Origin of the sequence: Mesorhizobium sp. B2-4-2 (assembly GCF_006442845.1) — a bacterium.
GTDB lineage: Bacteria > Pseudomonadota > Alphaproteobacteria > Rhizobiales > Rhizobiaceae > Mesorhizobium.
In genome coordinates, this window is sequence record NZ_VFVM01000006.1 from 336,981 (window position 1) to 382,127 (window position 45,147).

General features: G+C 63.5%; 30 protein-coding genes and 1 pseudogene (1 of these 31 cut by a window edge). 11 read left to right on the forward strand and 20 right to left on the reverse strand.

Features of this window, described 5'->3' with window-relative positions:
- Positions 1–72: the 5' portion of an ABC transporter ATP-binding protein gene (locus FJ942_RS16655; protein WP_140495131.1), read on the reverse strand. Its footprint begins 720 nt before the window's first position; 72 of the gene's 792 nt are visible here — the first part of the coding sequence; it begins with the start codon at positions 70–72; its stop codon lies off the left edge, out of view.
- A gap of 130 nt (positions 73–202) precedes the next feature.
- Here FJ942_RS16655 and FJ942_RS16660 point away from each other — a divergent pair, with 130 nt between their 5' ends.
- Positions 203–607, forward strand: a complete 405-nt coding sequence (locus FJ942_RS16660; protein WP_140495129.1) for a cupin domain-containing protein — start codon at positions 203–205, stop codon at positions 605–607.
- A gap of 328 nt (positions 608–935) precedes the next feature.
- Here the strand turns inward: FJ942_RS16660 and hydA are convergent, their stop codons facing one another.
- From hydA to FJ942_RS16685, 4 genes are all read right to left on the reverse strand, one after another.
- Positions 936–2,387 carry a dihydropyrimidinase gene (gene hydA, locus FJ942_RS16670; RefSeq protein WP_140557476.1) on the reverse strand — a complete coding sequence of 484 codons (1,452 nt, stop codon included), beginning with the start codon at positions 2,385–2,387 and terminating at the stop codon, positions 936–938.
- 64 nt (positions 2,388–2,451) lie between these two features.
- Complete coding sequence (locus FJ942_RS16675) at positions 2,452–3,702, reverse strand: Zn-dependent hydrolase (RefSeq protein WP_140495126.1); 1,251 nt, start codon at positions 3,700–3,702, stop codon at positions 2,452–2,454.
- Positions 3,703–4,143, reverse strand: coding sequence for an endonuclease domain-containing protein (locus tag FJ942_RS16680; RefSeq protein WP_140495124.1), 441 nt, complete (start codon positions 4,141–4,143; stop codon positions 3,703–3,705).
- A 112-nt stretch (positions 4,144–4,255) separates the two neighbouring features.
- Positions 4,256–5,584, reverse strand: a complete 1,329-nt coding sequence (locus FJ942_RS16685; protein WP_140495122.1) for an aspartate aminotransferase family protein — start codon at positions 5,582–5,584, stop codon at positions 4,256–4,258.
- A gap of 227 nt (positions 5,585–5,811) precedes the next feature.
- Between FJ942_RS16685 and FJ942_RS16690 the strand changes: the two genes are divergently transcribed.
- Positions 5,812–6,447, forward strand: coding sequence for a TetR family transcriptional regulator C-terminal domain-containing protein (locus FJ942_RS16690; RefSeq protein WP_140495120.1), 636 nt, complete (start codon positions 5,812–5,814; stop codon positions 6,445–6,447).
- A gap of 15 nt (positions 6,448–6,462) precedes the next feature.
- On the opposite strand, the gene FJ942_RS16695 is transcribed toward FJ942_RS16690, so the two are convergent.
- Positions 6,463–7,335, reverse strand: a complete 873-nt coding sequence (locus tag FJ942_RS16695; protein ID WP_140898251.1) for a helix-turn-helix transcriptional regulator — start codon at positions 7,333–7,335, stop codon at positions 6,463–6,465.
- A 101-nt stretch (positions 7,336–7,436) separates the two neighbouring features.
- Between FJ942_RS16695 and FJ942_RS16700 the strand changes: the two genes are divergently transcribed.
- Together FJ942_RS16700 and FJ942_RS16705 are read left to right on the forward strand one after the other, a co-directional pair.
- The gene (locus FJ942_RS16700) at positions 7,437–8,279 is read left to right on the forward strand and encodes an SDR family NAD(P)-dependent oxidoreductase (RefSeq protein WP_140898252.1); all 843 of its coding nucleotides are present in this window, start codon (positions 7,437–7,439) and stop codon (positions 8,277–8,279) included.
- Entirely contained in the window at positions 8,276–8,998 is a 723-nt protein-coding gene (locus tag FJ942_RS16705) for an SDR family oxidoreductase (RefSeq protein WP_140898254.1), read from the forward strand. Before FJ942_RS16700 ends, FJ942_RS16705 begins: the two co-directional genes overlap by 4 nt.
- 9 nt (positions 8,999–9,007) lie before the next feature.
- On the opposite strand, the gene FJ942_RS16710 is transcribed toward FJ942_RS16705, so the two are convergent.
- The 5 genes from FJ942_RS16710 to FJ942_RS16730 form a co-directional block, all read right to left on the reverse strand.
- Positions 9,008–9,385 (reverse strand): DoxX family protein, encoded by a 378-nt coding sequence (locus FJ942_RS16710; RefSeq protein ID WP_140898256.1) that lies wholly within the window; start codon positions 9,383–9,385, stop codon positions 9,008–9,010.
- 69 nt (positions 9,386–9,454) lie between these two features.
- The gene (locus FJ942_RS16715; RefSeq protein WP_140495113.1) at positions 9,455–9,913 is read right to left on the reverse strand and encodes a carboxymuconolactone decarboxylase family protein; all 459 of its coding nucleotides are present in this window, start codon (positions 9,911–9,913) and stop codon (positions 9,455–9,457) included.
- A gap of 11 nt (positions 9,914–9,924) precedes the next feature.
- On the reverse strand, positions 9,925–10,443 hold the full coding sequence (locus FJ942_RS16720) for an Rrf2 family transcriptional regulator (RefSeq protein WP_140557468.1): 519 nt from the start codon (positions 10,441–10,443) through the stop codon (positions 9,925–9,927).
- 109 nt (positions 10,444–10,552) lie between these two features.
- On the reverse strand, positions 10,553–11,866 hold the full coding sequence (gene preA, locus FJ942_RS16725) for an NAD-dependent dihydropyrimidine dehydrogenase subunit PreA (protein WP_140675432.1): 1,314 nt from the start codon (positions 11,864–11,866) through the stop codon (positions 10,553–10,555).
- Positions 11,867–11,868: 2 nt separating this feature from the next.
- Positions 11,869–13,233 carry an NAD(P)-dependent oxidoreductase gene (locus FJ942_RS16730; RefSeq protein WP_140516668.1) on the reverse strand — a complete coding sequence of 455 codons (1,365 nt, stop codon included), beginning with the start codon at positions 13,231–13,233 and terminating at the stop codon, positions 11,869–11,871.
- A 300-nt stretch (positions 13,234–13,533) separates the two neighbouring features.
- Here FJ942_RS16730 and FJ942_RS16735 point away from each other — a divergent pair, with 300 nt between their 5' ends.
- Positions 13,534–14,310 (forward strand): VOC family protein, encoded by a 777-nt coding sequence (locus FJ942_RS16735; protein WP_140567426.1) that lies wholly within the window; start codon positions 13,534–13,536, stop codon positions 14,308–14,310.
- A gap of 73 nt (positions 14,311–14,383) precedes the next feature.
- On the opposite strand, the gene FJ942_RS16740 is transcribed toward FJ942_RS16735, so the two are convergent.
- A complete protein-coding gene (locus tag FJ942_RS16740; RefSeq protein ID WP_140898258.1) occupies positions 14,384–14,872 on the reverse strand; it encodes a hypothetical protein in 489 nt (162 codons plus the stop codon).
- 199 nt (positions 14,873–15,071) lie between these two features.
- Between FJ942_RS16740 and FJ942_RS16745 the strand changes: the two genes are divergently transcribed.
- Positions 15,072–15,464 carry a DoxX family protein gene (locus FJ942_RS16745; protein ID WP_140495101.1) on the forward strand — a complete coding sequence of 131 codons (393 nt, stop codon included), beginning with the start codon at positions 15,072–15,074 and terminating at the stop codon, positions 15,462–15,464.
- A 21-nt stretch (positions 15,465–15,485) separates the two neighbouring features.
- On the opposite strand, the gene FJ942_RS16750 is transcribed toward FJ942_RS16745, so the two are convergent.
- Both FJ942_RS16750 and FJ942_RS16755 read right to left on the reverse strand, forming a co-directional pair.
- Entirely contained in the window at positions 15,486–17,912 is a 2,427-nt protein-coding gene (locus FJ942_RS16750) for an FAD-dependent oxidoreductase (protein WP_140898260.1), read from the reverse strand.
- 66 nt (positions 17,913–17,978) lie between these two features.
- Positions 17,979–19,517: a trimethylamine methyltransferase family protein gene (locus FJ942_RS16755; protein WP_140672415.1), complete on the reverse strand. Its 1,539-nt coding sequence runs from the start codon at positions 19,515–19,517 to the stop codon at positions 17,979–17,981.
- Here FJ942_RS16755 and FJ942_RS16760 point away from each other — a divergent pair.
- Together FJ942_RS16760 and FJ942_RS16765 are read left to right on the forward strand one after the other, a co-directional pair.
- Positions 19,516–19,719, forward strand: coding sequence for a hypothetical protein (locus tag FJ942_RS16760; protein ID WP_140898261.1), 204 nt, complete (start codon positions 19,516–19,518; stop codon positions 19,717–19,719). The genes FJ942_RS16755 and FJ942_RS16760 overlap by 2 nt on opposite strands.
- Before the next feature lie 16 nt (positions 19,720–19,735).
- Positions 19,736–20,326: a transglycosylase SLT domain-containing protein gene (locus FJ942_RS16765; protein ID WP_140495095.1), complete on the forward strand. Its 591-nt coding sequence runs from the start codon at positions 19,736–19,738 to the stop codon at positions 20,324–20,326.
- Between the two features lie 544 nt (positions 20,327–20,870).
- Here FJ942_RS16765 and FJ942_RS16770 read toward each other — a convergent pair.
- The 6 genes and pseudogenes from FJ942_RS16770 to FJ942_RS16795 form a co-directional block, all read right to left on the reverse strand.
- Positions 20,871–23,072, reverse strand: a pseudogene (locus FJ942_RS16770) (ABC transporter ATP-binding protein); the annotation flags it as partial.
- A gap of 53 nt (positions 23,073–23,125) precedes the next feature.
- A complete protein-coding gene (locus FJ942_RS16775; RefSeq protein WP_140495091.1) occupies positions 23,126–24,283 on the reverse strand; it encodes an ABC transporter permease in 1,158 nt (385 codons plus the stop codon).
- A 12-nt stretch (positions 24,284–24,295) separates the two neighbouring features.
- Positions 24,296–25,330, reverse strand: a complete 1,035-nt coding sequence (locus tag FJ942_RS16780) for an ABC transporter permease (RefSeq protein WP_140521245.1) — start codon at positions 25,328–25,330, stop codon at positions 24,296–24,298.
- Between the two features lie 149 nt (positions 25,331–25,479).
- Positions 25,480–27,138, reverse strand: coding sequence for an ABC transporter substrate-binding protein (locus FJ942_RS16785; protein WP_140495085.1), 1,659 nt, complete (start codon positions 27,136–27,138; stop codon positions 25,480–25,482).
- A 262-nt stretch (positions 27,139–27,400) separates the two neighbouring features.
- The gene (locus FJ942_RS16790) at positions 27,401–33,454 is read right to left on the reverse strand and encodes a translocation/assembly module TamB domain-containing protein (protein WP_140898262.1); all 6,054 of its coding nucleotides are present in this window, start codon (positions 33,452–33,454) and stop codon (positions 27,401–27,403) included.
- 2 nt (positions 33,455–33,456) lie between these two features.
- On the reverse strand, positions 33,457–35,382 hold the full coding sequence (locus tag FJ942_RS16795; RefSeq protein WP_140521247.1) for an autotransporter assembly complex family protein: 1,926 nt from the start codon (positions 35,380–35,382) through the stop codon (positions 33,457–33,459).
- A 273-nt stretch (positions 35,383–35,655) separates the two neighbouring features.
- Between FJ942_RS16795 and FJ942_RS16800 the strand changes: the two genes are divergently transcribed.
- The 3 genes from FJ942_RS16800 (at position 35,656) to FJ942_RS16820 (ending at position 45,046) form a co-directional block, all read left to right on the forward strand.
- A complete protein-coding gene (locus FJ942_RS16800; RefSeq protein WP_140898263.1) occupies positions 35,656–41,154 on the forward strand; it encodes an alpha-2-macroglobulin family protein in 5,499 nt (1,832 codons plus the stop codon).
- A 212-nt stretch (positions 41,155–41,366) separates the two neighbouring features.
- Positions 41,367–43,460, forward strand: coding sequence for a penicillin-binding protein 1C (gene pbpC, locus FJ942_RS16810; RefSeq protein WP_140516692.1), 2,094 nt, complete (start codon positions 41,367–41,369; stop codon positions 43,458–43,460).
- A 560-nt stretch (positions 43,461–44,020) separates the two neighbouring features.
- Positions 44,021–45,046, forward strand: a complete 1,026-nt coding sequence (locus FJ942_RS16820; RefSeq protein WP_140521250.1) for a sulfate ABC transporter substrate-binding protein — start codon at positions 44,021–44,023, stop codon at positions 45,044–45,046.
- Positions 45,047–45,147: the final 101 nt, after the last annotated feature.

Here is a 45,147-nt window from a genome sequence, read left to right on the forward strand (position 1 = left end):
CGGCCCGTCATTGGTCTGGAAGGTCAGGCCAAGCTTGCTTGCCGCGACGACGGCTGGCGAAATCCCCGTCATCGGCCGCGGCCTGCCTGTTCCTGCCCCTTTAGTGCCGGCCCGATTCCGATTGCTTTTATCGCGATGTTGTTTTCCACTCGCCCAGTCCCATTGGTCTTGTTCCACTCATTCGACGCCCGGAGTTTCCCCGATGTCGCCTCAACCCACTTGCCATCTTATCCGCCCTGAAAGCTCTTATGAAGGCAAGCAGGGATTGACCTATTTCGCCGGTATCGCCACCGAGTCGGTCGGCTCATCTGGTATCTGCATGCATGTGCTCACCATGCCGCCCGGCGCCCGCGCTAAGGCGCATCTGCATGAGAACCATGAAACGGCGATCTACGTGCTCTCCGGCGAGGTCCATACCTGGTACGGCGACCGGCTTGAGAACCACATCGTCGCCAAAGCCGGCGACCTCTTCTACATTCCGGCCGGCGTGCCGCATCTGCCCGCCAATCTGAGTGGGGCCCCGTCTTCGGCCGTCATTGCCCGCACCGATCCCAAAGAGCAGGAAAGCGTCGTCCTGCTGCCGGAACTGGATGCATTGGTCGCCTGAAGCCGGCCTTGCGGGGCTAGGCGCCCATCGGCCAATTGCTTGAGGTTTGCGCTGCCCCTCATCGCCCTGCCGGGCACTTCTCCACGTATCGGGACGGGGAGAAGGACGATTTCGCGAAGGATTTCGCCAATTTCCAGCGTTGCCGGAAAGGGCGCCAAGATTGCGTTCAGTTCCCTTCTCCCCGTCCCTATACGGGGAGAAGGCGCCGGCAGGCGGATGAGGGGCAGCACCAACTTCGGCAATCATCGGCACCGGGAAACTTCCCCGCAGACGGTGCCGTCCTTGTCGGCGATCATCAGTTTCTTGGCGCTTTTCGAGCTGCGCAAACTCAAACCCCAGTCGCCGGAATGCCTGTCCGCTCCACCTTGCGCGGCGCGGTGATCTCCTTCCAGGTCGACAGTGCCCGGTTGACCGCCGCGTTCGGCTCGCGGCCGACGAACTGGCCATGGCCAGGCTTGGCCTTCACCTCGGTCTCCTCGATCGACAATTCGCCACGCGAGAAGACAAAGCGCGGCAAGCCGGTCACTTCGACGCCTTCGAAGACATTGTAGTCGATGACCGACTGCTGCTTCTTCGAAGAAATCGTCTTCTTGCGCTTGGGGTCCCACACGATGATGTCGGCATCCGCGCCTTCGACAATGGCGCCCTTTTTCGGGTACATGTTGAGGATCTTGGCGATGTTGGTCGAGGTTACGGCGACGAATTCGTTCATCGTCAGCCGCCCGGTGTTGACGCCCCTGGTCCACAGCACCGGCATGCGATCCTCGAGGCCGCCCGTGCCGTTCGGGATCTTGGTGAAATTGCCGACGCCGAAGCGCTTCTGGTCCGTGGTGAAGGCGCAGTGGTCGGTCGCCACCACCTGCAACGATCCCGCCTGCAGGCCGGCCCACAGCGAATCCTGGTGTAATTTGTTGCGGAAGGGCGGGCTCATCACGCGGCGCGCCGCATGGTCCCAGTCCTTGTCGAAATACTCACTCTCGTCCAGCGTCAGGTGCTGGATCAGTGGCTCGCCGAACACCCGCATGCCTTTCTGACGCGCCCGGCGGATGGCCTCGTGCGCCTGCTCGCAGGAAACATGCACGACGTAGAGCGGCACGCCGGCCATGTCGGCAATCATGATGGCGCGGTTGGTCGCCTCGCCTTCCACTTCCGGCGGGCGCGAATAGGCGTGCCCCTCCGGGCCATTGTTGCCGGCGGCAAGCAACTTCTGCGAGAGCGCCGCAACCACGTCGCCATTCTCGGCATGCACCAGCGGCAGCGCGCCGAGCTCGGCGCAGCGCTGGAACGACGCATACATCTCGTCGTCGTCCACCATCAGCGCGCCCTTGTAGGCCATGAAATGCTTGAACGAGGTGATGCCCTTGTCGACGACGGTGGCCATCTCGTCGAACACCTGCTTGCCCCACCAGGTGATCGCCATGTGGAAGGAATAATCGCAGGACGCCTTCGAGGTCTTGTTGTCCCACATCTGCAAGGCCTCGAGCAGCGACTGCTGCGGCGACGGCAGGCAGAAATCGACCACCATCGTCGTGCCGCCGGCTAGTGCCGCGCGCGTGCCGGACTCGAAATCGTCGGCCGAATAGGTGCCCATGAACGGCATTTCGAGATGGGTATGCGGATCGATACCGCCTGGCATGACATAACAGCCGGTGGCGTCGAACTCATGGTCGCCGTGTAGGTCGGAGCCAATGGCGACGATCTTGCCGTGCTGCATCAGCACGTCGGCCTTCCATGTGCGGTCGGCGGTAACGATGGTGCCGTTTCTGATGACTTTGGTCATTTTTCTCGTTCCCTTGTTCCTTCGCGCTTCTTGCGAGCAGCGTTTGGAAATCCAGCTTTCCAGCTTACTCCACGATGACCGCTGTCTCCACCACGGCATGGAACAGCACGTCGGCTCCTGCCGCCGCCCATTCCTTGGAGATCTCCTCGGCCTCGTTGTGGCTGAGACCGTCGACGCAGGGGCACATCACCATGGCGGTCGGCGCGACGCGGTTGATCCAGCAGGCGTCGTGGCCCGCGCCCGAGACGATGTTGCGGTGCGTGTAGCCGAGCCGGTCGGCGGCATCACGGATCGCCTTGACGCAGCCCTTGTCAAAGGTGACCGGATCGAAATGGCCGACCTGCTCGATCTTGTACTGGATGTCGAGCGCCTCGCATATCGTGTCGATGCCTTCGCGGATGCGCCCATCCATGGCGTCGAGCACTTCCTTCTCCGGCGAGCGGATGTCGATGGTGAAGACCGTGCGCCCGGCGATGATGTTGCGCGAGTTCGGATAGACTTCCATGTGGCCGACCGCGCCGACGGCGTCCGGCTGGTAGTCCATGGCAATCTCGTGCACCAGTTCGATCACGCGCGCCATGCCGAGCCCGGCATTGCGGCGCTTGGGCATCGGCGTCGAGCCGGTATGCGCCTCCTTGCCGGTCAGCGTCACCTGCAGCCATTTCAGCCCCTGTCCATGGGTGACGACGCCGATGTCGATGCCTTCGTCCTCGAGGATAGGCCCTTGCTCGATATGCAGTTCGAAAAAGGCGTGGATCTTGCGATCGCCGACCTTCTCCGTGCCCTTCCAGCCGATGCGCTCCAGTTCCTCGCCGAATTTCTTGCCGTTCTTGTCCGTATGCTCGTAGACGTCGGCCTGGTCGAGCACACCGGCGAATACGCCGGACGCCATCATCGCCGGGGCAAAGCGCGAGCCTTCCTCGTTGGTCCAGTTCGTGACCACGATCGGATGTTTGGTCTTGATGCCGAGATCATTGAGCGAGCGCACGACTTCCAAGCCGCCGAGCACGCCGAGCACGCCGTCATACTTGCCGCCGGTCGGCTGCGTGTCGAGATGGCTGCCGACATAGACCGGCGGCAGGCTGGGGTCGGCGCCTTCGCGCCTGGCAAACATGGTGCCCATCTCGTCGATGCCCATTTCGAGCCCGGCGGCATCGCACCAGCGCTTGAACAGATGCCGGCCCTCGCCGTCCTCGTCGGTCACGGTCTGGCGATTGTTGCCACCGGCAATGCCGGGGCCGATCTTCGCCATCTCCATGATGGAATCCCACAAACGGTCTGAATTGATTCGCAGATTCTCGCCGGGTGCGGCCATTCAAAACCTCTCCAATTGCGTGGCGTTCCCCTCCCCCTTGAGGGGAGGGTGGCCGCGAAGCGGTCGGGTGGGGTCGCCGGACATGCGCTCGACCTTCCCTTTGACCACCTGCGCAACATGCCAAGGGTTGTTTATGACATCGGGCTCATCGACGCGAAAGACATCAAAGCCGAGCGAGCGCAGATAGGCATCACGAACGGCATCATGCCGCTTGCCCTTCTCGTGTTCGTGCAGATCGCCATCAACTTCAACGATCAGCTTCACGGCGAGGCAGGCAAAGTCAACGATATAAGGCCCGATCGGACACTGACGACGAAACTTGATGCCGGCCGATTTCAGCTCGCGCAGTTCATACCAGAGCAAGGATTCACCCCTGGTTGCGTGAACTCGAAGCGCGCGCGCCTTTTGGCGCATTTCGTAGCTCACGCGAGTGCGGGGCATCAACGGCAGCCTCGCGGCAACAGATCAGGTCGGCACCCCGTCGCACCGACCCCACCCGACCGCTTCGCGGCCACCCTCCCCTCGAGGGGGAGGGATATCCGCGCCCAGTTCTTCAATCGATCGACCTCAGTACCTCACGCACATGATCGATCAGTTCGTTGATCTGGCCCTTGGTGATGATCAGCGGCGGCGACAGCGCGATGATGTCGCCGGTAGTGCGGATCAGCGCGCCGCGCTCGAACGCCTTGACGAAGGCCGAGAAGGCACGCTTGGTCGGCTGCCCGGCGATCGGCGCCAGCTCGATCGCACCGATCAGGCCGATGTTCCTGATATCGATGACATGCGGCTCGCCCTTCAGCGAATGCAGCGCGTCTTCCCAATAGGGCGCCAGTTCCTCGCCGCGTGTGAGCAGGCCCTCTTCCTTGTAGGTGTCGAGCGTGCCGAGCGCCGCGGCGCAGGCGATCGGATTGCCGGAATAGGTGTAGCCGTGGAAGAACTCGATCATGTGCTCGGGGCCGGTCATGAAGGCGTCGTGGATTTCCTTCTTCACGAACACCGCGCCCATCGGGATGACGCCGTTGGAGACGCCCTTGGCGGTGGTCATGATATCAGGCGTGACGCCGAAATAATCGGCCGCGAACGGCGCGCCAAGACGGCCGAAACCGGTGATGACCTCGTCGAAGATCAACAGAATGCCGTGCTTGGTGCAGATTTCGCGCAGCTTCTGCAAATAGCCCTTGGGTGGCAGGATGACGCCGGTGGAGCCAGCGACCGGCTCGACGATGACGGCCGCGATGGTCGAGGCGTCATGGAGCGCAACGATGCGCTCCAGCTCGTTGGCAAGCTCCGCGCCATGTTCCGGCACGCCCTTGGAGAAGGCGTTCTTCTCCGGCAGGTGGGTGTGCGGCATATGGTCGACGCCGCCGAGCAGCGTGCCGAACATCTTGCGGTTGGTGACGATGCCGCCGACCGAGATGCCCCCGAAATTGACGCCGTGATAGCCGCGCTCGCGTCCGATCAGACGGGTGCGCGAGCCCTCGCCCTTCACGCGGTGATAGGCGATCGCCATCTTCAATGCGGTCTCGACCGATTCCGAACCGGAATTGGTGAAGAACACGTGATCCATGCCCTTCGGCGCGACGTCGACCAGGCGGTTGGCCAGTTCGAACACGATCGGGTGGCCCATCTGGAAGGCCGGAGCGTAGTCGAGCTCGGCGGCCTGCTGCTGGATCGCCTCGGTGATCTTGGGCCGGCAATGGCCGGCATTGACGCACCAGAGGCCGGCGGTGCCGTCCAGCACCTTGCGGCCATCGCTGGTCGTGTAGTGCATGTCCTTGGCGGACACGAACATGCGCGGCGCCTGCTTGAACTGCCGGTTTGCCGTGAACGGCATCCAGAATGCACTGAGATCGTTCGGCGTGACTTTCAGCCGGTTGGACATGACCAAGACTTCCCCTTGTAACCTGTTTCGGTACGTCCAACGCTTGGTCTTTGCCGCGCTTTCGTGCTACGCAAATTTTTGACCGATTGGACAAACGTTAGCACCGCCCTGTCGGCGGTCAAGGGATTACTAGCGGAAATGCGGCTCCTGAAGTGCGTTCCACAGGCCGGGGAAAAACTGGTCCAGAGAATTGGGCCAGACCGCTTTCAACACGAGGGCGCGCAACGGTGAACACCAGCACGGAAGCCCCTCGCCGTACCCGCATCCAGCAGGAGAAGCGCGAACTCATTCTCGAAGCCGCGCTCGAGGTGTTCTCCACCAATGGCTTCCGCGGCTCGACCATCGACCAGATCGCCGAAGCCGCTGGGATGTCGAAGCCCAACCTGCTCTATTACTTTCGCCGCAAGGAAGACATTCACGAGACGCTGATGCAGCGCCTGCTCGACACATGGCTGGCGCCGCTCAGGGAACTCGACGACATCGGCGATCCCCTGACCGAGCTCAGGAGCTACATCAGGCGCAAGCTTGAAATGGCGCGCGATTTTCCGCGCGAGAGCCGGCTGTTCGCCAACGAGATTCTGCAGGGCGCACCACGCATCATGCCCTTGCTGACCGGCGAACTGAAGACGCTGGTCGACGAGAAGGCAACCGTCATCAAGGGCTGGATGCGCGCTGGCAAGATCGCCAGGACGGATCCTTGGCACCTGATCTTCTCGATCTGGGCGACGACCCAGCACTATGCCGATTTCGACGTCCAGGTCCGCGCCGTGCTCGGCCCGAACCGCGGCGGCGACGGCCGCTTCGAGGACGCAGCGAGATTCCTGGAGCAATTATTTCTCGACGGGTTGAAGCCGAAGGCCTGACCCTGCGCTGAAGGCTCAGGCGCTGCGCCGCTCGGCCGGCAGTGCATCAAGCAAGCTCTGCAGCTTGGCGATCGAGTTCTGCTCGGCCAGCGGCGTGTAGACGACCAGCCGCATGTCGGATCCATCGTCAATCGACAGGCTCATATGCTCGAAGGCCATGGCGCCGGCCGTCGGATGGCGGACGTGCTTCAGACCCGTCAGCTTTCGCGCTACGTCACGTCGGGGCCACCAATCGCGGAACTCGGGGCTCGAGCGCATCATCAGCGCGATCAGCCGGTCGAAATCGGGATCACCGACATATTTGGCGCTTTCGGCGCGAAACGAAGCGAGCACCACGCGAGCAAGCTCTTCCCAGTCGACGAGCAGGCGACGGTGCTGCGGGCTTGTAAACACCATGTGGACGATGTTGCGGGCGTCGCCTTCCAGCAAGCCATAATCGCCGAACACCGCGACGGCTGCCGGGTTCCAGGCGAGCACGTCCCAGCGCCGGCCAACCACATAAGCGGGTTGCAGCACAAGACTTTGCAGCATGTGCAGCAACGGCCCGTCGACCTTTTCGGGCGTTGCCCCACGACGCTCCGGCTGTTGGCGGCCGGCGAGGATGAACAAATACCGCTTCTCGACAGCGTCGAGGCGCAGCGCCTCGCAGAGCGCCGCCAGCACCTCCACCGAGGGCCTGACATCCCTGCCTTGTTCCAGCCAGGTGTACCAGGTGGTGCCGACACCGGCGATCATCGCCACCTCCTCGCGCCGCAGGCCCGGCGTGCGCCGCCGCGCGCCGCAGGCAATGCCGGCGGCCTGTGGCGAAAGCCTCTCGCGGCGCGAGCGCAGGAAGGCGCCGAGCTCGCGCCGGCGGCTGTCTTCAGCGGAATGAGAAGGAGCATCCATGACCCTATTATAGCAGTACCGATACCAGGATAAAGTTTGAACTGTTTGGCGCGCACCCGCTGCCCCATCTTCTGTCGAGAGCAACGAATGGAGGCTCAAACATGGACCTGAAAGACAAGACAATCCTGATCACCGGCTCGACCGACGGTGTCGGCCGGGTCGTCGCGCAACGGCTGGGCGCAGGTGGCGCCCGGGTGCTGGTGCACGGACGCGACGCGGCGCGCGGCAAGGCCACGGTCGCGGACATCGAGGCGGCCGGCGGCAAGGCCGAGTTCTTCGCAGCCGACCTCGCCTCGCTGGCCGAGGTGCGCCGGCTCGCCGAGGCCGTGCATGAAAAAACCGCTCGGCTCGACATCCTCATCAACAATGCCGGTGTCGGCACGGCTGGCCAAAACGCCAAAAGGCAGGTCAGCGCCGACGGCTATGAACTGCGCTTCGCCGTCAACTATCTCGCCGGCTTCCTGCTTACGGAGGGATTGCTGCCCCTGCTGAAGGCCAGCGCGCCGGCGCGTATCGTCAACGTCGCCTCGGCGGGCCAGCAGGCCATCGACTTTAGCGACGTCATGCTTACCCATGGCTACAGCGGCGTGCGCGCCTACTGCCAGAGCAAGCTGGCGCAGATCCTGTTCACCATCGATCTCGCCGAGCAGCTCAAGGGCAGCGGGGTTACCGTCAACGCCCTGCACCCGGCGAGCTACATGAACACCACGATGGTCCGGCAGGCAGGCGTCACGCCATGGAGCTCGGTGGAGACCGGCGCCGAGGCCATTGTCAATCTCGCCACCTCCCCCGCGCTCGAAGCGCGCAGCGGCCTCTATTTCGACGGCCTGCGCGAATCCCGCGCCGACGCCCAGGCTTACGACGCCAGAGCAAGACAACAATTGCGCGACTTGAGCCTCGACCTTGTCGGGCAGGCTACAGTGAAGAGGGAAGAGCGTTCATGACCAGCAAGATCGAACACACAGTCGTCATCGGCGGCTCGTCCGGCATCGGCCTGGCGACGGCGCGCAAACTGCTCGGCCCCGGCATGAAGGTGACCATCACCGGGCGCAATCAGGACAAGCTCGTCAGCGCATGGAAAAGTCTCGGTGGCGCCGCCGACAAGGCGGCGTTCGATGCTGCCAAGCCCGACGAGGTGCGCCAATTCTTCGAGCGCATCGGCCCGTTCGACCATCTCGTTCTGGCGGCGAGCGGCGGCAAGGGCCTTGGCCCGTTCGAAACACTCGACCTTGCCGATATCGCTGGCGGCGTCGACGAAAAGGTGCGGCCGCAATTGTCCTGCCTGCAGGCGGCCTTGCCAACGCTGGACAAATCAGGATCGGTCACCTTCATCTCGGCGGTATCCGCCCAGCTCGCCACGCCGGGCGTCGCCGGCATCGGCGCCGTCAATGGCATGCTCCTGACGGTGGCACCGATCCTGGCCGTCGAGCTGAAGCCGCTGCGCGTCAACGTCGTGGCGCCCGGCGTCATCGACACGCCCTGGTGGGACTTTCTGCCGGACGAGCAGCGGCAGGCGATCTTTGCCGACTATGCCGGCAAGACACCGGTCGGCCGCATCGGCCACGCCGAGGACGTCGCCTCGGCCATAGCCTTCCTCGTCTCCAACGGCTTCATGACCGGCCAGGTATTAACCTGCGATGGTGGTTTGCGGTTCGCGGCCTAGCTGCAACCGTCAAAGCGACTGGGCGATCAGTGTCAGGAAGCCGCCGCTCAGCGCGACATTGCCAACAAAACCATTGATACGCGACGCACGCTCCTGTCCCTGATGATCCCAGAAATTGTGGAACATCGGCGTGGCGACGATCAGGAACAGCACCAGCACCGCACAGGCAGTGGCGGTCCAGAAGCCCGTCACCACCAGCACGCCGGCGACGATCTGCAACACGATGCCGGCCCAAAGTGCCAGCCGCGCCTGCGGCACACCGCGCGCGACCATCAGCCCCATCAAGAAGCCCGCGTTCTGGATGTTGCGCAGGCCGGCGAAGACAAACCCGCCGCCAAGCAACAGCCGGCCGAGAACCAACAAGGCGGCGGGTAAATCGGCAAGCATCAAACGCTCTCCCTTCGAAATAATGGGAGCGCCGCCTCCCTTGGCGGCGCTCCGATCGTGATCGAACAATCAGGCGGCCTTGGCGGCAGGCATCGGATGAATGGCGTGGAACGGAATGCAAAGCCGGTTCCAGGTATTGATCATGCCCAGCGCCACGGAGAGCTTGACCAACTCCTCTTCCGAGAAATGTTCCAGCGTGCGGGCATAGAGTTCGTCCGAAACACCATTGTTGGCGATCAGCGTCACGGCCTCGGTCCAGGCCAAAGCGGCGCGCTCGCGCTCCGAAAACAGCGGCGATTCCTTCCAGGCTGAAACCAGATAAAGCCGCTGTTCGGTCTCGCCGTCGCGCCTCGCCTCGCGGCTGTGCATCTCGACACAGAAGGAGCAGCCATTGATCTGTGAGGCCCTGAGCTTGATCAGGTGCAGCAGGCTTTCCTCGAGCCCGCATTCGTCGACCGCCTTGTTGAGCGCCGATACCGCTTTCATGATCTCGGGCGCCTTGGCGAAGAACTGGAGCCTCTGTCTCATCATCTTTCCTTTCATACTTGCTTGGTTGAACTGGATTTCTGCTGCCGCTGGTGGCGCTCGGTGAAAGCGCAGCTTGCCGCGACCGACCTCGGATCGGCGCCTTTCATGAAGTCCGCCACGATGTCGGACAGCCTGACCTCGGCCAGCGCCGCGCGATAGGCGCGCTCCGCCTTCAGCATCGCAGCATTGATGCCGCATGGCCTGACATAGGCCGACGCATCGAGTTTCGTCGGGCCGCGCTGGCGGATTTCGCCGCATCGGAAAGCCGGCTCGCGCCCTTCGACCGCCAGCACGATGTCCAGCAGCGTGATGCGTTCGGCCGGTTTCGCCAACCGGTAGCCGCCCGCCGGCCCAGGAACGGATTCCAGGATGCGCGCAGCGGTGAGCATGTTGAGATGTTTCAGGAGATAGCTCGGCGACAGGCCAAACGCCTCCGCCAGGGCCGCACCTGGCATGGTGCTGTCGCCATCGACGCCAGCCAGCGTCGCCGCGCAGTGGATGGCCGCTTCGACGCCATCGCCGAGTTTCATGATACCAATCTCCAATACATGGATAATTTATATCCTGGATATTTTGTATCTGCAATAGCAAAATGAAAACGGCGCCCGAGGACGCCGCTTTTTCCTTGATTGTTCCGCCCTACTCCGCCGCTACCTTGGCCATCGGGTTGTTCGGGTGCGTGGTCCAGTTGGCATAGACCGGCGACACAGGCATGCCGGTGCGCTGGTCCATCACCCCGGCGGCCAGCGCCTCCATGGTGATGCAGTTGTCAACCGGGCAGACATTGACGCAAAGATTGCAGCCGACGCATTCGGCCTCGATCACCTCGAAATGCCTGACGCCGTCGACCATGCTGGTGATCGCCTGATGCGAGGTGTCCTCGCAGGCGATGTGGCAGCGGCCGCATTTGATGCAGGCATCCTGGTCGATATGCGCCTTGGCGACATAGTTGAGGTTGAGATACTGCCAGTCCGTGACATTGGGCGTGGCACGGCCGATGATGTCGTCGAGCGAGCGATGGCCCTTCTCGTCCATCCAGTTTTCGAGACCGGCGATCATCTCCTGGACGATCTTGAAACCGTAGGTCATCGCGGCCGTGCACACTTGCACGTTCCCGGCGCCGAGCGCCATGAACTCGGCAGCGTCGCGCCAGGTGGTGATGCCGCCAATGCCGGAGATCGGCAGCCCCTGCGTTTCGGGGTCGCGCGCGATCTCGGCCACCATGTTCATGGCGATCGGCTTCACCGCCGGGCCGCAATAACCGCCATGCGAGCCCTTGCCGTCGATGGTCGGCATCGGCGCGAAGCTGTCGAGATCGACGCCGGTGATCGAGTTGATGGTGTTGATCAGCGACACCGCGTCGGTGCCGCCGGCATGTGCTGCTCGCGCCGGCTTGCGGATATCGGTGACGTTGGGCGTCAGCTTGGTGATGACGGGCATGCGCGTGTACTGCTTGCACCAGCGCACAACCATTTCGATATATTCCGGCACCTGGCCGACGGCGGCGCCCATGCCGCGCTCCGACATGCCGTGCGGGCAGCCGAAATTGAGCTCGATGCCGTCGGCGCCGGTTTCCTCGACAAGCGGCAGGATCGCCTTCCAGCTTTCCTCGACGCAAGGCACCATGATCGAGGCGATCAGCGCCCGGTCGGGCCACTCCATCTTGACCTGCTTCATCTCACGCAGATTGGTCTGCAAGTCGCGGTCGGTGATCAGCTCGATGTTGTTGAGGCCGAGCAGACGGCGGTCGGCGCCCCAGATCGCGCCGTAGCGTGGGCCATTGACGTTGACCACCGGCGGGCCCTCTTCGCCCAGCGTCTTCCAGACGACACCGCCCCAACCGGCCTTGAAGGCGCGCACGACATTGTAGGCCTTGTCGGTCGGCGGCGCCGAGGCCAGCCAGAACGGATTGGGCGATTTGATGCCGACGAAATTATTCCTGATATCTGCCATGCTCATGCCCTCCCGTTCGAGGTCAGTGCCCGGTGAATGGATTCCGCCGCATCACGCCCTTGCGCCACGGCCGAGACGGTCAGGTCGTCGCCACCGAATATGCAGTCGCCGCCGGCCCAGACCTTGGCCAGCGAAGTGCGCCCTTCCGCATCGACCTTGATGCGCCCGGCCTCGAGCTCGATCGCAGCACCGCTGCCGTTGAGCGCAGCGGGGACGAAACTCTGTCCGATCGCCTTGAACACCTGGTCGGCAACGAGGGTCAGCGTCTCGCCGGTGCCGGCAAGACTGTCGCCGTTCATGGCGGTGTATTCAAGCTCGATGGCATTGACCTTGCCGCCTTCGGCAATCACCCGCTTCGGCTGTAGCCAGTGTCGGATGACGACGCCGTTGGCGGCCGCCAGGTCCTGCTCGAATTCGGAAGCATTCATATGTTCCTGGCCGCGCCGGTAGCAGATCGTCACCTCCTCGGCGCCAAGCAGCTTCGACTGCACCGCGGCATCGATCGCCGTCATGCCGCCGCCGATGACGACGACGCGGCGGCCGACCGGCAGGCCGGAGAGATCGCTGGCTTGGCGCAGCTCGGAGATGAACTCGACGGCGTTGGTGACGCCCACGGCGGCCTCGCCATCGGCGCGCAGCGCATTGACGCCGCCGAGCCCCATGCCCAGGAACACCGCGTCATAATTGCGGATCAGGTCGGAGAGCTGATAGTCGCGGCCGAGCGCCTTACCGTTCTGGATATCAATCCCGCCAATCGAGGTAACGTACTCGACCTCGGCTTGGGCGAAATTGTCGACGCTCTTATAAGCGGCGATGCCGTATTCGTTGAGCCCGCCCGCCTTCGCGCGCGCTTCCAGGATTGTGACGTCGTGGCCATGGCGGGCGAGCCGATGTGCGGCGGCAAGGCCGGCCGGCCCGGCGCCCACCACGGCGACCGTCTTGCCTGTCGGTGCGGCACGTGGATAAAATTGCCTGTTCTCGCTCATCGCGATATCGGTGGCATAGCGCTGCAGCCGACCGATCTGCACCGGCTTGCCTTCCGCCACTTCGCGCACGCAGACCTCCTCGCACAGCGTCTCGGTCGGGCAGACGCGGGCGCACATGCCGCCCAGAATGTTCTGGTCGAAAATGGTCTTGGCCGAGCCGATCGGATTGCCCGTGGAGATCTGGCGGATGAACAGCGGAATGTCGATCGAGGTCGGGCATGCGTTCATGCACGGCGCGTCGTAGCAGAAATAGCAGCGGTCCGCTTCGACCAGCGCCTCGTGGTGATCGAGCGGCGGATGCAGGTCGGAAAAATTGTCCGCATACTGATCGGCAGGCAGCCGGCCGCCTGCAATGCCTTCCCTGAACTGGCCTTCTGCCATCGTCAGTTCCCCTTGTTTTCGTTTTAGGGAAGGCTAGCACGTTTTATTTTTTTATCAATTGGTCAATTTTCTACATAAGCCTCTGAAAAGGCTCGAATAAAACATGATAATTTGGTTCACGTTTAATATCATAATGCGCGAATGTCGAACTTTCGAGGAAGGACGGTCCGCTAAGCGGCAGGCCGCAATCATGGCATGCCTGTCGAGCCGCAATTTTTCCTCCGCTGTCGGATTTCCGTCTCGAAGATCGTCCTATGATGGATCGAAGGACGATCGACGCAAAAGGTGAGGAGACCGACGATGCCGAAATCCCCAATGCCCTTCTTCTGGTACGAATTGATGACATCAGACCTCGACGCCGCCGAGGCGTTCTATACCAAGGTGGTCGGCTGGACCGCGCAAGCCTTCGACAAGGCTCCCGGCATGCCGCGCTACATCGTCATGAATGTCGGCGAGCGTGGCGTCGGCGGGCTGATGACGATGCCTGAGGATGCCGCCAAGATGGGCATGCCTCCCGCCTGGCTTGGCTATATCCACACCAGGGATGTCGATGCTGCCACGGCGTCGCTGCAGAAAGCCGGCGGCGCCGTTCATCGCCAGCCCGACGACATTCCGGGCGTCGGCCGCTTTGCCGTCGTCGCCGATCCGCAAGGCGCGACCTTCATGTTCCTGCAGCCGAACGGGCCCGACCAGCCGGTCGTGCCGGCCAGCACGCCGGGCCATATCGGCTGGCACGAGCTTTACACAACCGACTGGAAGGCTGCGTTCGACTTCTATTCCAGCCAGTTCGGATGGACCAATGCCGGCGATTTCGACATGGGGCCGATGGGAACCTATCAAACCTTCGCGGCCGGCCCCGAATCCGGTGGCGGCATCATGAACAAACCCGAACAGATCCCGGTGCCGGTCTGGCAGTTTTATTTCAACGTAACCGCCATCGACGCGGCGGCAAAACGGGTGACCGACAATGGCGGCAAGATCCTGATGGGCCCGATGGAGGTCCCCGGCGGCAGCTGGATCGTGCAATGCCAGGACCCGCAAGGCGCCCATTTCGCCTTGATGGCGCCCGGACGGTAAGGGGCTCAACGTCGCACAGGAGGACGGCCTTTTGACCAAGGGATTGAAGGCCGTCCCCCAGCCTGGCGCCGAGCTATTCCGGCGTCAGCACCGCGACTTTCAGGCCTGCCTTTTTTGCACCGCTGAACTGGACGGTGGCCGGGCCGGGCGCAAGCTTGAACCGAACGCTCTTGCGAATGTCCGGACAGGTCTTGGCCCCGCTGTAGCCGGCCAATTTCACGGTATGGCCGTCTTGAATGACATCGATCCAGGCTTCGCCCGACAAGCTTATCTGGATGCCCCCTTCCGGCGGCACAACCATGCTGGCGACAGCGCCGAACGTGCCAGGCGCCGGGGCACGTTCCGGCGGGAGGGCGAATTCCGCTGCCTCGGCCGGCACCAGAACCAGATCGGCGGCAGCGCCGATCGCCAGCGTCGTCCCCGACGCAGCAGAAGGAGGCGCGGCGAACAGCGCCTGCTCGCGCGTTACCGGCCATTTGAAAGCCTCGCAGCCGGCATCCTCGGCCATCGCGAAGCTGGTACCGGCAAGGATTGCGAAAAAGCTGATGACGACTTTTTTCATGGCGAGAGACCCCCGAACGATTTCAACTATCTACAAATCGATACAACCATAGGGATAATAATGCAACCTTAGGGAGAAAATATCGACGCGTTGCGGAACATCTCGCATCACCGATTGTTGATGTCCGGTAGCGGGAAGTGAATGGTCCATCTCGGGGCGATAATCTAGGCCGGACCTGGGGGTGAAAACGGAGTTTCAGATGGCGCTTTTTGAAGGCTTGGCCCGATACCAGCCACAGGCGCTCGGCGTTCTGCGCATCATAACCGCGCTGCAGTTCATCGAGCATGGCAGCCAGAAGCTGTTCAATTTCCCGGCAAGCGCCGAACCCCACGCCCTCAGCGGGTTGACTTTGACAGCCGGCATTCTCGAGTTCGCCGGCGGCATCCTGCTCGCGCTGGGGCTGTTCACCCGCCCAGTCGCCTTCCTTCTGGCCGGCGAGATGGCGATCGCCTATTTCATGGCGCACATGCCGCGCGGCTTCTTCCCGGTCAACAATGGCGGCGATTTGGCGATCTCGTTCTGCTTCATCTTCCTCTATCTGTTCTTCGCCGGCCCTGGCGCCTTTGCGCTCGACAATCGCCGCGCTGCCTGATGCGAGCCGGATGCGGATTGTTCACGCCCGCATTCGCTCCAAATTGGCGTCGAACAACGGTACCGGCTGCATGCGTGCGGCATGGCGCTTGCCGAGGATTTCGATCTCGAAGCCTTCGCTCTCCTCGGCGATCTCCTTCGGCACGTAGCCCATGGCCACCGATTTCCTTGAATGATGCGCATAGCCGCCTGACGTCACCCAGCCACGCACCGTGCCGCCGAACCAGATCGGCTCGTCGCCGATGACATCGGCGTCGGCAGCCTCGACGATGAAGGCGCGCAGCCTGAGCTTGCCGCCCTGCCTGCGCTCTGCCAACGCCCCGGTCTTGCCTATGAAATCGGCTTCCTTGCCATAGGCGACAAAGCGATCGAGCCCTGCCTCCAGCGGTCCGTAGATCGGCCGGTATTCGCGCGCCCACGAGCCATAGTTCTTTTCCAGCCGCAGTGCGTTCAGCGCACGGGAGCCGAGCAGGCCAATGCCGAACTCCTCGCCCGCCGCCATCAGCGCCTGAAACGCCGCGCGCTGATATTCCGGCGCCACCCAGATTTCATAGCCGAGATCACCGGTGTAGCTGACGCGGCCTACCAGGCACGGCGCCATGCCGATATCCATCTTGCCGATGGCCATGAAGGGAAAGGCGGCGTTCGAGACGTCCGTCCGCGTGACCTTGGCCAGCACGTCCCGCGCCTTCGGCCCGGCGACGGCAAGGCCGGTGAGTTTCGCGCCCGAAGCCTCGATGCGGACAGAACCATCCGCGGGCAGATGCTTTTCGAACCAGCGCATATGGTACTGCTCGGCAATGCCGGAACCGGCGATGAACCACTCCTCGCCGCCGAGATTGGCCAGCGTGAAATCGCCGATGAGCTTGCCGTCCTCCTTCAGCATAGGCGCCAGCGTCATGCGGCCTGGCCCCGGCAGCTTGCAGGCGAGCAGCCGGTCGAGCCATGCAGCAGCCCCCTCGCCTGTCACGCCGTATTTGGCGAAATTCGAAATCTCGGCGATGCCGACGCCCCCGCGAACGTTTGCAACCTCCCTGCCGACATGCGCGAAATCGCTCGAGCGACGCCACGAGAACTCGTCCTTGACGCCTTCGGGCGCGTACCAGAGCGGCACTTCCAGCCCATAGGACACGCCCCATTGCGCGCCCTTGGCCGACAGCAGGTCATAGACCGGCGTGGTCTTCAGCGGCCGTCCGGCGGGCAATTCCTCATTGGGGAAGCGTATCGAAAAGCGCCTGGAATAGTTCTCGCGCACCTTAGCGTTGGTGTAGGCCATCGTCGCCCAGTCGCCATAGCGCGACACGTCCATGGCCCAGATGTCGGCGCCGGGATCGCCCTCGATCATCCAGTTGGACAGCGCGAGCCCAACGCCGCCGCCCTGGCTGAAACCGGCCATGACGCCGCAGGCCACCCAGAAGCCCGGCAAACCGCGCACCGGCCCGACCAGCGGGTTGCCGTCAGGCGCGAAGGTGAAGGGTCCGTTGATGATCTGCTTGATGCCGGTGTTCTGAAAGGCCGGGAAATGCCGGAAGCCGACTTCCAGCGACGGCGCGATGCGGTCGATGTCCGGCTCCAGCAATTCATGGCCGAAATTCCACGGCGTCTGGTGCTCGGACCATGCCTTGTTGGCCTTCTCATAGGTGCCCATCAGCATGCCGCCGCGCTCCTGGCGCAAATAGAGCTCGCCGTCGAAATCGACGGCGTGGATGATCTCGGTGCCGGTCTTGGCGTTCCAGGCGGCGACCTCCGGCATGTCCTCGGTGATCAGATACATGTGCTCCATGGCCAGCACCGGCAGTTCGAGCCCGACCATGCGGCCGACCTCGCGCGCCCAAAGGCCACCGGCGTTGACGACATGCTCGGCCACGACCTCGCCCTTGTTGGTGATGACGCGCCACAGCCCGTCGGGACGCCGCACGATGTCCTCGACCTTGGTGAAGCGCTCGACCTCGGCGCCCAGCTTACGCGCAGCCTTGGCATAGGCATGGGTGACGCCGGAGGGATCGAGATGGCCGTCCTCCTTGTTGCGGACAGCGCCGACGAACTGCTTGGGGTCGAGCAGCGGCATCAGTTCGGCCGCTTCTTTCGGCGAGATTTCTTCGAGATCGATGCCGAGATAGCGACCCTTGGCGACGACGCCACGCAGCCAGTCGAGCCGTGCCTCGGTCGCCGCCAGCAGCACGCCGCCGGTCAGATGCACGCCGGTCGCCTGGCCGGAAAGCTCCTCGATCTCCTTGTAGAGGTTGATCGTGTATTTCTGCAGCTTGGCGACGTTGGGATCGCCATTGATCGTGTGCATGCCGCCGGCCGCGTGCCACGTCGAGCCTGAAGTCAGCTCGTCTCGCTCCAGAAGCACGACGTCGGTCCAGCCATGGCGGGCGAGATGGAACAGCACGGAACACCCGACAACCCCGCCGCCAATGACCACGACCTTTGCATGCGATTTCATGGGTTCTTCTCTGATATCAGTGAGTTGGATGGGCTAGATGATTCAAAACGGGACGTTCGTGGCGCATCACGGCTCGCCCGCCCCAATCTCTTCCTTGCGCTTGGTCACGTAGGCCTCCAGCGCTTCGCGCACGGTGACGTCCATCGGCGGCTCGACATAGTCTTCGAGCGCCTTCTTCCACAACCGCGTGGCGCGCGCGGTTGCGTCGAGGCCGCCGGCTTCCTGCCAGGCTTCAAAATTCTGCCAGTTCGAAAGCATCGGCTGATAGAAGGCCGTCGCATAACGTTCCAGCGTGTGCGGCTCGCCGAAGAAATGGCCGCCGGTCGGCACCGCGCCCAGCGCCTCGACGGCAAGCTCGGCCTCGTCGACCACGATCGGGCGCAAAAACTCCATCATGTGCTGGATCATTTCGACGTCGATGATGAATTTCTCGAACGACGCCGTCAGCCCGCCCTCCTGCCAGCCGGCGGCGTGATAGACGAGGTTGCCGTGGCCGAGCACAGCGCCCCACAGCGCCATCAACGTCTCGTAAGCGCCTTGCGCATCGGCGGCGTTGGAGGCCGAGCCCGGTGTTGTCCGGTAGGGCAGCCCGTAACGCCGTGCCAATTGCCCCGACGCGATGTTGGCCTTGGTGTTTTCAGGCGTGCCGAAGGCCGGCGCGCCCGACTTCATGTCGACATTGGAGGTAAAGGCGCCATACATGACCGGCGCGCCCGGACGCACAAGTTGCGTCAGGACTACGCCGAACAGTGCTTCCGCATTCTGCTGCGCGAGCGCACCCGCCAGCGTCACCGGGCTCATCGCGCCCATCAGCGTGAACGGCGTCACTGCCACAGACTGGCCGAATTCGGCCATCGTCATCAGCCCCTCGGCCATCATCTCGTCGAAACGGCGCGGCGAGTTGACCGAGATGATGGTGGCGATGCCGGGATCGTCGCGCAACTGGTCCAGCGTCAGCCCGCGCGCGATCGCCATCATCTCGATCCCGTCCAGCGCCCTGCCCCGGCCGATCGCCGAGACATGGAAGCTTTTGTCGGTCAGCGTCAGATTGGTGAAATAGGTGTCGAGATGGCGCGAATTGGCCGGCAATTCGACCGGCGCGCAGACCTGGTTGCCGAGCATGTGCACGCAGTTGAAATGCTGTGCCAGCCGGGTCAGGTCCGCATAGTCGCGCAAATTGCCGGGGCGGCGGCCCCGCGCCATGTCGTGCACGTTGGGCGGCCCCGCAACGAGCGTGAAATTGATTGTGTTGCCGCCGAGATGAACGGCGTTGGCCGGATTGCGCGGTGTAAGGGAATAATTGGACCGCGTCGTCTTCAGCGCCTCGTCGACCATGCCGCGGTCAATGCGCACGTTCGCGGACGCGTGGTCCACGCTGGCACCGGCCTGCTCGAACAGCGAGAGCGCCCGCGGGCTCATCACCTCGATGCCGAAACTCTCCAATATGTGGATCGACGCCTGGTGGATCGCCTCGATCTGGTCGGGCGACAGCAAGGCCATCGGCGGATAAGGATTGGTCACCCGCCTCGCCGGCAGCTGCGGGATAGGCCGTGGTCCCCGGTTGCTGGTGCGCTCGGCGCCGCGCTTGCGTCTTGGTTCGTTCATGCCAGGCATCAAAGCCTCGGCAAACCGCGCCAGCTGTCAGAAATACGCCGTTTGCGGGCGCGATTTTAACCGAGGCGGCATTTTCGAAACATCGATTTATGAAAAGCGACAAGATATGTCGGGTGATCAATATGGCATTTTGCTGAAGCGCCCGCATCGGCGGCCCGTTAACGAGGGCAGCAAGATTCCCTTTATGATTTGAGCCTATTGCTCTGCCGATGCGTAGGTCGAGTTTTAGTAAAATTGTAGCGGTTGGTATGCTGCTGGCACTTTCGGCCTGTGCGACGGCCCCCAGCCACATCAACAATGTCTGCGCCGTCTTCGACCAGAATGACGGCTGGTTCGACAATTGGCAGTCGGCCGCCGAACGCGCCGAGCAGAAATACGGCGTGCCCGTCCCCGTGCTGATGGCGACCGTGCGCAAGGAATCGGGATTCAAGAGCAACGCCCGGCCGCCGCGCACCAAACTGCTCGGTTTCATCCCCTGGAAGCACGTCTCGTCGGCCACCGGCTTCTCGCAGGCGCTGGACGGGACCTGGTCGCAATATCAGAGCGAAACGGGCAACTGGGCGGCCCGCCGGACCAAATTCTCCGACGCCGTCGATTTCGTCGGCTGGTACCATTCCAAGACAGCGGATACCTACGGCGTCGCCCGCAACGACACCTACAATCTCTACCTTGCCTATTATCTCGGCTGGACCGCCTATGGCCGCGGCAATCGTGGCGATTCCGGCGTCCAGAGCTATGCCCGGGCCACCGACAAGATGGCCCGCGACTATGCCGAACAGCTAAGGCAGTGCGGCAGCTAAAGGGCTCCCGCTACAACGACAGCATCTGTCAGCGCGGCTTCCTGCCGAACACCTTGATGTATTCCGCCTCGCCGCCCTTGGCGAGCGCCTTCGCCTGCTTGACCCAGTCCTCGCGCTCGATGCGGCCCTGGAATCTCAAATGGTCGTCGACCCACTCCCGTTCGGCCTTCTTCCACGAGGCAATTTGAGCGTAGGTGAAGATACCGAGGCCATTGAGGATGGCTTCCGTCTTCGGACCCACGCCGGATATCAATTTCAAGTCGTCCGGCTTGGCAGGCTTGGAGATGCCGGCGGGTCGGTTCCTGTCGGCCGCGCCATCACGCGCCGCGCCTGGTCTGGCCGCACGGCCGCTAATTGGTGCGACACGCGCATTCTCTGCCTGGCGGCCCTCGCCAAGCGTTCTCGGCGTGAAAGGCGCGGAGGTCGCGTTGGCATCGGTCGCCGGTGCACCTGTTTCGGAGACCTCGTCGCGCACCTCGTGGCGGCGGGCTCGCCACACGGCTTCTGTCTCCTCGGCGTCCTCTCCCACCGCGCTGGCTTCCGCACTGGCGGTCTTGCCATGTGGTCGGTTGGGTGGCTGACCGGCAAAGCCCGGGCCGGCCCCATGCGGCGCGTCGTCCGGCACGCCCTCATGGTCGGCATGCTGCTTGTCGAACTTGATCACTGGCTCCATCGTCGCCAGAACGTCGTCCGAGAGCCAGCACAGGCTCATGTGCCCGTCGCCCAGGTTCTTTACCGGCGGCACCTTGGTTTCGCAGAGATTGTCCGGCACCAGTCTCTTGTAGCCGCAGCGCGTCTGGAATGGACAGCCGGACGGCGGGTTCATCGCCGAGGGTATGTCGCCCTCCAGCACGATGTGCTTCTTGACCACGCTGGTGTCGGCGATCGGGATCGCCGAAAGCAGTGCCTCGGTGTAGGGATGATAGGGCGGCGCGAAGATCTGGTCGGTCGTGCCTTGCTCGACGATATAGCCGAGATACATGACGACGACCCGGTCGGCGATATAGCGCACGACCGACAAATCGTGGCTGATGAACAGCATCGTCGTCTTGTTCTTGCGCTGGATGTCCATCAGCAGCTCGGTCACCGCCGCCTGCACCGACACGTCGAGCGCCGAGACCGGCTCGTCGGCCACCACCACCTTGGCATCGCCGGCAAAGGCGCGCGCCACGCCGATGCGCTGCTTCTGGCCACCCGAAAGCTGGCGCGGCTTGCGGCTCTCGAAGGCGCGCGGCAGCTTCACCAGGTCAAGCAATTCCAGCATGCGCTTGCGCCGGTCGGCGACGGTCTTGCCGACGTTGAATTTTTCCAGTGTGCGGATGATCTGCGAGCCGACCGAATGGCTGGGGTTGAGCGTATCGAACGGGTTCTGGAACACCATCTGGATCGACGACACCGTGTCGACGCTGCGGCTCTCGATGCCGGTCGACTGGATTTCCTTGTTGGCGAGCGTGACCTTGCCGGAGCTCGCCGTCTCGAGCCCGAGCAGTACTTTGGCCAGCGTCGATTTTCCGCACCCGGATTCGCCGACAATGGCGACGGTTTCGGATTCGCGCGCCGTAAACGAAATCGTCTCGTTGGCCTTGACGACGCGGCCCTCGCTTGAGCCGAACACCTCGCTGCCGCCAACCTTGTAGTATTTTCTCAAGTCCTCGATCTTGAGTACCGGTGCGCCAGGCACGACCTTCTCATTGACCTTTTTGGCGCCGGGCGGCAGGGCGTCCCAATCAATTTCGTTGAAGCGCACGCAGCGCGAGAAATGACCTTCATGTCCCGCGACTTCGATCATCGGGATTTCGGCGGCGTTGCAGACGCCCTCGACGAAATGATGGCAGCGCGGACCGAAATTACAGCCCTTCGGCCTTTCATGCGGCAGGGGCAGCTGGCCGGGGATCGAGATCAGCGGCCGCGAGTTCTTGTCGGCGCCCGGCAGTGGAATCGAGCGGAAAAGGCCCTGCGTATAGGGATGGCGCATCCGGTCGAACACGTCCTTGATCTTGCCGGTCTCGACGGCCTCGCCCGAATACATCACCGTGATGCGGTCGCAGGTCTCCAGGATCAGGCCAAGATTGTGCGACACGAAGATCATCGAGGTGCCGAACTTCTCGCCCAGCCCCTTGACCAGTTCGACGATGCCCGCCTCCACCGTTACGTCGAGCGCCGTCGTCGGCTCGTCGAGGAGAAGCAGCGCCGGCTTCGACAGCAGCGCCATGGCGATGACGATGCGCTGCTGCTGGCCGCCCGAAAGCTGGTGCGGATAGGAGCGCATCATGCGTTCCGGATCGGGAAGCTTCACCGAGCGCACCATTTCGAGCGCACGTTTATAGGCCTCTTCCTTCGACACCTTGTCATGGATCAGCGGCACTTCCATTAACTGCTGGCCGATCTTCATCGCCGGGTTCAGGCTCGCCATCGGCTCCTGGTAGATCATGGCGATCTTGTTGCCGCGGATGCTGCGCAGCTCCTCCTCGGAGAGCTCGCCCATGTCCTTGCCCTGGAACTTGATCTTGCCGCCGACAATCTTCCCGATGTTGGAGAGGTCGCGCATGATGCCGAGCGACACGGTCGACTTGCCGCAGCCGGATTCGCCGACAATGCCCATCGCCTCGCCGGGCATGACCGTGCAGGAAAAATCCATCACGGCCGGTATCTCGCCCTTGCGGGTGAAGAAGGAGATCGACAGGTTCTCGATCTCGATGATCGGCCCATTGTTCGGCCTGGCCGGATTTCGAACTGCCTCGTTCATGGGTCGCTCCAATCCTTGGTTCTTCCGGGCAAGTAGGGTCGAGGACCCCGCCATCAATCCTTCATCGATTGCTCGCGCAGGGAATCGGCGAGCAGGTTTAGCCCCAGTACGAACGACATCAGCGCGATCGTCGGCGGCAGTGCCGGGTGGATGAAGGAACGCAGCAGCCGGCTGGCATCCTTGATCGCAGTGCCCCAGTCGGGACTTTCCGGCGCCAGCCCGAGGCCGAAATAGCCCAGCGTGCCGAGCAGGATGGTTGTGTAGCCGATGCGCAGGCAGGCATCGACGATCAGCGGTCCGCGCGCATTGGGCAGGATCTCCCACAGCATGATGTACCATGGCGACTCACCGCGCGTCTGGGCCGCCGCCACATAGTCCCGCGTCTTGATATCCATGGTCAGGCCACGCACGATGCGGAACACGCCCGGGCTGGAGGCGAACACCACCGCCACGAAGATGTTGAGCTGGTTGGGATCGATATGCACGATCTTCAGCGGGTCGGCATCGAACACCAGGCCGGCATAGATCCAGCCGCCGACCACCAGCGTCAGTCCGAGCAGGATGTAGATCCGGTCGGAACGGTTCTTGTAGCGCGTCCAGAACAGCACGCAGAAGAAAATAATCGGGAACAGGAAGAAAACGCCGGCCAGCGCGTAGGGGATCGGCGTGTCCATGATGCCCGGCGTCACCAGGAGGTAGAACAGCAGGATAACCGGGAAGGCCAGCACGAGATTGGCCAGGAACGACAAAACGGTATCGATCTTGCCGCCATAATAGCCGGCCGGCAGGCCGAGCGTGATGCCGACCATGAGCGCGAAGCCGGTCGCCGCCGGCGCGATGATCAGGACGATCTGGCTGCCATAGACCATGCGTGAAAAGACATCGCGGGCGAGCTTGTCGCCACCGAATAGATAAGCGAGGCCCGATTGCGGTTCGATGGCTCCGGGCAGTGTATCCTTCATGATGGGAATCTGGCCGAGCGGATCGAAAGGCGAGATGGTCGAGGCGAAGATCGCCGTGAACAGCCAGAACAGGCAGATGGCCACCCCCGCTATGCCGACGCCGCTGTCGAACAGTTGGCCGTAGAGAGCCAGCTTCTTCTTGTAGAGGAAGCTCGCGCCCATGACGATGAGAAGCGCGAGCCAGACCGGCCAGAAGCGCCAGAGCACTTCGAGGACGACGGTGGAGGCGCCGATATATTGGGCTTGCATGCGCCGTCTCCCCTACTGGACCCGAATGCGCGGATTGAGGAACGCGTAGCCGACATCGGAAATGAGCTGCGTGATCAGGACGATGAACACCGAGACCAGCGAGCAGCCGAGCAAAAGGTCGATGTCGTTGTTGCCTGCGGCCTCGACCAGCGTGTAGCCGAAGCCCTGATAGCGGAACATCACCTCGACGATGACGACGCCGGTGAGCAGCCACGGAAACTGCAGCATGATCACGGTGAAGGGCGCGATCAGAGCGTTGCGCAGCGCGTGCTTGACCACCACGCTTTTGAAGGAAAGACCCTTCAGCCGGGCGGTGCGGATATATTGCTGCGTCATCACCTCGACCATCGAGGCACGCGTCATGCGCGCGATGTAGCCGATGCCGTAGATGGCCAGCGTGATCACCGGCAGCGTGAAGTTATAGAAGGTGATGCCCTGGCTTGCCGATGCGGCGGATCCGTTCAGCCAGCCAAGCCAGGAGGCGAAGATGACGGTAAAGATGACGCCCGATACATATTCGGGCGTCGCCGTCGAGGCGATCGAGGCGACCGACAGCACCCGGTCGGTGCGCGACCCCTCGCGCATGCCGGCCAGGATGCCGATCAGCAGCGAGACCGGCACCATCACCGCCAGCACACAGAACATCAGGATGCCCGTGGCGCCAAGCGCAGGGAATAGCTTGGCCCCCACCGTGGTCTTGAATTTGGTCGAGCAGCCGAAATCACCCTGGAGCACGCCGGAGAACTTCGGCTCGGCCGGATCATTGCAGAAAGAGAAGCGCTGCGCCGGCTTACCGGTCGCCGGATCGGTTACCGGCTGCTTGGGCACGACGCCGAGCCACTGGCCGTAGCGCACGAAAAAGTTCTGCCGGTAGCCGTGATTGACCAGCCAGCTTTCCAGCTGTTCGGCCGAGGTGTGCATCTCGGTCTGGCTGATCGCCAGCTTCTTCAGGTTGGGTTCCAGATTGACGAGGAAGAAGACGACCAGCGTCAGGCACAGCATCGTGAGCAGTATCGTGCCGATGCGTCTGGCGATGAATGAGAACATTGTACCCCCCTGCCGGCCGGGTTGGGGTCAGATAGGTTCAACCCTGTATCAAAAACCTTGTGACGTCACGCCGCCGCTGCATCCAATGCAACGGCGGCGATGCCGCGGGAGCGAAAGGCGCTGGCGCCCCGCTCCCGACAGGCTGTGGGTCACGCCTGATCGAGCCAGACCTTGCCGAAGTCGTGCTCGTAGGTGGGGTGCATCGAGTGGTTCTTCACCTCGGGCTTGATGTTGATGTAGAGCTTGCGCCAGTAAGGCTGGATGATGATGCCGGAATCCTGCAGCATCTGCTCGATGTCCTTCATCACCACCTTGCGCTTCTCCGCGTCGGCGATCCCGAGCGCCTCGTTGACCTTCTTGTCGAAGTCCGGATTGGCGTAGGCCGTCTCGTTCCAGGCTTCACCCGAGCGGTAGGCGATGGCGATGACCTGGATGCCAAGTGGACGCATGTTCCAGTTGGTTTCCGAGAACGGATATTTCGTCCAGTCGTTCCAGAAGGTCGAGCTCGGCAGCACGGTGCGCTTCACCTTGATGCCAGCCTCGCGCAGTTGGGCCGCGATCGCGTCCGTGGTGTTCTTGTGGTAGTCCTCGTCGTTGCTGATCAGCTCGTGTTCGAAATCGATCACGCCGGCTTCCGTCAGCATCTGCTTGGCCTTGGCGATGTCGCGCTTGATTTTGGGCAGCTCGACATATTCGGGATGGATCGGCGCGACATGGTGGTTCTCGGCCGGCGTGCCGGCATTGCCGTAGCCGAGCTGCAGCACCACCGAGTTGTCGACGGCCAGACACATCGCCTGACGCACTTTCTGGTCGCCATAAGGCTTGGCGTTGACGTTGAAGCGCGACACCACGGTGGCGGCGGTCACGACCTCGGAAGGCGGCGCGCCGACGTCTGCGATGATCTTGACGTAGTCGGCGGTCGTCTCATGGTTGGTCTGAACTTCGCCCGATTCGAAGGCCGAAACCGTTGCGGCCGGATCGGTGCCGTAATCGATGAACTCGACGCCATCGAGGAAGGCTTCGCCCTGCCACCACTTGCCGGTCTCGCGGCGCTTGTAGACGACCTTCTGGCCGACGTCGTAGGAGACGAGCTCGAACGGACCCGTACCGATCGGGCAGTTCTTGAAGTTGGCGCCCTTCTCGTCGAAGCTCTTGTGCACCACCAGTGCCGGATAATCGGTCAGGTTGGGGATGATGGCGATATCGGGTTTGGTGAGCTTCAGCTTGACGGTCATGTCGTCGACCTTGATGACCGACCCTTCGCGCAATTTCTTGGTCTTGTCATCGACGAGGCTGCCGAGACGGCCCGGCATGGAGTTGCCTTCCGCGGCCTTGTCGGCCCAACGGGTGAAATTGTAGATCACGTCGTCGGCGGTGAACTTGTCACCATTGTTCCATTCGACGCCCGGCCGCACATGCAGCGTGTACTCGGTGGCGTCGTCATTGATGTCCCAGCTTTCCAGGAGATAGGGCGCGAATGTGTACTGGTGGGTGTATTTCACCAGCGGCTCGAGCGCCTGCCTCTCGGCATTGGAGATTTCCGACCAGTCGGCCGTGCGCGGATCCTTGGGATCCTTGACCGACATTGCCACCTTGAGCACGCCGCCTTTCTTACCCTGCACGTCCTCGGCCTTGGCCGGCGTCGGGGCGGCGAGCCCCAGAAGGCCATAGGCCATGGCCGTCGAAGCGCCGAAGACGCTGGCGAGCGCGAGGAATTCGCGGCGATCGACCTTACCCGACTTGGCCTCTTCGGCCATGGCCAGGATGTGATCCGGAACGCTATCGCCATTACTCTTGTAGATTGTCATGACTAACTCCCATTGTTGGCTTTCCGCCGATTAACATTCCGCATCCAGGCCATGATGTCAAAGACGGCATGGTTGGGAACATATTGACGAATGTGCAACTTTGGAGGGGGAGCGGTTCGCGTGATAGCGACAGTCTTGGCGCAAAATTGCTAGTGCGCGACGGATTTCCACTAAATCTCTTCAGGCGATTAAACTGAGACATTGGCGCGGTTTGCGACAGGACCAGCCCTCGCCAGGATGAGGGCCAGCCCAAGTCTCCGCTTCAATATTCCTTCTCGTAGAAGATGCCGCCCTTGGCTTCGCCGGCGTCCGTCGCCTCGCCGCGCAGTTTGACGCCACGTCCCACATTGAGGTCGATCGTGGCCTTGCCCGAGCCCGGCTTGTCGCCTTTCTGGATCGTCACATAGGTGCGGTCGTTGAGGTACTTGCCGGCAGAAACCGCCGTGCCGCCCTTTTCGTCGGTGGTGACATCGAGATCGTCGACGCCGATCGCGCTGCGCAGGTTTTCCAGCAGCGACGTCGAGCCGCCGACACCGGCGAGTTGCCCGGCGGCTTCGGCCAGTTGCGCGATCTGCAGCGGCGACAGGTTCGACATGGACCGCCCGAAGATCAGTTGCGCCAGCACCTCGTCCTCGGGCAGCGCCGGCACCGAGGTGAAGGTGAATTTCGGATTGGTCGCCTCGCCCGACACCACGATGGTGACGGTTGCGCTGCTCGTGGTCGTTGTCGCGGTCAGGTTGAGATAGGGCACCAGCGAGCCAGAAAAGCCGACCGTGCCCTCGGTGAAGGTCAGCCGCTTGCCGAGAATCGACAGCCGCCCGCGTTGCAGCGTGAAAGTGCCGACCGCTTGCGGCGATGAGGCCGGACCGGTCAGCCTGAGCGAGCCGCCGAGTTCGGCGTCCACGCCCCTGCCCTGGATGAAGATCTGGTTCGGCGCGTTGACGGTGACATCCAGCACAAGGCCGCTGCCACCCGTCTTGCCGCTGGTCGTGGCCGGGCGCAATGCCTTGTCCTGCGCCCTCACCGCGCCGGGCGCGTTCTTGTGTTTGACATCGAGCGCCGAAAGCGAACCTGGCAATTTGTCCGGAACGGTGATCACGGTCTTGGCAAGGTTGACGGTGCCGGCAATCACCGGCGCCGACGTCAGCGGTCCTTTGATCGTCAGGTCGCCGCCAAGATTGGCGGTGACCACCCGCCCATCGGTGTAGCGGCCGTCGGTGAGCTTGATCGACAGATCGGCCGGGAACCCCTGCGCCGGATTGATACCGACCGTGCCGCTGGCCGACAGGCTGCCGCGCGTCGACAGCGTCCCGGTCAGCCGGTTGATCCTGGCGACGCCATTGCCGATGGAAATTTCGGCTGCGATGTCGTTGACCGCAAGCCCGGAACGCGCGTCGAGCAGGCGGGCGCCCGACGTGCTGATGCTGCCGCCGATGACCGGCGATGTCGCGGGACCGCGTACCTGCACATTGACACTCGCGGTCCCCGTCAGCGACAGGCCTTGCGCGGCGAGCTTCTGACTGAGGATGCCGAACGGCACGGCGCCATTGAAGTCGAGCGCGAGCGCCGGCGTGCCTGATGTCGTCACCGTGCCGCCCCCCTTGAGACCAAGGCCGGCCCCATCGCTGACATTGGCGTTGAAGGTCAGCTTGTTGCCGGCAAAGGTGCCGGAGGAAGAGACACTCACCGCACCGACCCCCGCGCCGCGGGTCCGCGAAGTCTGCACGCCGGCAGCGTCGAGGTTGAACGCCACACTGGGGCTGGCTGGTGCCCCGGTGACCTTCACCGTGCCCGAAATCGAACCGGCGGCATCGAGACCCCGCGAAAAACTGTTGGCAAGCGAGATCGGCACCCGCGCCAGCGCCGCGTTGATGTCGAGCGCCTGCCCGATCTTGCCGGTCACCGTCGCCGTGCCGCCGCCCAGGTTGAGCACCAGCCTGTCCAGCGTCGTCGTGCCATTGGCGATGGTGACGGTCGAAGCCTGCGCGATGGCAGCCTTTATGCCTTGGACGGTCGCCTCGCCGGAAGCAAGCTCTATGGTCGTCGTGCCGTTTGCCGCCTTCACACGGCCCGCGGCCCTCGCCGGAATTCCTTTCACCGTCGCGCCGCCGGAAAAGCCGGTCCAGTCGCCGTCACGCTTCAGGTCGACATCGATGCCGCTGATCACCGTGCCGCCCGACGTGACGGTGTCGGCATGGATTTTTCCGGAGATGACCGGAGCGGCGAGGTAATTGGCGATCAATGCGTCGATCGACACGGCCTTCGCCTGAAGATCGCCGCGCGTGACCGAGGCGGTCGTAGCCTTGATGGCGACCTGCGGTGCGGCACCGTTCTTCGAGAACGCAATCGTGCCGCGCACATCACCTTCCGCTTTTTCCAGCGCCAGTGCGGCAAGCGGTCCTATATCGGGCAGGTCGAGAGAGATCGTGCCTTCGGGTATGAACTTGTCGTCCAGCGCCAGGTCGCCGGAAATCCTGTTTTGGCCCAGCGACAAAAGCAGGCCATTGATGGCGCTCTTGCCGTCCGCGGTCGCCAGCACCGCACTGCCTTGCAAGGGTTGGCCCGCGACATTGCCTGTCAGCTGCACATTGGCCGCCGGCTTGGCCGCGTCGGCTTTGCCGGTGGCGGTTAGTCTGAGCCCGGTGATCTCGCGCGACGCCACCGAAAGCTTGTCGCTGTCGACGGTCAGCGACAGATCCGGCGCGGTCGCCGGGCCCTGCGCATTCAGCGCAAAGGCGATAGCGCCTTTGGCATCCTTCGACAGCAGCGAAACATCGCCCAGCACGCCCTTGATGTCGGCGGCCAGCGTATTGTCGGCAAGGCTCGCCTGCCCCTGTGCGGTCAGCGCGCCGGAGGCCAGCGTCAATCCGCCTATGGCGATATTACCGTTGGGTTCGCGCTTCAGCATGGCGCTCAACTGCGCCCGTTCGCCAAGCATGCCGCGTGCTGCGGCCGGCAGGGCCGACGATGGAGCATCCGCCTTCAGCTTGAGGTCGATGGCGCCGTCACGCAGCGACACCAGGCCGGCGACCTCGCTGTTGAGCGCGTCGCTTTTGAGCGAGCCGCTGTCGATGGCGACAGCGTCGGCTGACAGGCGCCCGCTGAGCGCGGCCGTGACCTTGCCGGCGATCAGCGGCGCGATCGTGGGATTGTCGAGCCCAACCCTATCCACCGAAACTGTGCCCGAAACCGGCCCGGCGCGGTTCTTCAGATCGAACGCATCCGAGTGCAATACCAGGCTCAGCCCGTCCACCTTCGCCGGTCTCGTGGCGATCGAGGGCAGGATCGCGGACATATCCAATCGGGCCCGCGTGCTCTCGCCCGCCACCTTTGCCGACAGCGACCGGACCTCGATCTTGATGGGACTCTCGGCGCTTCCGATCGTGAGCGGCAGACTTGGACCGGATGAGACGAGGTCAAGGGCGAAATCGCTGGCGCCGTTCGGATTGATCGTGCCGGCGGCTTGACCGGAAACCTTGTCACCGGAGAGCGTCGCGTGGTCGAGGACGACGCCGCCGGCCATGGTGTAGCTGCCGGCCGCGTCGACTGCGAGCTGCCCAAGCCCGGTCTGGCGGGTTTGGCTTGTTTCGACACCGGCCAGTTGCACATTGAACCGGACGTCCGGAGCCGACGGCGAGCCCGTTACCTCAGCGCTGCCATCAAGCGTTCCAGCGGCATCGAGGCCGGGCGAAAAGCCGTTGGCAAGGGCAGCCGGCAAGGCGGAGACCTTTGCCGCGAGATCGAGCGTCTGGCCGGCGGTACCGGACAGCGCCACCGAGCCGCCGCCGACATCGAGCGCTAATTTTTCGATGCTGGTGGTGCCATCGGCGATACTGAGCATAGATGGCTCGGCAATTGCCGCCTTGATGCCGCGAATCGTAGCCTCGCCCGAGGCGATCTCGACGCTGGTGACGCCATCGGCGATCTTCAGGCGCCCCGCCGCCTTCGCTGGAATGCCGGATACCGTGGCGCCGCCGGCAAAATTCGTCCAGTCTCCGTCGCGCTTCAGATCGACGATGATGCCGCCGACTTGGGTGGTCCCTGACGTCACAGCATCGGCCTTGATCGAGCCTGAAATCGCCGGCGCCTTGAGATAGTTGGCAATCAGGGCATTGACGGCGATTGTGCTGGCCGTCACCTCGCCTCGCGCAATCGACGTGCTCTTCGCGTCAATGGCAACGGAGGGCGCGTCGCCACTCTTGGCAAAGCGGATGGTGCCGTTGATGTCGCCGGTCACCGCCTGGCCGGCCAGCGCCGCAAGCTGATCGATTGCAGGCGCAGAAAGAATGAGCGTGCCCAGCGGCATGAACTTGTCATCCAGTGCCAGATCGCCCGACACCTTGTTGTCACCCAGCGACACCGCAAAGCCATTGATCGAGCGCTTGCCTTCGCTCGTCACCAGCGCCGCCTTGATGTCGAGCGGCTGGTCGTTGACGGCGCCTGTCAGCGAGACATTGGCGGAAGGGTTAGCAATGTCGGCCTTGCCGCTCGCGGTCAGCTTGATCGACTTCACCGTGCGGCCCGAGGCCGTCAGGCTATCGCTGTTGGCGGAAACCGTGAAATCCGGCGCGGTCATGGCGCCGCTTGCCGACAGGGCGAAATCGACACCGCCCTCGACCGGGACGCCGACCGTCGGCGACAGCACCGAAACATCCCCCAGCCTGCCTTTGATATCGGCCAGGATGTCGGTACCTTGCATGCTGGCGGTACCGCTGGCGCTGAGCGAACCGGACGTGAGTTCGATCGAGTTGGCGGCGAACGAGCCCTGCGGATCGCGCGACGCTGTGGCCGAGAACTTCACCCGCCCGCCGAGCACCGAGGCGATCTGCTGCGGGAAGGCGGTCGCCACGGCATCGGCATTCATCTTGAGCTGCATCGACAGGTCGGCGAGCGCCACGGTCGCCGTCAGCGAGGCATTGAGCGCATCGGACCGGAGCGTGCCCTGATCGATGACAATGGCGTCCTTGCTGAGGGAACCAGCCAGGCCGACATCGACCTTGCCAGTGACCAGCGGCGCCAGCGTCGCGACGTCGGTTTTCAGGCCACCGGCCCCAAGCTTGACGGTAACCGGCCCGGTGCGGTTCTGGATGTCGAAACCGTCGGAGTGTATCTGCGCCGCCAGGTCGTCTAGCCGCGTGCCGCCGACGACGATCGAAACGAAGGAGGCGCCGATATCGACGACCGGCGCCTTGCCGTCGCCGAACGCCCGGGCGGTGGCATTCTTGATCGCCAGCGTGATCGGCTGCGCCTTGCTGCCGACGCTAACCACCACGGGTGGCCCCTTGGCGGCGAGTTCGACCGAAAGATCGCTGGCTCCGGCGGGATCGACGATACCGGTCGCGGTGCCGTGCACGGCATCACTGTCGATGTTGGCCCGGTCGACACTGATCCCGCCCGCCGTCGTGGCGGTGCCCGCCATATCGAAGCTGGTCTTACCGGCAAACAATGGTTTCAGGTTCTCCGGCAGGAAGCGGGCGAAATCGCCGTCGCCCTTGGCTTCGAGATAGTTACCCTTGTCGGTGAGCTGATGGCGGCCGGTGAGCTGGGTTACGATCCGATGATCGACAAGGAAGGTACCGACGCCACTCCAGTTGGCCAGCGGGCCGGTGCCCGAGACGACGATGTCGACCGGCGGCGTATCCGGCAGATTGAGCAGATTGGCGATGATGCCGCCGGCCGGTTCCGACGCCTTGAGGTTGAGGTCGAGCTTGTTGTCCGCTGGCGCGAAATGGATCTGCGCGTCGACATTGCCCTGTTTGCCGTCATGGCGGGTAATGTTGAGCACCGTCTCGACCGACAGCGGTGCGGCGTCGGCCTTCACCGAGGCCTTGGCGGCGAGTTCGGCGATGCCGCTGCCGGCCAGTTGTTGGCCGAGCGCGACTTCCGGCAAGTCGATCTGCTTGATATCAATGGAAACCGGGAGCGTCGTCGCGCCGCCTTGCGCCGGCTGCTGCGTGCCGGCCACCGGCAGACGCGCAAGCTCGATGCGCTCCGCCGCGATGCGGTCGGCGCTGAAGTTTTTGGACAACAGTGCCAGCGGCGACCAGTCGATGGCCACCTTGCGCGCCACCAGCCAGGCGCCCTCGCGGTCCTCCAGCACGACATGGTCGACACTGAGCGCGCCCGACCAGATACCGTCGATGCCGCTGACGGTGACCTTACGCTCGTCGCTCGAGGCCAGGCGCGAAATGATGCCGGCGAGATTGTCGCGTCCACGCTCGGTCTTGGTCAGCACGAAAAGCGCGCCGATGGCGCCTGCTACCACGATCAGCAGCGTGTAGAGAAAAATGCGAAGGATGCGCCAGACCGTCTTCATGTTCAAAACGCTTGGCCAATGCCGGCATAGATGCCGAAATGAGGGTCGCCTGGGTCGCGGTTGAGCGGCACGGCGGCGTCGATACGCAGCGGCCCGAATGGCGTCACATAGCGCAAGCCGACGCCGGCGCCCACCTTGACGTCGGAAAAATCGGGGAACGACTTCGTCGATACCGTGCCGGCATCGACGAACGGCACGATGCCGATCGTGTCGGTGATGGCGATACGCATTTCAACCGAGGTCTCGAAGAAGGACAGGCCGCCGATCGGCTGGCCGGTGAAATCCTTGGGGCCGATGCCCTGATAGGCATAGCCGCGCACCGAGCCGCCGCCGCCGGAATAGAAACGCCGGTCGGCAGGCACGTTCTGCAGGCTGGTGCCGACGATCGAGCCAAGTGCGACACGTTCCGCCAGCACGAATTTCGAAGCGGTATCCAGCGACTGATAGGCCGATCCCTCGCCCTTCAGCTTGAGGAAGGCGGCACCGCTCAATATGTCGTAGCTCGGCTCGGCATAGGCCAGCAACCTGAAGCCCTTGGTCGGGTTCAGCCTGACGTCCCTGTTGTCATAGACATATTGCAGCGGGATGCTGGCGATCAGGTATTTATGTTTGCCAAAGGAATCGTGGATGCGTGAATAGTCGAGCGCGACCTCGGCCGACACGGTTTGGTTCTTGGTCAGTTCATAGGACAGGCCGGTGTTGCCCTTGACCGAGAAATGGTCGTAGGCGTCGGGATGTTCGAGCACGGTCTTGATGCCGGCGAAGAATTTAGATGCCGGCCCGATCACGCCGGGTTTCTCGAACATGATGCCGGCATTGTAGTTCAATTCGGACAGGTCATTGCTGCCGATGCCGCTGATGGCTCCGTCGATGCGCAGCTTCTCGGCCCGGCCGAACAGGTTGCGATGGCCCCAATACCCCTCCAGCCCCAGCCCTTCCGTATTCGAGAAGGTGCCGCCCAGCCCGAAATAACGCGGCTTGCGCTCGCTGACCTGGACGCCGATCGGAATGTTGCCCTCGGCATCGAGCTTGTCGGCCTCCTTGAAAGTCACGCTGTTGAAGACCTCGAGCGCCAGCAGCCTGTCGCGCGCATCGTCGATCTCCTGAGGCGAGTACTGCCGGCCACGTTTCAGCCCGGTCATGTATTCGGTGAAGTCGCGGTCGACCTTCTCGGTGCCTTCCACCGTGGTCGCGCCATAGCCGGCGACTGGCCCGGCAGCAACCGTCAGCGTCACGTCGAGGGTCGACGTGTCATGGTCGGCGACGATGTGCCTGCTGGTCACCTCGGCCAGCGGCCTGCCCTGCTCCTTCAGCGTGCGCACGATCAGCGCCTCGGCCTTGAGCACCGCGCCAGACCCAGCGTCGCCGCCCGATATCAGGCCGTAATCGGCGCTCATCAGTCCAGCGGCGTCACCCTCCAGCCGGATATCGCCGAGGGTGAATTTGGGACCCGCGGCGATGTTGACGGCCACGGGAATGGGCTGCGGACCCTTGAATTCGGCGTCCGGCGGCAATTCGTCCAGCGGCTTGCCCTCGATGGTGATGGTGACGACGCCTTCGTAGCGGGCATCGGCGTAGAGCGCCGCCACAAGCTGTTCTCGATCGCTGCGCGCCTTGGCCATCAGACCGAGCGAGCCGGAGACGGGATGGTCTTCGTCGCTCTTCAGCGCCGAGGCGTTTTCGAGCTTTTTTACCAGGTCCTTGTCGGCGTCGGGCGCGGAGATGGTCACGGCGTAGCGCATCGGATCGACGATGTCGGCATCCTCATCGCTCGATGAGCCCCACAGCTTGATGCCGAAGATTTCGAAGGCGGCCGCCGGTCCCAGCCCGGCGATCAGCGAGCAGCAGATCACGGCCAGAAGCAGCGCGCGCGAAAGCACGCGCTTTGGCTCGGTACCCCCTGACATCTGCCTTTCATACGCCGGCATTAAGACAACCTACTTTACAAACCTAAAATTGGAATGAAGTTCTGAAGCGCTCGTAAAGGGGCCACAATCCAATTGTCTGAAATAGGACGGGCTTGGAATTCACACCTTTTGCATTGCCGCAAGAATGCGTGATCCCCTGTCCTATGGAGGTACTACCGGCTGTTGGCCGGAAAGGAAACCGTTGGCAGGCGGAACCCTGCCGCGTCCTCATGTTGACAAGCCTGAGTGAAGCTTGAACATGCCCGGACGTCTGCAAATTGTCTGGAGGGTGTTATGGCAATGCGCGCGGCTCGTCGTCTGTCTTTCCTGATCCTTCTCTTCTTCGCCTGGGCCAATGTCTTGGCCTGGGGTAACGTCGCGCAAGCGGCCGAAGCACGGCGAGTCGCAACGACCGACAATTCCGACTATTTCGGTTTCGACCTCCGGTCCGACCAGAACGTCACGCTCGATCAATGCAAGACCACCTGCCTGGGCGATCCCGCCTGCCGCGCCTTCACCTATAACACCAAGGCCAAATGGTGCTTCCTCAAATCCGATTATAACCAGTTGAAGCCCTTCAACGGCGCGGTCGCGGGCAAGGTCGTCAATATCGACGGCGACCCCGACATCGGCGCGCCGCCGGAACTCGCCTTCTTCCCCAACTGGATGGCTGACCAGGCCCAGCAATACCGTAACCGGCTGCTCGGCCCGGCCTATGACAGGCCGACCGAGGGCATGGCCGCGCTGACCACGGCGGCCGAGCAGGCGGTGCTCACCGGCGATCATCGCACTGCCATGCAGAAATACGAGGCCGCGGTCTCTGTCATGCCCGACGATGGCCAACTCTGGCTCAACCTGGCGCGCGAAACGCTTGCCGTGCAGCCGGCGGCCAACACATCCGAGGCCTCCACCTTGCCGGCAAACGGTACGTCGGCCGCCTTCAATGCCTACAAGCTCCTGCGTACAGCCAGGACGCGGGCGGAGACGCTGGCGCTCATCGGCTCCGGCCTCGACAAGCGCGACCTCTATCGCCCCGCCCTGCAGGCCTATGAAGCCAGCCTTGCCCTGGTACCTTCGCCTGCGGTCCAGGCCGACTATTCCGATCTCAAGGCTCGCAAGGGTTTCCGCGTCATCGACCACACCGTCGATGCCGACACCAGCGCCCCGCGCATCTGCGCCCAATTCTCCGAGGAATTGGTCAAGACCGGCGTCGATTACGCACAATTCGTCACCGTCGACAACCAGCCGCCCAAAGGCGTTGAAGCCAAGGACAAGCAGATTTGCGTCGAAGGACTGGAACACGGCCAGCATTATGACGTGACCTTCCGCGCCGGCCTGCCGGCCGCCATCGGCGAAGTGACCGCCGCGCCCGTCGTGCTGTCGATCTACGTGCAGGACCGTGCGCCTTCGGCCCGCTTCACCGGCGACAGCTTCGTGCTGCCGGCCGGTGCGCGCCGCGGCATCCCCGTCGTCACCGTCAACATGAACGCCGCGGAGATGAAGCTCTATCGCATCGGCGACCGCTCGCTGGCCCAGCTTCTGTCCGGCTACCAGTTCCTGCATCAGCTCGACAGCTACGACATCTCAAACATTTCCGAGCAGATGGGCGAGCCGGTCTGGGAAGGCCAGCTCGACATCGCCAACGACCTGAACAAGGAGGTCACCACCTCCTTCCCGGTCGACGAGGCGCTGCCGCGGCGCAAGCCCGGCGTCTATGTGCTGACTGCCCAGGCTGTCAGCGAGAAGAGCGACGACTACAACTCGATGGCCACGCAATGGTTCGTCGTTTCCGATATCGGCCTCTCGACCTATACCGGTCAGGACGGGCTCAATGTCTATGCCCGTTCGCTGGGCAGCGCCAAGCCGATAGCGGGCGCCGAACTGACGCTGGTTGCCCGCAACAACGAGATCCTCGGCACCGCGACTTCGGGTGCCGATGGTCATGCCGTGTTCAATCCCGGCCTGACGCGCGGCGACGGCGGCATGGTGCCGGCCGTGCTGATGGCCAGGCAGGGCGATAACGACTTTGTCTTCCTCGACATGGCCCGCGCCGGTTTCGACCTGTCCGACCGCGGCGTCACTGGACGCGCAGCGCCGGGCGCGCTCGATGTCTACGCCTGGACCGAGCGCGGCATCTACCGCGCCGGCGAGGAGGTGCATGTTGCGGCTCTTGCCCGTGACGGCGCCGCCAAGGCGGTCGAGAACCTGCCGCTGACCTTCATCTTCTCGCGCCCGGACGGCGTCGAGGATCGCCGCGTCGTCAGCGATGGCGCGTCAGCCGGCGGGCACGCCGTCGATCTGCCGCTCCAGCCAAACGCCATGCGCGGCACCTGGTCGGTATCGATCTATACCGATCCCAAGCAACCGGCCGTCGCCAGCCAGATGTTCCTGGTCGAGGATTTTGTGCCGGACCGCATCGAATTCGACATGAAGGCCGACAAGCAGGAGATCGCGCAGGGCGAAACCGCCAACATCACCGTCGACGGCCGCTTTCTCTATGGCGCACCGGCTGCTGGCCTCGCGCTCGAAGGCGAACTGACCCTGTCGACCGCGCGTGACTGGGACCGCTTCAACGGCTATTCCTTTGGCCTTGCCGACGAGCAGTCGTCGGAACCGACCGTCACCCCGTTCACCGATCTTCCGGTGGTCGGCGAGGATGGCAAGGCGACCTTCCCGGTCTCCGTCGAGCAACTGCCGTCGACCACGAAGCTCATCGACGCCAAGGTGACGGTCCGTATGCGTGAGACCGGCGGCCGCGCAATCGAGCGCTCGCTTAATATCGGCATCCGCCCGCAAGGCCACATGATCGGCATCCGGCCGGACTTTGCCGATGATGAAGTGCCGCAGGGCGGCACGGCGAAATTCAGCCTGATCGCCGTCGACCCCGACGGCCAGCGCGAGGCGCTGAAAGGTGCGCAATGGTCGCTGGTCAAGGTCGAGCGCAATTACCAGTGGTACCGCTCCAACAACTCATGGAATTACGAACCCGTCACCTTCACCAAATCGATCGCCAATGGCCAGGTCGACCTTGGCGCCGACGGCGAGGCGACAGTGTCGATCCCGGTCGACTGGGGCCGCTACCGGCTCGAGGTCGAGACGGCGGATCCGGAAGGACCCGCGACCAGCTATGAGTTCGATGGCGGCTGGTATGTCTCCTCCACCACCACCGAAACGCCTGATGGTCTCGAGATCGCCCTCGACAAGGACAATTATGCCGCCGGCGAAGTGGCCAGGCTCAAAGTCTCGCCGCACTTTGCCGGCGAACTTCTGGTCAACATCGGTTCCGACAAGCTGTTGAAGACCGTCACGGCGTCGGTGCCGGCCGGCGGGGGCACGGTCGACATCCCGGTCGGCGACGACTGGGGCGCCGGCGCCTATGTCACGGCAACCCTGTTCCGACCTGGCGACGCGCAGGAAAGCCGCATGCCGGCCCGCGCCATCGGCGTGAAATGGCTGAAGGTCGACCCGGGCTCGAAGAAGCTTGCCGTCACCCTCACCCCGCCGGACAAGACCATGCCGCGCCAACAGCTGTCGATCCCGGTCGCGGTCGCCGGCGTGGAGCCGGGCAGCAATGCCTATGTCACTGTCGCCGCTGTCGATGTCGGCATCCTCAACCTGACCAACTACAAGGCGCCGGACCCGGAGAACTGGTTCTTCGGCCAGCGCATGCTGGGCATGGAAATCCGTGATCTCTACGGCCGCCTGATCGACGGCTCTCTCGGCACTATGGGCAAGCTCAGGACCGGCGGCGACGGCGCCAACATGCAGGCGCAGGGCAGTCCGCCGACCGAAAAGCTGGTCGCCTTCTTCTCCGGCCCGGTGCAGCTCGATGCCGACGGCAAAGCACGCGTCGACTTCGATATTCCGCAGTTCAACGGCACGGTTCGCGTCATGGCCGTCGCCTGGACCAAGGAAGCGGTCGGCCGCGCCCAGTCGGACGTGATCGTGCGCGATCCGGTGGTGATCACCGCCGGCCTGCCGCGCTTCCTGGCGCCCGGCGACGCCGCCGTCATGCGGCTCGACATTGCGGACACCGACGGTCCGGCCGGCGACTATGCGCTGTCGATCGACACGACGGGGGACCTCTCGACGGGCGACAAGCCCCTGCCCCAGAAACTGACGCTAGCGCAGGGCAAGCGCCAGACCCTGACCGTGCCGCTGATCGCACAGACGGCAGGCAATGCCTCGCTCACCATCAAGCTAGCGCACGCCGATGGCACCAAGGTCGAGCAGACGTTCTACGTGCCGGTCCGTCCGGCACAACTGCCGGTCACCACCCGCATGGTGGTCGACCTCAAGGGCGATGGCGGCGCGCTGCGCGTCGACAAGGAGCTTTTGGCGGCAAGCCTGCTCGACGGCGCTTCGGTCAGTGTCGGCGTTTCGCAGGCGGCGGCCTTCGATGTGCCTTCGCTCCTGATGACGCTCGACCGCTATCCCTATGGCTGCGCCGAGCAGACCACCAGCCGGGCGATGCCCCTGCTCTATGTCAACGAAATGGCCTCGGGCGTCGGCATGGAGAGCGATCCCGAGCTGCGTGGCCGCATCCAGGACGCGATCTACAAGGTGCTGAGCCACCAGGCTTCGGGCGGCAGCTTCGGCCTGTGGGGCCCGGGCTCCGGCGATCTGTGGCTCGACGCCTATGTCACCGACTTCCTGACCAGGGCGCGCGAGCAGAAATACGACGTGCCGGCGCTCGCCATGAACCAGGCACTGGGCAATCTTCAGAACTCGCTTGGGTACGATCAGGACGTCCAGGACCGCGGCAGCGAGATCGCCTACGCGCTCTATGTGCTCGCCCGCAACAAGAAGGCCTCGATCGGCGATCTGCGCTATTACGCGGACACCCAGCTCGAGGCCTTCACCAGCCCGATGGCTGTCGCCCAGCTGGCGGCGAGCCTGGCGCTCTATGGCGACGCCCAGCGTTCGGAAGCGACCTTCCAGACGGCGCTGCGGCTCGCCAAGTCGAGCACGGACTATGACTATTATCGGTCGGACTATGGCTCGGCGCTGCGGGACGGCGCCGCGATGCTGGCGCTGGCGGCGGAATCAAAACCGGCGCCGACGATCGTGCCGGAATTGATCAAGCTGGTGACCAAACAACGCGCCGAGGTCCGCTGGACCAGCACCCAGGATGAATCCTGGATGCTGCTGGCGGCCCGGGCATTGAAGGAAGGCAATGATTCGATCACGCTTTCCGTCAATGGCGCGCCGCATTCCGGCGGCTATTCCAGCCAGGTCAACGGCAGTGATCTGGCCGACAGCCCGCTCACCATCGCCAACACCGGCAAGACCCCGCTGCAGGCCGTCGTCACCACCGTGGCGTCGCCGGTACAGCCCTTGCCGGCGGGAGGTGACGGCTTCACTATCGAGCGCACCTACTACAAGCTCGACGGCACCGAAGCCAATGTGACGGAGGCAACCCAGAACGAACGCTATGTCGTCGTGCTCAAGGTCAACGAACAGAACAACTGGCCTTCGCGCCTTTTGATTACCGACCTTTTGCCGGCCGGCTTCGAGATCGACAATCCCGGCCTGGTCTCCAGCGCGCAATTGTCGAACTTCTCCTGGCTGGCGCAGACCGACGCCGCGCATCTGGAATTCCGCGACGACCGTTTCGTCGCCGCCTTCAACCCCAGCGACGGCGACCACGACCACAATCTGACGCTCGCCTATGTCGTGCGCGCCGTGACGCCGGGCATCTACGCCCATCCGGCCGCAACGGTGGAGGATATGTACCGGCCGCAATATTCGGCCCGTACCGCCACCGGCATGATGGAGGTCAAGGCGCCGTAAGGTGTCGAGGCGGACATGAACGTGAAGTTTGCGCTGCCCCTCATTGCCCTGCCGGCACCTTCTCCCCGTTTAGTGACGGGGAGAAAGGGGCCTGCACCAAGGCTTTCGCCAATTTTCAACGTTACAGAAAAGGCGCCGACGATTGCGACAGCTCCCTTCTCCCCGCCACTATGCGGGGAGAAGGTGCCGGCAGGCGGATGAGGGGCAGCGCCATGCCCTCAAGAAAATTCCTGCGCCGCGCGGCTATCGCTAGCACCTCCTTGGTGGCTGTTATTGCTGTTTCCGCCGCTACCCTGTGGCAGCTCGACCGCGCCTTCCCGCCTCCGCTTCCTGAAAAGCTTACCGTCTCGACGGAAGTCCAGGACCGCGACGGCCAGCTTTTGCGCGCCTTCGCCACGCCTGACGGCTATTGGCGGCTCGAAACCCGCCTCGACCAGGTCGACAAGCAGTTCGTCGACATGTTGGTCACCTATGAGGACAAGCGCTTCTGGAACCATGAAGGCGTCGATGTGCTGGCGCTTGCCCGCGCCGCCGGCCAGTTCGCCACCAGTGGCCACATCGTGTCCGGCGGCTCGACGCTGTCGATGCAACTCGCCCGCCTGATCGAGCCGCGCGACAGCCGCAGCCTCGGCTCCAAGCTCAAGCAGATGCTGCGCGCCATCCAGATCGAGCGGCGGCTGTCCAAGCACGAGATCCTCGAACGCTATCTGACGCTGGCGCCCTATGGCGGCAATCTCGAAGGCGTGCGCGCCGCTTCGCTCGCCTATTTCGGTAAGGAGCCGAAGCGGCTCACCGTCTCGGAAGCCGCGCTTCTCGTCGCCCTGCCGCAGCTGCCGGAGAAGCGCCGGCCCGACCGCAACCTCGCGATCGCGCACGCCGCCCGCGACCGCGTGCTGTCCCGCATGGCCTCGGCTGGCCTGCTTGGCGAACGCGAGGCCGCGCGCGCCGCGCTCGACGATGTGTCTGGCCTGCGCCGTAGCTTGCCGGCGCTCGCCGCGCACGCCGCCTATGCGATGCTGCCCAAGGCGGTTCCCGGCCAGCCGCTCAAGCTGACGATCCGCAAGAGCGTCCAGGAAGGGCTGGAACAGGTAGCGCGCGACGCCGCCGCCAAGCTTGGGGCGCGTCTCTCCGTCGCCATGGTGCTGGCCGATTCCCGCACCGGCGATATTCTGGGCGAAGTCGGCTCGGCCAATTTCTTCGACGCCAGCCGCTCCGGCTGGATCGACATGACCAAGGTCGTGCGTTCGCCGGGCTCGACGCTGAAGCCATTCATCTACGGTCTTGCCTTCGAACAGGGACTGGTGGCGCAGGAAATGCTGATCGAGGACAGCCCGGCCGATTTCGGCGGCTACCGGCCGAAGAATTTCGATATGGGCTATCAGGGCGACGTCAGCATCCGCGAGGCGCTGCAACTGTCGCTCAACGTGCCGGCGATCCGCGTGCTCGACGCGGTCGGTCCCGCGCGGCTGACGGCCCGATTCCGCCAGGCTGGGGTAAACCCGATCCTGCCGGTCAACGAGGCGCCGGGCCTGGCCATCGGCCTTGGCGGCGTTGGGATTACGCTGCGCGATCTCGTCCAGCTCTATACAGGGCTCGCCAATGGCGGCAAGACGCACACGCTGCATGATGGCACCGAGCCGGCCGATGCCGAGCGCACCACCGCGACCATCCTCGATGACCAGGCGAGCTGGCAAATCATGGACATTCTGTCGGGCGTCAAGCCGCCCGAGGGTGCATTGCAGCGCGGCATCGCCTACAAGACCGGCACCTCCTATGGCTACCGCGATGCCTGGTCGGTCGGCTTCGACGGCCGTTACGTGCTGGGCGTCTGGGTCGGCCGGGCCGATGCAGGCGCGGTGCCTGGCCTGTCCGGCTATGTGTCGGCAGCCCCAATTCTGTTCGAGGGCTTTGTCCGCTCGGGTCTCGCCACCGTGCCGCTGCCGGGCAAGCCCCCCGGCGCCTTCACTCCTCGACGTAACGACCTGCCTGTGACGCTTGCCCGCTTCGGCGCCGGGTCCGACGGCCTGGTTCAGGCCTCGACCCCCACAGAGCCCGCGCCGACCATTATCTTTCCGCCCGACGGCGCCCGCGTCGATCTCGCCACCAACTCGGCCGACGCCTCGCCGCTGGTACTGAAGCTGCAAGGCGGGCGCGCGCCGTTCCGCTGGCTGGCCAACGGCAAGCCGCTGACCGGCATCGACCGCCGGCGCACCGCGACATGGCAACCGGACGGCACCGGCTACTCGACCTTGACCGTAATCGATGCGGCGGGACGCGCGGCAAGTGTGAAGGTGTTTGTTGAATAAGATTGCGCAAGCGATTCAGGGGATTGCGCTTCTTCGCCTGAGGTACGGCGCCTCGCGACAATACTCGCGACGCCAGTTCCTTTACCCGCAATCTCCTCCCAGCCCGCGCCGACGCCCTGCCCGCCGACTTCGTCCGCGTTGCCGGCCCCTCGATCCGCCAAGATATCCGTTACGCCGGAACGGACAATTTTCCTGTACCGCAAGCGAAGCGACGGCAAACCGCAAGCTGCTGCTCGGCGCGATGCACTCGGCCGGATTCAAGAACTATGCACGCGAATGGCGGCACCTTCACGCTGAACCACGATCCCTCCGCCAAGCAGCGCTTCGATTTCCCAGTCCAGCCGGATAGCGTGCCGACCAAATGCCACAGCCTTGCTTCGGCACCGCTTGTTCCTAGATAGGTCGATGGGGATTCGCCAAGGGGACGTTTGAGGGAAAATGTTTCTCCGCACCGCGAAATCAGGTCCAAGATTTTCTCCAAAACGACAAAAAAGGCAACATTTAATGCATCTAAATTCTACCAATTCGGTAGATTTGACGTGGGTTCAACGGAGGCAGAAATGACCAAACCTCGTTTCAGGAGACTGCTCGGCGCACTGGTCGCCACGTCTGTCCAGTTCGGCACGCTCGGTTTCGCGTTCGCCGATACCACCATTCTCAACGTGTCGTACGATCCGACACGCGAGCTCTACAAGGCTTATGACGAGGCCTTCGCCGCTCACTGGAAAGCCGAGACAGGGGAAACGGTCACCATACAGCAGTCGCACGGTGGATCGGGCGCACAGGCCCGGGCCGTGATCGACGGCCTCGACGCCGACGTGGTGACGCTGGCGCTCGAAGGCGATATCAACGCCATCGTCTCCAAGTCGAAAAAGATCAATCCGGACTGGCGCACGAAATTCGAGAACAATTCGGCACCCTACACCTCGACCATCATCTTCCTCGTCCGCAAAGGAAACCCCAAGGGCATCCACGACTGGAACGACCTGGTCAAGGACGGCGTCCAGGTGATTACGCCCAACCCGAAGACATCGGGCGGCGCACGCTGGAACTATCTCGCCGCCTGGGCTTATGCCAACGCCAATGACGGTGGCGACGAGGCCAAGACGAAGGAGTTCGTCGGCAAGCTCTATGCCAACGCTCCGGTGCTCGATACCGGTGCGCGCGGCTCGACGGTGACCTTCGCGCAAAAGGGCCTGGGCGACGTGCTGATTGCCTGGGAAAACGAGGCCTATCTAGCGCTCGACGAGTTCGGTGCCGAAAATTTCGATATCGTCTATCCCCCGACCTCGATCCTGGCCGAGCCGCCGGTCGCTTTGGTCGACGCCAATGTCGATGCCAAGGGCACGCGCAAGGTCGCCGAAGCCTATCTGGGCTGGCTCTATTCCAAGGAAGCGCAGACGATCATCGCCAAGAACCACTATCGTCCGGCCAAGCCCGATCTGGTGTCGGCAGAGGACCTGGCCAAGCTACCGCCGATCAAGCTGGTCACCATCGACGACCCACAATTCGGCGGCTGGAAGAAAGCACAGCCTTACCATTTCGGCGATGGTGGTATATTCGACCAGATCTACAAGCCCCAGTAAGCAGTCGATATTCAGGACGATATGATCACAGCACCCGCTCGGGCGGGTTGGCGGTTTCGACAGCCGAGCGTCATTCCGGGTTTCGGATTGACGCTCGGCTT

Bases quoted from the DNA above. Each gene is read 5' to 3' on its own strand.
- FJ942_RS16660 (WP_140495129.1), top strand. From the start codon at position 203: ATGTCGCCTCAACCCACTTGCCATCTTATCCGCCCTGAAAGCTCTTAT.
- hydA (WP_140557476.1), bottom strand. From the start codon at position 2,387: ATGACCAAAGTCATCAGAAACGGCACCATCGTTACCGCCGACCGCACA.
- FJ942_RS16675 (WP_140495126.1), bottom strand. From the start codon at position 3,702: ATGGCCGCACCCGGCGAGAATCTGCGAATCAATTCAGACCGTTTGTGG.
- FJ942_RS16680 (WP_140495124.1), bottom strand. From the start codon at position 4,143: ATGCCCCGCACTCGCGTGAGCTACGAAATGCGCCAAAAGGCGCGCGCG.
- FJ942_RS16685 (WP_140495122.1), bottom strand. From the start codon at position 5,584: ATGTCCAACCGGCTGAAAGTCACGCCGAACGATCTCAGTGCATTCTGG.
- FJ942_RS16695 (WP_140898251.1), bottom strand. From the start codon at position 7,335: ATGGATGCTCCTTCTCATTCCGCTGAAGACAGCCGCCGGCGCGAGCTC.
- FJ942_RS16700 (WP_140898252.1), top strand. From the start codon at position 7,437: ATGGACCTGAAAGACAAGACAATCCTGATCACCGGCTCGACCGACGGT.
- FJ942_RS16705 (WP_140898254.1), top strand. From the start codon at position 8,276: ATGACCAGCAAGATCGAACACACAGTCGTCATCGGCGGCTCGTCCGGC.
- FJ942_RS16710 (WP_140898256.1), bottom strand. From the start codon at position 9,385: ATGCTTGCCGATTTACCCGCCGCCTTGTTGGTTCTCGGCCGGCTGTTG.
- FJ942_RS16715 (WP_140495113.1), bottom strand. From the start codon at position 9,913: ATGAGACAGAGGCTCCAGTTCTTCGCCAAGGCGCCCGAGATCATGAAA.
- FJ942_RS16720 (WP_140557468.1), bottom strand. From the start codon at position 10,443: ATGAAACTCGGCGATGGCGTCGAAGCGGCCATCCACTGCGCGGCGACG.
- preA (WP_140675432.1), bottom strand. From the start codon at position 11,866: ATGGCAGATATCAGGAATAATTTCGTCGGCATCAAATCGCCCAATCCG.
- FJ942_RS16730 (WP_140516668.1), bottom strand. From the start codon at position 13,233: ATGGCAGAAGGCCAGTTCAGGGAAGGCATTGCAGGCGGCCGGCTGCCT.
- FJ942_RS16735 (WP_140567426.1), top strand. From the start codon at position 13,534: ATGCCGAAATCCCCAATGCCCTTCTTCTGGTACGAATTGATGACATCA.
- FJ942_RS16740 (WP_140898258.1), bottom strand. From the start codon at position 14,872: ATGAAAAAAGTCGTCATCAGCTTTTTCGCAATCCTTGCCGGTACCAGC.
- FJ942_RS16745 (WP_140495101.1), top strand. From the start codon at position 15,072: ATGGCGCTTTTTGAAGGCTTGGCCCGATACCAGCCACAGGCGCTCGGC.
- FJ942_RS16750 (WP_140898260.1), bottom strand. From the start codon at position 17,912: ATGAAATCGCATGCAAAGGTCGTGGTCATTGGCGGCGGGGTTGTCGGG.
- FJ942_RS16760 (WP_140898261.1), top strand. From the start codon at position 19,516: ATGCCAGGCATCAAAGCCTCGGCAAACCGCGCCAGCTGTCAGAAATAC.
- FJ942_RS16755 (WP_140672415.1), bottom strand. From the start codon at position 19,517: ATGAACGAACCAAGACGCAAGCGCGGCGCCGAGCGCACCAGCAACCGG.
- FJ942_RS16765 (WP_140495095.1), top strand. From the start codon at position 19,736: ATGCGTAGGTCGAGTTTTAGTAAAATTGTAGCGGTTGGTATGCTGCTG.
- FJ942_RS16775 (WP_140495091.1), bottom strand. From the start codon at position 24,283: ATGCAAGCCCAATATATCGGCGCCTCCACCGTCGTCCTCGAAGTGCTC.
- FJ942_RS16780 (WP_140521245.1), bottom strand. From the start codon at position 25,330: ATGTTCTCATTCATCGCCAGACGCATCGGCACGATACTGCTCACGATG.
- FJ942_RS16785 (WP_140495085.1), bottom strand. From the start codon at position 27,138: ATGACAATCTACAAGAGTAATGGCGATAGCGTTCCGGATCACATCCTG.
- FJ942_RS16790 (WP_140898262.1), bottom strand. From the start codon at position 33,454: ATGAAGACGGTCTGGCGCATCCTTCGCATTTTTCTCTACACGCTGCTG.
- FJ942_RS16795 (WP_140521247.1), bottom strand. From the start codon at position 35,382: ATGCCGGCGTATGAAAGGCAGATGTCAGGGGGTACCGAGCCAAAGCGC.
- FJ942_RS16800 (WP_140898263.1), top strand. From the start codon at position 35,656: ATGGCAATGCGCGCGGCTCGTCGTCTGTCTTTCCTGATCCTTCTCTTC.
- pbpC (WP_140516692.1), top strand. From the start codon at position 41,367: ATGCCCTCAAGAAAATTCCTGCGCCGCGCGGCTATCGCTAGCACCTCC.
- FJ942_RS16820 (WP_140521250.1), top strand. From the start codon at position 44,021: ATGACCAAACCTCGTTTCAGGAGACTGCTCGGCGCACTGGTCGCCACG.